The organism is Synechococcus sp. CCAP 1479/9 (genome assembly GCF_019038535.1).
Taxonomy (GTDB): domain Bacteria; phylum Cyanobacteriota; class Cyanobacteriia; order PCC-6307; family Cyanobiaceae; genus Cyanobium.
In genome coordinates this window covers 106,284-163,282 of sequence record NZ_JAFKRK010000005.1, presented here as the reverse complement: position 1 = coordinate 163,282, position 56,999 = coordinate 106,284, and the positions used below count along the sequence as shown (strand labels likewise).

The 56,999-nt window shown below is 69.0% G+C and carries 53 protein-coding genes and 1 tRNA gene (2 of these 54 cut by a window edge); 29 read left to right on the top strand and 25 right to left on the bottom strand.

Going from position 1 to position 56,999, the window contains the following annotated elements; all coding sequences use genetic code 11:
• From KUG38_RS02370 to KUG38_RS02360, 3 genes are all read left to right on the top strand, one after another.
• Positions 1-8,655, top strand: partial view of a beta strand repeat-containing protein gene (locus tag KUG38_RS02370; RefSeq protein ID WP_216918864.1) — the 3' portion only. It extends 2,121 nt beyond the left edge of the window; 8,655 of the gene's 10,776 nt are visible here — the last part of the coding sequence; its start codon lies off the left edge, out of view; it ends in the stop codon at positions 8,653-8,655.
• 46 nt (positions 8,656-8,701) lie between these two features.
• A complete protein-coding gene (locus KUG38_RS02365; protein ID WP_216918863.1) occupies positions 8,702-9,367 on the top strand; it encodes an FKBP-type peptidyl-prolyl cis-trans isomerase in 666 nt (221 codons plus the stop codon).
• A 69-nt stretch (positions 9,368-9,436) separates the two neighbouring features.
• Complete coding sequence (locus KUG38_RS02360) at positions 9,437-10,036, top strand: superoxide dismutase (RefSeq protein WP_216918862.1); 600 nt, start codon at positions 9,437-9,439, stop codon at positions 10,034-10,036.
• Between the two features lie 53 nt (positions 10,037-10,089).
• On the opposite strand, the gene queA is transcribed toward KUG38_RS02360, so the two are convergent.
• The 5 genes from queA to lipB are packed head-to-tail and all read right to left on the bottom strand — an operon-like array spanning position 10,090 to position 15,799.
• Entirely contained in the window at positions 10,090-11,211 is a 1,122-nt protein-coding gene (queA, locus tag KUG38_RS02355; RefSeq protein WP_216918910.1) for a tRNA preQ1(34) S-adenosylmethionine ribosyltransferase-isomerase QueA, read from the bottom strand.
• Positions 11,212-11,242: 31 nt separating this feature from the next.
• Positions 11,243-12,592 carry a dihydrolipoamide acetyltransferase family protein gene (locus KUG38_RS02350; protein WP_216918861.1) on the bottom strand — a complete coding sequence of 450 codons (1,350 nt, stop codon included), beginning with the start codon at positions 12,590-12,592 and terminating at the stop codon, positions 11,243-11,245.
• 46 nt (positions 12,593-12,638) lie between these two features.
• Complete coding sequence (locus KUG38_RS02345) at positions 12,639-13,082, bottom strand: YlqD family protein (protein WP_216918860.1); 444 nt, start codon at positions 13,080-13,082, stop codon at positions 12,639-12,641.
• A gap of 59 nt (positions 13,083-13,141) precedes the next feature.
• Complete coding sequence (locus KUG38_RS02340) at positions 13,142-15,055, bottom strand: AMP-binding protein (protein WP_216918859.1); 1,914 nt, start codon at positions 15,053-15,055, stop codon at positions 13,142-13,144.
• Positions 15,056-15,082: 27 nt separating this feature from the next.
• The gene (lipB, locus tag KUG38_RS02335) at positions 15,083-15,799 is read right to left on the bottom strand and encodes a lipoyl(octanoyl) transferase LipB (protein WP_216918858.1); all 717 of its coding nucleotides are present in this window, start codon (positions 15,797-15,799) and stop codon (positions 15,083-15,085) included.
• Between the two features lie 63 nt (positions 15,800-15,862).
• On the opposite strand from lipB, the gene hpf reads away from it, so the two are divergent.
• The 7 genes from hpf to KUG38_RS02300 all read left to right on the top strand — a co-directional run bounded on the left by hpf (position 15,863) and on the right by KUG38_RS02300 (position 22,572).
• Complete coding sequence (gene hpf, locus KUG38_RS02330; protein ID WP_216918857.1) at positions 15,863-16,450, top strand: ribosome hibernation-promoting factor, HPF/YfiA family; 588 nt, start codon at positions 15,863-15,865, stop codon at positions 16,448-16,450.
• Positions 16,413-17,117 carry a deoxyribose-phosphate aldolase gene (gene deoC, locus KUG38_RS02325; protein WP_094585421.1) on the top strand — a complete coding sequence of 235 codons (705 nt, stop codon included), beginning with the start codon at positions 16,413-16,415 and terminating at the stop codon, positions 17,115-17,117. The genes hpf and deoC overlap by 38 nt, the downstream gene beginning before the upstream one ends.
• Complete coding sequence (gene recO / locus KUG38_RS02320) at positions 17,110-17,916, top strand: DNA repair protein RecO (protein ID WP_190611009.1); 807 nt, start codon at positions 17,110-17,112, stop codon at positions 17,914-17,916. Before deoC ends, recO begins: the two co-directional genes overlap by 8 nt.
• Complete coding sequence (locus KUG38_RS02315; RefSeq protein ID WP_216918856.1) at positions 17,913-19,253, top strand: MFS transporter; 1,341 nt, start codon at positions 17,913-17,915, stop codon at positions 19,251-19,253. The genes recO and KUG38_RS02315 overlap by 4 nt, the downstream gene beginning before the upstream one ends.
• A 74-nt stretch (positions 19,254-19,327) precedes the next feature.
• A complete protein-coding gene (locus KUG38_RS02310; RefSeq protein ID WP_216918855.1) occupies positions 19,328-20,515 on the top strand; it encodes a glycosyltransferase family 4 protein in 1,188 nt (395 codons plus the stop codon).
• A gap of 75 nt (positions 20,516-20,590) precedes the next feature.
• On the top strand, positions 20,591-21,070 hold the full coding sequence (locus tag KUG38_RS02305) for a response regulator transcription factor (protein ID WP_216918854.1): 480 nt from the start codon (positions 20,591-20,593) through the stop codon (positions 21,068-21,070).
• Between the two features lie 74 nt (positions 21,071-21,144).
• The gene (locus KUG38_RS02300; protein ID WP_216918853.1) at positions 21,145-22,572 is read left to right on the top strand and encodes a sensor histidine kinase; all 1,428 of its coding nucleotides are present in this window, start codon (positions 21,145-21,147) and stop codon (positions 22,570-22,572) included.
• Here the strand turns inward: KUG38_RS02300 and KUG38_RS02295 are convergent.
• From KUG38_RS02295 to KUG38_RS02285, 3 genes are read right to left on the bottom strand one after another with little or no spacing between them, the layout of a single operon-like run.
• A complete protein-coding gene (locus tag KUG38_RS02295) occupies positions 22,566-24,461 on the bottom strand; it encodes an ArnT family glycosyltransferase (protein ID WP_216918852.1) in 1,896 nt (631 codons plus the stop codon). The genes KUG38_RS02300 and KUG38_RS02295 overlap by 7 nt on opposite strands.
• 25 nt (positions 24,462-24,486) lie before the next feature.
• Positions 24,487-25,752, bottom strand: coding sequence for a glycosyltransferase (locus tag KUG38_RS02290; RefSeq protein ID WP_216918851.1), 1,266 nt, complete (start codon positions 25,750-25,752; stop codon positions 24,487-24,489).
• Entirely contained in the window at positions 25,749-26,711 is a 963-nt protein-coding gene (locus tag KUG38_RS02285; protein WP_216918850.1) for a DMT family transporter, read from the bottom strand. The genes KUG38_RS02290 and KUG38_RS02285 overlap by 4 nt, the downstream gene beginning before the upstream one ends.
• A gap of 97 nt (positions 26,712-26,808) precedes the next feature.
• Between KUG38_RS02285 and sppA the strand changes: the two genes are divergently transcribed.
• The 12 genes from sppA to KUG38_RS02225 all read left to right on the top strand — a co-directional run bounded on the left by sppA (position 26,809) and on the right by KUG38_RS02225 (position 35,883).
• Positions 26,809-27,621 carry a signal peptide peptidase SppA gene (sppA, locus tag KUG38_RS02280; RefSeq protein ID WP_216918849.1) on the top strand — a complete coding sequence of 271 codons (813 nt, stop codon included), beginning with the start codon at positions 26,809-26,811 and terminating at the stop codon, positions 27,619-27,621.
• A gap of 4 nt (positions 27,622-27,625) precedes the next feature.
• The gene (gene aroH, locus KUG38_RS02275) at positions 27,626-28,042 is read left to right on the top strand and encodes a chorismate mutase (RefSeq protein ID WP_216918848.1); all 417 of its coding nucleotides are present in this window, start codon (positions 27,626-27,628) and stop codon (positions 28,040-28,042) included.
• Positions 28,043-28,098: 56 nt separating this feature from the next.
• The gene (locus KUG38_RS02270; RefSeq protein ID WP_216918909.1) at positions 28,099-28,716 is read left to right on the top strand and encodes a DUF2808 domain-containing protein; all 618 of its coding nucleotides are present in this window, start codon (positions 28,099-28,101) and stop codon (positions 28,714-28,716) included.
• Between the two features lie 28 nt (positions 28,717-28,744).
• Positions 28,745-28,882 carry a 50S ribosomal protein L34 gene (gene rpmH / locus KUG38_RS02265; RefSeq protein ID WP_015108935.1) on the top strand — a complete coding sequence of 46 codons (138 nt, stop codon included), beginning with the start codon at positions 28,745-28,747 and terminating at the stop codon, positions 28,880-28,882.
• A gap of 18 nt (positions 28,883-28,900) precedes the next feature.
• Positions 28,901-29,329, top strand: coding sequence for a ribonuclease P protein component (gene rnpA, locus KUG38_RS02260; protein ID WP_216918847.1), 429 nt, complete (start codon positions 28,901-28,903; stop codon positions 29,327-29,329).
• Positions 29,286-29,750, top strand: coding sequence for a PH domain-containing protein (locus tag KUG38_RS02255; RefSeq protein ID WP_216918846.1), 465 nt, complete (start codon positions 29,286-29,288; stop codon positions 29,748-29,750). The genes rnpA and KUG38_RS02255 overlap by 44 nt, the downstream gene beginning before the upstream one ends.
• Positions 29,751-29,825: 75 nt before the next feature.
• The gene (gene yidC, locus KUG38_RS02250) at positions 29,826-30,965 is read left to right on the top strand and encodes a membrane protein insertase YidC (protein WP_216918845.1); all 1,140 of its coding nucleotides are present in this window, start codon (positions 29,826-29,828) and stop codon (positions 30,963-30,965) included.
• A complete protein-coding gene (locus KUG38_RS02245) occupies positions 30,962-31,450 on the top strand; it encodes a YceD family protein (RefSeq protein WP_216918844.1) in 489 nt (162 codons plus the stop codon). Before yidC ends, KUG38_RS02245 begins: the two co-directional genes overlap by 4 nt.
• 3 nt (positions 31,451-31,453) lie before the next feature.
• Positions 31,454-32,944, top strand: a complete 1,491-nt coding sequence (locus KUG38_RS02240) for a Ycf46 family AAA ATPase (protein WP_216918843.1) — start codon at positions 31,454-31,456, stop codon at positions 32,942-32,944.
• Positions 32,945-33,104: 160 nt separating this feature from the next.
• Complete coding sequence (locus tag KUG38_RS02235) at positions 33,105-33,293, top strand: hypothetical protein (RefSeq protein WP_094585404.1); 189 nt, start codon at positions 33,105-33,107, stop codon at positions 33,291-33,293.
• 79 nt (positions 33,294-33,372) lie between these two features.
• Positions 33,373-34,575, top strand: coding sequence for an SGNH/GDSL hydrolase family protein (locus tag KUG38_RS02230; protein ID WP_216918842.1), 1,203 nt, complete (start codon positions 33,373-33,375; stop codon positions 34,573-34,575).
• Positions 34,576-34,728: 153 nt separating this feature from the next.
• Positions 34,729-35,883 (top strand): aminotransferase class V-fold PLP-dependent enzyme, encoded by a 1,155-nt coding sequence (locus KUG38_RS02225; RefSeq protein WP_216918908.1) that lies wholly within the window; start codon positions 34,729-34,731, stop codon positions 35,881-35,883.
• Between the two features lie 38 nt (positions 35,884-35,921).
• Here KUG38_RS02225 and KUG38_RS02220 read toward each other — a convergent pair whose 3' ends face one another.
• From KUG38_RS02220 to yidD, 5 genes are all read right to left on the bottom strand, one after another.
• Positions 35,922-36,728 (bottom strand): mechanosensitive ion channel family protein, encoded by an 807-nt coding sequence (locus KUG38_RS02220; protein ID WP_216918841.1) that lies wholly within the window; start codon positions 36,726-36,728, stop codon positions 35,922-35,924.
• A 162-nt stretch (positions 36,729-36,890) separates the two neighbouring features.
• Positions 36,891-37,613 carry an aquaporin Z gene (aqpZ, locus tag KUG38_RS02215; RefSeq protein ID WP_216918907.1) on the bottom strand — a complete coding sequence of 241 codons (723 nt, stop codon included), beginning with the start codon at positions 37,611-37,613 and terminating at the stop codon, positions 36,891-36,893.
• Between the two features lie 68 nt (positions 37,614-37,681).
• Positions 37,682-39,211, bottom strand: a complete 1,530-nt coding sequence (locus KUG38_RS02210) for a UDP-N-acetylmuramoyl-L-alanyl-D-glutamate--2,6-diaminopimelate ligase (protein ID WP_216918840.1) — start codon at positions 39,209-39,211, stop codon at positions 37,682-37,684.
• Between the two features lie 55 nt (positions 39,212-39,266).
• A complete protein-coding gene (locus tag KUG38_RS02205; protein ID WP_216918839.1) occupies positions 39,267-39,533 on the bottom strand; it encodes a glutaredoxin family protein in 267 nt (88 codons plus the stop codon).
• Positions 39,533-39,865, bottom strand: coding sequence for a membrane protein insertion efficiency factor YidD (gene yidD / locus KUG38_RS16850; RefSeq protein WP_286195541.1), 333 nt, complete (start codon positions 39,863-39,865; stop codon positions 39,533-39,535). The genes KUG38_RS02205 and yidD overlap by 1 nt, the downstream gene beginning before the upstream one ends.
• A gap of 65 nt (positions 39,866-39,930) precedes the next feature.
• On the opposite strand from yidD, the gene rpsD reads away from it, so the two are divergent.
• The 4 genes from rpsD to KUG38_RS02180 all read left to right on the top strand — a co-directional run bounded on the left by rpsD (position 39,931) and on the right by KUG38_RS02180 (position 43,639).
• Complete coding sequence (rpsD, locus tag KUG38_RS02195) at positions 39,931-40,539, top strand: 30S ribosomal protein S4 (protein WP_094585400.1); 609 nt, start codon at positions 39,931-39,933, stop codon at positions 40,537-40,539.
• A gap of 88 nt (positions 40,540-40,627) precedes the next feature.
• The gene (locus tag KUG38_RS02190) at positions 40,628-41,539 is read left to right on the top strand and encodes a hypothetical protein (protein ID WP_216918838.1); all 912 of its coding nucleotides are present in this window, start codon (positions 40,628-40,630) and stop codon (positions 41,537-41,539) included.
• A 64-nt stretch (positions 41,540-41,603) separates the two neighbouring features.
• On the top strand, positions 41,604-42,845 hold the full coding sequence (locus KUG38_RS02185) for an MFS transporter (protein WP_216918837.1): 1,242 nt from the start codon (positions 41,604-41,606) through the stop codon (positions 42,843-42,845).
• Complete coding sequence (locus tag KUG38_RS02180) at positions 42,842-43,639, top strand: class I SAM-dependent methyltransferase (protein ID WP_216918836.1); 798 nt, start codon at positions 42,842-42,844, stop codon at positions 43,637-43,639. Before KUG38_RS02185 ends, KUG38_RS02180 begins: the two co-directional genes overlap by 4 nt.
• Here the strand turns inward: KUG38_RS02180 and KUG38_RS02175 are convergent.
• The 5 genes from KUG38_RS02175 to KUG38_RS16845 all read right to left on the bottom strand — a co-directional run bounded on the left by KUG38_RS02175 (position 43,600) and on the right by KUG38_RS16845 (position 48,533).
• Positions 43,600-45,486: a V-type ATP synthase subunit A gene (locus tag KUG38_RS02175; RefSeq protein WP_216918835.1), complete on the bottom strand. Its 1,887-nt coding sequence runs from the start codon at positions 45,484-45,486 to the stop codon at positions 43,600-43,602. The genes KUG38_RS02180 and KUG38_RS02175 overlap by 40 nt on opposite strands.
• Positions 45,483-46,148, bottom strand: a complete 666-nt coding sequence (locus KUG38_RS02170; RefSeq protein ID WP_286195540.1) for a DUF2764 family protein — start codon at positions 46,146-46,148, stop codon at positions 45,483-45,485. The genes KUG38_RS02175 and KUG38_RS02170 overlap by 4 nt, the downstream gene beginning before the upstream one ends.
• A gap of 25 nt (positions 46,149-46,173) precedes the next feature.
• Positions 46,174-46,875, bottom strand: coding sequence for a hypothetical protein (locus KUG38_RS02165; protein ID WP_286195539.1), 702 nt, complete (start codon positions 46,873-46,875; stop codon positions 46,174-46,176).
• A 99-nt stretch (positions 46,876-46,974) separates the two neighbouring features.
• Positions 46,975-47,427 (bottom strand): ATP synthase subunit C, encoded by a 453-nt coding sequence (locus KUG38_RS02160; protein WP_094585394.1) that lies wholly within the window; start codon positions 47,425-47,427, stop codon positions 46,975-46,977.
• Positions 47,424-48,533, bottom strand: coding sequence for a V-type ATPase 116kDa subunit family protein (locus KUG38_RS16845; protein WP_286195538.1), 1,110 nt, complete (start codon positions 48,531-48,533; stop codon positions 47,424-47,426). Before KUG38_RS16845 ends, KUG38_RS02160 begins: the two co-directional genes overlap by 4 nt.
• On the opposite strand from KUG38_RS16845, the gene KUG38_RS16840 reads away from it, so the two are divergent.
• Positions 48,495-49,307: a hypothetical protein gene (locus KUG38_RS16840; RefSeq protein WP_286195537.1), complete on the top strand. Its 813-nt coding sequence runs from the start codon at positions 48,495-48,497 to the stop codon at positions 49,305-49,307. The genes KUG38_RS16845 and KUG38_RS16840 overlap by 39 nt on opposite strands.
• Here the strand turns inward: KUG38_RS16840 and KUG38_RS02150 are convergent.
• Both KUG38_RS02150 and KUG38_RS02145 read right to left on the bottom strand, forming a co-directional pair.
• Positions 49,229-49,831, bottom strand: coding sequence for a V-type ATP synthase subunit D (locus KUG38_RS02150; protein WP_216918832.1), 603 nt, complete (start codon positions 49,829-49,831; stop codon positions 49,229-49,231). The two genes, KUG38_RS16840 and KUG38_RS02150, sit on opposite strands and share 79 nt — an antisense overlap.
• A 5-nt stretch (positions 49,832-49,836) precedes the next feature.
• Positions 49,837-51,201: a V-type ATP synthase subunit B gene (locus KUG38_RS02145; protein WP_216918831.1), complete on the bottom strand. Its 1,365-nt coding sequence runs from the start codon at positions 51,199-51,201 to the stop codon at positions 49,837-49,839.
• Positions 51,202-51,483: 282 nt separating this feature from the next.
• On the opposite strand from KUG38_RS02145, the gene KUG38_RS02140 reads away from it, so the two are divergent.
• Positions 51,484-52,386: a polyphosphate kinase 2 family protein gene (locus tag KUG38_RS02140; protein WP_216918830.1), complete on the top strand. Its 903-nt coding sequence runs from the start codon at positions 51,484-51,486 to the stop codon at positions 52,384-52,386.
• Positions 52,387-52,417: 31 nt separating this feature from the next.
• Here KUG38_RS02140 and trpC read toward each other — a convergent pair whose 3' ends face one another.
• From trpC to KUG38_RS02115, 5 genes are all read right to left on the bottom strand, one after another.
• Complete coding sequence (gene trpC, locus KUG38_RS02135) at positions 52,418-53,302, bottom strand: indole-3-glycerol phosphate synthase TrpC (RefSeq protein WP_216918829.1); 885 nt, start codon at positions 53,300-53,302, stop codon at positions 52,418-52,420.
• Position 53,303: 1 nt separating this feature from the next.
• A complete protein-coding gene (locus KUG38_RS02130) occupies positions 53,304-54,791 on the bottom strand; it encodes a dihydrolipoyl dehydrogenase (RefSeq protein ID WP_216918828.1) in 1,488 nt (495 codons plus the stop codon).
• A 21-nt stretch (positions 54,792-54,812) separates the two neighbouring features.
• The gene (locus KUG38_RS02125; protein ID WP_216918905.1) at positions 54,813-55,637 is read right to left on the bottom strand and encodes a TrmH family RNA methyltransferase; all 825 of its coding nucleotides are present in this window, start codon (positions 55,635-55,637) and stop codon (positions 54,813-54,815) included.
• 32 nt (positions 55,638-55,669) lie between these two features.
• A complete protein-coding gene (locus KUG38_RS02120; protein ID WP_502690426.1) occupies positions 55,670-55,960 on the bottom strand; it encodes a DUF8653 family protein in 291 nt (96 codons plus the stop codon).
• A tRNA-Leu gene (locus tag KUG38_RS02115) sits at positions 55,929-56,012 on the bottom strand. Before KUG38_RS02115 ends, KUG38_RS02120 begins: the two co-directional genes overlap by 32 nt.
• Before the next feature lie 178 nt (positions 56,013-56,190).
• Here KUG38_RS02115 and murA point away from each other — a divergent pair.
• Positions 56,191-56,999, top strand: the 5' portion of a protein-coding gene (gene murA / locus KUG38_RS02110) for a UDP-N-acetylglucosamine 1-carboxyvinyltransferase (RefSeq protein ID WP_198960101.1). The gene runs 499 nt beyond the window's last position; 809 of the gene's 1,308 nt are visible here — the first part of the coding sequence; the start codon lies at positions 56,191-56,193; the stop codon falls past the right edge of the window.

The following is a 56,999-nucleotide window of genomic DNA, read 5'->3' as shown; positions in this document are numbered from 1 at the left end:
GGCGCCCAGGGCGCCACCTACACCCCGGCCCTCAACACGGCAGGGGCCAGCTTCCCGGCCTCCATCGGCGGCGTGCCCTTCACCGGCACAGTCAACAGCAGCGGCATCAGTGTGGCCGGCGGCAACGGCTCCACCGGTGCTGTCAGCAACGGCGCCCTCGATTCCAACGTCACGGGGCTGGATGCGGGCGACACGATCCGCTTCGTGGTGGTGATCGAGAACATCGGTACCAGCTACCGCGGCGCCTTCAATGTCCAGCTGCGGGATGAACTTCCCGCCGGGCTCAGCTTCACCCCCGGCAGCCTGCGGATCGTCGACGGCAGTGGCGCGACGATCAACTACACGCGGCCCGACGGCACGGCCGCCAGCCAGGCGGACATCTTCAGCGCCAACGGCATCCGGCTGAGCGATCCGGGCCCCACACCCAGCGATCCGCTGACCGGGGCCGGCGGCGGCGCCATCGATGGGTACAACGCCAGCAGCGGCCGCAACATCGCCGTGGTGACCTTCGACGCCAGCGTCGACGCCGGTGCCTATGGCCAGCTGGTGGGCGGCCTGCTCACCAACCTGGGGGTGCTGGAGGACTACACCAACGTGCCCAGCGGGGGCACGGGCTACCTGCCCGGTGCGGCCCGGCTGATCGACAACGCCACCGTGACCTTGCGCAACGCGACGGTCAGCAAGTCGATCGTCTCCACTTCGGAGAGTTCCACCCCCGGCAGCAACGTCGCCATCGGTGAGATCGTCCGCTATCGGGTGCAGGTGACGGTGCCGGAGGGGAACCTGGCCAATTTCAAGCTGGTGGACGTCCTGCCCACCGGAATCACCTTCCTGGCCGACGGCAGCGCCTCCGCCCCGATCTTCTCTTCTGGAGTGGCCGGATCCCTCACACCCGCCACCCCGACGATCTCCGGCTCCACCCTCACCTGGGATTTCGGCACCCTCACCAACGGCGACCGCAACAACGCCGTTGACGACACGGTTTCGGTGGAATTCAACGCCCTGGTCACCAACACCAGCGGCAACAGCAACGGTGTCACCCGCACCAACACCGCCACGGTGAGCTACACGGGCGGCTCCGCCAGCGGCAGCACGGCGGTGCAGATCACCGAGCCCAGCATCACGATCACCAAGTCCGCCAACCCCAGCGGCAATGTCCAGGCCGGCGACACGCTCACCTACACGGTCACGGTGCGCAATGCGGCGGGCCGCGCCGATGCCTTCGACCTGGTGCTCAACGATGCCCTCGGCAACCTGGGCAGCAACTTCGACCTGCGGAGCGTCAGCCTGCCGGGGACCCTGCCGCCGGGTACGGGATCGATCATCAACAACTCCGTCACCAGCGGCGCCAGCGCCGCTGACGGCGACCGAATCCAGCTCCAGATCGACCGTCTCAACAGCGGTCAGAGCTTCAGCTTCACCTACACCGGCGTGGTGCTGATCGGGATCCAGCCGGGCACCACCCTCACCAACACTGCCACCATCGCCTACACGGGTCTGCCGGGGGTCGGCACCCCCAATGGCAGCGGCGGCAATACCACCGGCAGCACCACCCCTGGCAGCTCCGGGGCCGTCAACGGGGAGCGCAATGGTGACGGTGGCGTCAACAACTACAGCAAGAGCGCCAGCCGGTCGGTGGTGAGCCTCGCGCCGGGCACGTTCAAGACCACCCGGCTCAGCTCCGAAGCCAGCACCAGCGGCAATGGGGTGACCATCGGCGAGATCGTGCGCTTCCGGCTGCAGGAGAACCTGCCCCAGGGAACCCTGAGTAACTCCCTGATCGTCGACAACCTGCCGACGGGTCTGAGCTTCCTCAACGACAACACCGCCACCCTGGCTTTCGTCGCTGAGAGCGCCAGCGATCTGAGCTGGAGTCAGGGTTCGATCAACCCCTATTTCATCCCAAGGGCTGGCAACAACACAACGGTGATCCCCAGCGCCAGCTTTGCCCCCTCAACGGTCGCCGGTCAGGTGCTGACCTGGAACTTCGGGGAATTCATCAACACCAACGCCGACGCCAACCAGATCGAGTCGGTGGTGATCGAGTTCAACGCCATCGTGACCAACGTGGCCAGCAATCAGGCCGGGGTCACCCTCACCAACCGGATGACCAGCAGCGCGGGGCTCCTCGGCAGCACTGTGCAGCGCACCGCCACCGCCACGCCCCTGTCGGTGCTGGAGCCCAACCTGCTGATCGACAAAACGATCGCGATCGAAAAGACCGGTAGCCCTGGCAATCCCAATGCCACCCCCGGCGACACCCTCGTCTACACCGTCACCATCCGCAACACGAGCGACTCGCCGGTCTCCGGTAACGCGACCCTCTCCAAGGCCTTCGACCTCGTCATCGCCGACAACCTCGATGCCCTCGGCCCCAACTTCACCCTGACGGGTCCACCCACCATTGTCTTGAGCGAGCCGGGTGCGCCGCCCGCCACCGACAGTTCGATCGTCAGCGGCAGCAACGGCCTGGCGGACCGGATCCTGGTGACGGTGCCGGAACTGGGGATCGGCGAGAGCGTCACCATCACCTACAGGGGCGTGCTTTCGGCCGCCCTGGCGCCCGGCACGGCCCTGACCAACACCGCCGACGTTCTCTACACCAGCCTGCCCGGCACCGGTACACCGAACGGCAGCGGCGGCAACGGCACCGGCAGCACCACCCCCGGCAGCTCCGGTGCCGCCAATGGCGAGCGCAATGGCAGCGATGGAGCCGGAGGGCTCAACGACTACCTCAGCACCAAGACCGTGATCCTGGTGGCCAACCGGCCACCGGTGGCGGTGGACGACGTGGGAACAGCCGTGGAGGCGGGCGGCAGCTTCAACACCACCCCCGGCAGCAACGCCAACGGCAACGTGCTGGCCAATGACACCGACCCCGATCCCGCCGACAACCCACTCACCGTGCGGGGACGGGTCACGGCCTTCCGCACCGGAGCCACCGAGGGGGCGGGCACGGCCGGCAGCCTGGGATCGCCCCTGAGGGGCAGCTTCGGCCAGCTCACCATCAACGCCGACGGCTCCTACACCTATGAACTGAACAACGCCAACCCCACGGTCGATGCCCTCGATCCCGGCGCCAGCCTCACGGAATTCTTCAACTACACCGTCTCCGATGGGGCCCTGAGCGACAGCGGGGTCCTGAGAATCACGATCCAGGGGGCCAACGATGCCCCGGTCTCCGCCGACGACACCGCCCTGGCCATTGAGGCCGGCGGAACCCTCAACGGCACCCCCGGGACCAATGCCAGCGGCAACGTGATCACGAACGATCGCGATGTCGACAACCGGGACGGCAACAATCTGGTGGCTCCCCCCCTGGGCGCCGTGGTGTCGTTCCGTACCGGGGCCAGGGAAGGCGCCGGCACCGCCGGCACGGTCGGTTCGGCTCTGACGGGGCTCTACGGGTCCCTGACGCTTCGGGCCGATGGGACCTACACCTACGTGGTCGACAACGCCAACCCCGTGGTGGAGGCCCTCAATCCGGGCGACACCATCACCGAGTCGTTCAACTACACCCTGCTCGACCACCCCGGCGGCCTCACCGACACCGCCGTCCTGACCCTGACGATCCGGGGGGTCAACGACGCACCGGTGGCCGTCGATGACGTCGGTTCGGCGCTGGAGGCCGGTGGCCGCTTCAACGGCACGCCGGGCGCGAACGCCAGCGGCAATGTGCTGCTCAACGACATTGACGTCGATTCCGACGACACGCCCGCCCTCAACGGACGGGTGGTGGGCCTGCGGCTGGGGGCCACGGAAGGGGCCGGCACGGCGGGGACGCCGGATGGCAGCGGCGGGTTCGTGCTGGTGGGCAGTTACGGCACCCTCCGCATCAACGCCGATGGGACCTACACCTATGCGCTCGACAACGCCAACCCCACGGTCGATTCCCTGGATCCCGGCGCCCTGCTGAGCGAATCCTTCAACTACACGGTTTCTGATGGGGCCCTCACCGATATCGGCGTTCTGAGGATCACGATCACCGGGGCCAACGATGCCCCCGTGGCCAGCGATGACACCGGCACGGCCCTGGAGGCCGGCGGCACCTTCAACGGCACCGCGGGCAGCAACGCCATCGGCAATGTGATCGCCAACGACCGGGATGTGGATGCGGCGGATGGCAACAACACGGCCGCTCCCCCGCAGGGCCGCATCACCGCGCTGCGCCTGGGTGACCGGGAGGGTGCCGGCTCTGCCGGCAGCGTGGGTGCGTCCTTCCAGACGCTTTACGGCTACCTGACGCTCAACGCCGATGGTTCCTACGTCTATGTCATCGACGACAACAACCCCACGGTCGATGCCCTCAACCCCGGCGATGTCCTGATCGAGTCCTTCAACTACACCCTGCTCGACCGGCCCAGCGGCCTGACCGACATCGCCGTTCTGACGATCACCATCCAGGGGGCCAACGACGCCCCCGTGGCCATTGATGACAGCGGCACGGCCGGGGCCGCCGGCGGCCAATTCAATGACATCGGTGGATACGACGCCACAGGCAATGTCCTCACCAATGACACCGATGTCGACTCCAACGACACGCCACCAGTCAATGGCACCGTCACGAAGATCCAGGCAGGCAGCAGCGAAGGCTCTGGCCCAGCAGGCATCACCAATGACAACGGAGCCACCTTTGTCATCAACGGCAGTTATGGCACGCTGACGATCGCAAGCAATGGCACATACACCTATGTTGTCGACAACAACAATCAAGACGTTTCTCTCTTAACGCCCGGCAGCCCACCCCTCTTCGACCACTTCAACTACACGGTCCTCGACCGCCTCACAGGCGGACTCATCGACACTGCCGTTCTGACGATCACGATCAATGGACCGAACGTCAATGTTGATCCCGCCATCGCGTTTGCCAAGGAAGCCGGTGGAGTCAACAACAGCTCCGGCGGCCAGGCTGGACGAGGCGATCTGATCAGTGGCTCCAACACCTCATTGTTCGAGATCTCGGGAATCAGAACTGCCGGCGGAGTCGTCGGCTCTATCGGCACTCCCCTGCAGGGCCTCTACGGCAAACTCACCCTCCAGGCAACAGGCGAGTACATTTACGAAGTCGACAACGCAACCGCCACTGTCGACAGGATGAATGAGGGCGACGCCCTCAGCGAAAACTTCATCTTCACCCAAAGAATCATTGCGTCGGGCGCCACCGTTGATTTCACGCTGGTCGTCAACATCAGCGGCACCAATGACGCCCCGGTGGCGTTCAATGACGGCCCCATGGCGATGAATGACACCGGCACGGCCGTGGAGGCGGGGGGCACGCTCAACGGCACACCCGGCCGGTCTGCCACCGACAACGTGATCGCCAACGACCGCGATGTCGACAGCAACGACGGTGACAATCTCGTGGCTCCACCTCTGGGCACGGTCACGGCGATCCGCCGGGGCGCCAGGGAGGGCGCCGGCCTGGCCGGCACATCCATCGCCGGCGGCGGATTCCTGCTGGTGGGGTTGTATGGCACCCTCACGATCCAGGCCAACGGCGATTACGCCTACGTGGTCGACAACGCCAACCGCTTCGTCGATGGCCTGGATCTGGGCGACGTCATCATCGAGTCGTTCAACTACACCATGCTTGATCACCCGGGTGGCCTGAGTGACACGGCCGTTCTCAACATCAGCATCCTCGGCGCCAACGACGCCCCGGTCGCCAACGACGACAGCGGCACGGCCGTGGAGGCCGGTGGCGTGGCCAACGGCACGGCAGGGGCCGATGCCACCGGCAACGTATTGACCAACGACACCGACGTCGATCGTGACGACACGCCGGCTGTCAACGGCCTGATCACCGCGATCCGCACCGGCGCCACCGAGGGAGCCGGAACGGCTGGAACCGCTGACGGGGCCGGCGGCTTCCTGCTGAGCGGCACCTACGGCCGCCTCACCATCAACGCCAATGGGACGTACACCTATGTGGTCGACAACGCTAATCCAACGGTCGATGCCCTCAGTCCGGGCGGCACCCTGATCGAGACGTTCAACTACACGGCGAGAGACCGCCTCGGCCTTACTGATGTCGGCGTCCTGCGCCTCACCATCCAAGGGGCTAACGATGCACCCGTGGCCCGTGATGACGACGGCACCGCGGTTGAAGCCGGCGGCCGATTCAACGCCGCACCCGGCTCCAGCGCCGTTGGCAACGTCCTGCTCAATGACACCGATGTGGACAGCAATGACACCCCCCTGGTCACCCGGGGAACGGTCACGGCCATCCGGCTGGGCGGAAGGGAAGGGGCCGGCCTCGCCGTCGCCGCGGGAGTCCCTTTGCAGGGTCTCTTCGGAGCGCTGACCATCAACGCCGACGGTTCCTACACCTATGTGGTGGCCAATGCCAACCCGATCGTGGAAGCGCTGAACCGGGGCGACATCCTCAGCGAACAGTTCAACTACACGGTGCGAGACAGCGGCGGCCTCGAAGATGTGGCCGTTCTCACCATCGACATCCAGGGGGCCAACGATGCTCCCGTTGCCCGCAACGACAGCGGCACCGCCGTCGAAGCCGGTGGCCGCTTCAACGGCACGCCCGGCGCCGATGCCACCGGCAACGTCCTGCTCAACGACAGCGACGTCGATGCCAACAACACGCCGTTCCTCAATGGCTCCATCGTGTCGATCCGTCTGGGGAACGCCGAGGGCACGGGCAGCTCCGGTCCGATCGGAACCGCCTTCCGGGGGCTCTACGGCTCCCTGACGATCGACAGCAATGGTCGTTACCGCTACGTGGTCGACAACGCCAACAGCAGCGTCGACGCGTTGAATGCCGGCGACACCCTGATCGAGCAGTTCAACTACACCCTGCTGGATCAAACCGACGGTCTCACCGACGACGCCGTGCTCACGATCACCATCCAGGGGGCCAACGATGCCCCGGTGGCCAACGACGACACCGGCCTGGCCAAGGAGGCGGGGGGCGTCGCCAACAGCAGCGGTGGATTCGATGCCACGGGCAATGTGCTGGCCAACGACACCGACGTGGACAGCAACGACACGCCGGTGATCAGCAGGGGCTCGGTCACCGGCATCCGCACCGGCGCGTTCGAGGGCTCGGGCACCGCCGGCACCGTTGGCGCCGCGCTCCAGGGCCTGTACGGCCGCTTCACCCTCAACGCCAATGGCACCTACACCTACACGGTGGACAACAGCAATCTCACGGTGGAGCGGTTGAACGTGGGGGATCAACTCACCGAATCCTTCAACTACACCGTGCTCGATCGGCCCGGAGGTCTCACCGACACGGCGGTGGCCACGATCACGATCGAAGGCACCAACGACAACCCTGTCGCCACAGACGATTACATCGGCCGGGTGACCTCCGGCCAGAGCGGCACCGTGCGCGTGGTCGCCAACGACTCCGACATCGATTCCACTCTCGTGCCTGCCACGATCAAGATCGTGGGAACCACCAACCCCGGCGATCCGCTGGTGGTACCCGGGCAAGGCACCTGGAGCGTGGACCCCCTCAACGGCGACATCACCTTCTCGCCCCAGGCGGGCTTCGTCACGAACCCCACGGCGATCTTCTACACCATCCAGGACGAACAGGGAGCCACCAGCAACCCGGCCCGCGTCGACATCAACTACGACAGCCCACCGATCGGCCCGAAGCCACCGATCTCCGTCACCGATCCGCACCCGGTCAACCTCTATCTCCTGCTCGACAACTCCACCTCGATGCAGGGCAGCGATCCATCGGGGGTGAGCCGTCTGGAGGCCCAGAACCGCCTGGCCTTCTACTACGGCCTCAAACCGGCCTTCAACAACGCCGGCTACATCTTCACCAAGAACGGCCAGTACGGCTTCAACGGCAACATCCAGCTCACCGACAGCCAAACTCTATCTGAAGAAATCAAGACCTGGTCGCTGATCGACAACCCGTTCGACAACTTCACCGCCCAGAGGATCACGATCCACACGGTCGATTTCAGCTACCTCGTCACCCACTCCAAAACCACCTTCACCAGTTCGGACCCCTCGGCCGGTGTCACCCTGGCCAGCGATGTCCTGGCCACCACAACTCCCAACGTTCAGTACGGCGCCTCCACCAGCGCCGACTGGATCAACCGCGGTCTGCCGGCCCCAAGCAGCCTCGATGCCTACACCGCACCCGGCACACCCGGAAACCGCTACAGCGGCACGGAGATGCTGGGGGCCCTCACCGCCCTCCGGCAACTGATCGCCGGGGAGCAGGCCAGCCTGACTCCCGACACGCTCACCTATGTGGGCCTGATCACCGATGGCCGGCCGGAACGCCGTCCCTGGTGGGACAACCGACCGGAGTTCGGCCAGGGCTGGAGTGGGGTCAACGTGGCCCTGCCGACGGACGCTGATCTGGCCGGTGATCCGATCACCAGCTCCGGCCTGCGCTACACGAGCGCCGGCACACCGATCAGGGTGCCCGATGCGGCCGGTGTTGATGTCTGGGGGGCCAACCAGCTGCAGCTCAATGCGGCGCTCAATGCGACCGCCGCCCAGTCCAATCCCGGCAATGTGGAAGTGTTCGCCGTCGGCATGGGGGATGGCGGCATTTCCAACTGGAACGCCATCTACTCCGACCTGTTCAACAACCAGACCTTCAACAACAGCAGCGGGGGCTGGGGGTACACCACCTACGTGCCCCCCAACCTGCCGCCGCTGCTCTGAGGCCGGCAGGGCCGCTGGCAGAATCCCCCCATCCGGGTCCTTCCGCATGCGCGACATCCTGATCAGTTCGTTCGTCTGCGTGGCCTGTCTGATGCTGGCCTTCGTCAGCCAGCTGGTGTCACCCTCCCAGGTGGAGGCCGCCGCACCGGCCCCCGCCGAGGCCGGCGTCCAGCAGGCCCTGGCCCGTTCCGGCCCCGCCACCGCGCCCCAGGCCAACCCCGCACCGCAGGCGAAGCAGGCCGTGGCGGCCCCGCTCGAACTCGACCCCGACGTCCCCAACCCCACCCTGTTCACCATGGCTCCCGATTCCTCCAGCGCCGATCTGGCCTCCAGCGGGGCCGCGGCCCTGGGCGGCGAGCTCGTCTCCCCCACCGAACGCACCACCCCCAGCGGCCTGCGCATCACCGACCTGGCCCTGGGCGAAGGCGCCGAGGCCAAAAGCGGCCAGACCGTGGTGGTCAACTACCGCGGCACCCTCACCAACGGCAAGGAGTTCGACAGCAGCTACGGCCGCGGCCCCTTCTCCTTCCCCCTCGGCGCCGGCCGGGTGATCCGGGGCTGGGACGAGGGCGTCGCCGGCATGAAGGTGGGCGGCAAGCGCAAGCTGGTCATCCCCCCCGATCTGGCCTACGGCGAGCGTGGCGCCGGTGGCGTGATTCCCCCCAACGCCACCCTGGTGTTCGAGGTGGAACTGCTGGAGGTCAAGGGCTGAGCCCCTTCCCCGGGCAGCCTGGATTCGGGTGACGATCGTTACAATGCCGCGTAACCCCAACCCTCTCCCATGGCTCACCAGCTGCCCGAACTGCCCTACGGCCTCGACGCACTCGAGCCCCACATTTCCCGGCAGACCCTCGAGTTCCACCACGGCAAGCACCACGCCGCCTACGTCACCAACCTCAACAAGCTGATCGAGGGTGGCGAGCTCGAGGGCAAGAGCCTCGAAGAGGTGATCCTGGCGGTGGCCGGTGACGCCTCCAAGGCGGGTGTGTTCAACAACGCCGCCCAGGTCTGGAACCACAGCTTCTACTGGCAGTGCATCAAGCCCGGTGGCGGCGGCTCCCCCACCGGCGCCCTGGCCGAGAAGATCGCCGCCGACTTCGGCAGCTTCGACGCCTTCGTCGAGCAGTTCAAGGCGGCCGGTGCCACCCAGTTCGGCAGCGGCTGGGCCTGGCTGGTGCTCGATGGCGGCACCCTGAAGATCACCAAGACCGCCAACGCCGATCTGCCCCTGGCCCATGGTCAGAAGGCCCTGCTCACCATGGATGTGTGGGAGCACGCCTACTACCTCGACTACCAGAACCGCCGTCCCGACTACATGACCACCTACCTCGACAAGCTGGTCAACTGGGACTTCGTGGCCGCCAACCTGGCCGCCGCCTGATCAGGCTTCGGCTCCAACCACCAGCCCCCGGGGATCCCCGGGGGCTTTTTTTTTCAGGCTGGCCTGGCCCCTGGCAGCACCGCCTCCGGCGCAATCCACATGGCATCGCCGTAGGAGAAGAAGCGGTACTGGCGCTCGATCGCCTCGCCGTAGAGGGCCAGCAGACGCTGGCGGCCGATCAGGGCACTCACCAGCAGCAGTAGCGAGCTCTTCGGCAGGTGGAAGTTGGTGAGCAGGCCCTGCACCACGGCGAAGCGGTAGCCGGGCTGGATCACCAGGTTCACCGGGCCGGTGTGGGGGCGGAGCTCGCCGCCGTGCAGCTGGGCCACGGCCTCCAGGCTGCGCACCGAGGTGGTGCCGATGGCGATCACCCGGCCCCCGGCCGCCCGGCAGGCCGCCACCGCCTCCACCAGTGCCGGGCTCACTTCCACCCATTCGCTGTGGAGCTCCAGGGCGCTGAGGTCTTCCGTTTCGATCGGCCGGAACGTGCCCAGGCCCACGTGCAGGGTGGTGGTGGCCACCCCGACACCACGCTCCCTGATCGCCGAGAGCAGCTCGTCACTGAGGTGCAGGCCGGCGGTGGGGGCGGCCACGGCGCCGGGTCGGGCGGCATAGCGGGTCTGGTAGCGCTCGTTGTCGCTGGCGTCGTGTTCGTGGATGTAGGGCGGCAGTGGGATGGCGCCGTACTGCACCAGCAGGGGCTCGAGGGCCGCCGCATCGGCGCATTCCGGCGGGAACTGCACGATGCGGCCGCCGGTGGAGGGATCGCTGCCCACCACCGCCACCGTCAGGGGCGGCTGGCCCTCGGCCACCACCTCCAGGCGGTCACCGGGCCGCAGCTTCTTGGCGGGCCGCGCCAGACACAGCCACTGCCCCGCCCCGCCCGGCCAGGGCTCGAGCACCAGCAGCTCCACCGCACCGCCGCCGGGCCGCCGCGCCTCCAGCCGGGCCCGCAGCACCCGGGTGTCGTTCACCACCAGCAGGTCGCCGGGCCTGAGCTCGTGCTGGAGATCCCAGGCGCTGAGGTGGCGGGCATGGGGGGCAGGCCCGGCCCCCGCCGGGTCCACCACCAGCAGCCGGGCGGCGTGCCGGGGCTCCACCGGCCGCTGGGCGATCCGCTCCTGGGGCAGGGCGAAGTCGTAGCTCGACAGGCGCAGGTCGGCGGGATCCGGCACGGCGGGAGTGACCACGCGGAAGGAGGACGCCTCAGAGGGCCAGGCTTTCGGGCCGGTTCTCGATCAGGTCGGCGAGATCCTTGAGGAAGGCGGCGGCATGGGTGCCGTAGATGACGCGGTGATCGGCGGTGAGGTTGACCTGCATCTGGCGCCGCACGGCGATCGAACCGTCCTTGAGGGCGGCGACCACGGGCCGAGAGGCAGCCACCGCCAGGATCGCACCGGTGCCCGGGGGCAGGATCGCGTCGAAGCGATCGACGCCGAACATGCCCAGGTTGGAGAGGGTGAAGGTGCCGGTGGTGTACTCCTCCGGCTTGAGCTGCTTGGAGCGGGAGCGGGCCACCAGGTCAGCCCAGTTGCGGGAGAGGGAATAGAGGTCGGTGCGGTCGGCGGCAGCCAGCACCGGGGTGATCAGGCCGCCGTCATCCATGGCGACGGCCACGGCCACGTTGACGGAGGCCGGGTAGGCCATGCCGGCGTCGCTGGCGGAAGCATTCACCTGGGGATGGCGGGCCAGGGTGACCCCCACGGCCTTGGCCAGCAGGGCCGTCATCGTGACGCCCTTGGCCTTCACCTGCTTGTAGAAGGCGTCGAGCCGGTCGGTGGTGATCGTGTAGCCGACGTGGAAGCAGGGGACCGCCAGGCTGGCGTTCATGTTGCGAACGACCGCCTGCTGCAGGGTGTTGAAGGCCACCGTCTCGCCGGCACGGCCGAAGGACTGGCCGGCGGGGGCGGCAGGGGCGGCCGCCGCGCCATTGCCAGCCGGGGCGGCCATGGCGGGAGCGGTGCCTTCGGCCACCCGCGGCACGCTGACGGGCTGGCCGGTGGCCTGCTCCACGTCCTCGGCCTGGATCCGGCCGTTGGGGCCGCTGCCCCGCACCGAGGCCAGGGCCACACCGAGCTGGGCCGCCAGCTTGCGGGCCCGGGGGGTGGCCACCACCCGGCCGTCGTTGGCGTTGGCGGCGGCAGGAACCGCCACCGGCGCCGGGGCGGGCGCAGCCACGGGGGCCGGAGCCGATGGGGCCACGGGCGCCGGGGAAGGAGCGGCGGGGGCCGGTGGGGCGGCCGCGGGCGCCACCGCTGCGGGGGCCGCCGCGGCAGGGGCCGGGGCTGCGGCCTTGGCCGCCGCGATCTCCGCTTCGGTTTCCACGATCAGGCCGATCGTTTCACCCACCGGGGCGGTGCTGCCCGCCTCCATCAGCACGGCCGCCAGGAAGCCCTCCTGGAAGGCCTCCACATCCATGTCCGCCTTGTCGGACTCGACCACGAGCACCGACTCGCCCCGTTCGACCCGCTCACCGGGTTTCTTGAGCCACTCCACGATCTTGCCCTCCGTCATGGTGGAGCTGAGGGCCGGCATGAAGATTTCGTGGGTGGCCAACGGGGGACTGCCTCTGTGATGGGGGGGATTTTAGGTGGCGGAAGGATCAGCCCCCCTCGATCGCCTCAATCACCCCATCCCGCACCAGCACCGCCACCTGCAGCTTCTGCACCAGGTTGTCGCCCACCTGGACGTCGCAGAAGCTCTCGATCTGGCCCTGCTCCACCACCTGCTCCATCTCGAGCTCCCGCACCTGGCGCTGCTGGTCGAGCACCTGGCGCTTCTGCTCCTCGAACTCGGCGCGCTTGGCCGCCACCTGCTGCTGCACCGAACCCACCTGTTCCTGCACGCGGGGATCGAGGGGATTGGCGCTTTGCCGACGGATCTCATCGATCAGTCGCTGCCCCTCCTGCTCCAGCTGGGCCAGCTGCTGGTCGAAATTGGTGAGCGCATTGCTGAGCTCCCGCTCGGCATCCTCCTTCCAGCGCGGCGTCACCACGGCACGCACCGTGATCGATCGCTTGATGTTGAGGCTGTTGCCGTCGGCCATGGGACTTCAGGTGCAGGGCTCAGGCTGTCAGGCGACGGGGGATCCGGTCAACCATGGGGTCAGCTCTCGCCGTAGAGCGCGGCGATGGCGCCGCGGTCCCGCTCGGCGATCCGATCGCGGCGCTGCTTGAGGGTCTGGGTGAGCAGGCCGTTGTCGATGCTGAAGGGCTCCACCAAGGCCACACCGCCGAGGCGCTCGTCGGCTCGGGAGCCCGGCCGGGCCGCCAGCAGGCGGTTGCACTCGCGGCAGAGGGCCCGCAGCAGGGCCGGATCGGCGCCGGCACCGGTCTCCCCGGGCTCGGGGCAGGGGAGATGGGCCTCGGCCGCGAACGCCTGCAGCACCTCCGCCTTCGGCACCACCAGGGCCCCGAGCTGCTTGCGGTCCTGGCCCACCAGCATCACCTGCTCCACCAGCGGCGAGGCCACCAGGGACTCCTCCAGGGGGCCGGGCTCAATGTTCTCGCCACTGCTGAGCACGATCGTGTCCTTGGCGCGGCCGGTCAGCACCAGGGTTCCATCGGCCAGCAGCAGGCCCAGGTCGCCGGTGTCGAACCAGCCCTCGCCATCCAGCACCTTCGCCGTGGCCTCGGGCTTGTTGTGGTAGCCCCCCATCACCTGGGGCCCCCTGGCCAGCACGAGCCCCCGCTCGCCCACCGGGAGCGACGCCCTGGTGGCGGGGTCCACCACCTTCAGGGCGGTGTCCGGCAGGGGCTGGCCGGCGCTGCCGCGGCGGTTGCTCCAGGGCCGGCGGCAAGCAAGCACCGGGCTGGTCTCGGTGAGGCCGTACCCCACCAGCAGTTCGATGCCGACGGCCTCGAAGAAGCCGTCCACGTGGATGGCCAGGGCCCCGCCGCCGCTGATGGCGGTGCGCAGCCGACCCCCCACCAGCTGGCCGCGCACCTTCGGCCACAGCAGGGCGCCGCCGGCGGCCAGGAGCCGGTCGGCCGCCGTTTCCTGCTTCAGGGTGAGATCGAGGGCCACCCGCCGCCGCCGGTGGAAGGCACGGCTGACGGCGAGGGCCCGGCGCAGGAGCCGCTGGCGGGAGGCGGGCATGGCGGCCAGGGCGTCCTCGAAGCCCGAGAGCAGGGCCTCCCACAGCCGCGGCACGCTGATCAGATACTGGGGACGCACCTTCTGCAGGTCGGAGCGCAGCTGCTTGAGGGTGGTGTAGGTCTGGCGGCAGCCGCAGCTGAGCAGGAAGTACTCGGCGGTGCGCTCGTAGGCATGCCAGATCGGCAGCACCGAGAGCACGTGATCGCCGGGGCTCGGCGACACCGCCACCCCCAGGGTGCCCAGCTGGTGCAGGAAGTTGGCGTGGCTGAGGGGCACGCCCTTGGGCTGGCCGGTGGTGCCGGAGGTGTACAGAAGCGTGGCCAGCCGCCCGGGCCCTCCCGTGGGGACGGGCGGCAGGGGGCTGGCGGCGCCGCGCTCCAGCAGGGCCTCCCAGGTGAGGCAGGGCAGCGGCAGGGGAACGGCCGGGGCCTCCCCCTCCAGCAGCACGATGAAGCGCAGCCGCTGCAGGGCCGGCCCGTCGAGGGCCAGCCGCTCCAGCAGGGCGGCCGACTCCAGCACCGCCCCCACCGCGCCAGCGTCCTCGAGGATGTAGCGCAGCTCCTCGGCCGGCGCCGCGCTGCCGCGCACCGCATCGGCCGCCCCCGCCCGCATCAGCCCCTGGTCGGCCACCAGCCAGCGGGGACCGTTCTCCGCGAACAGGGCCACCACATCGCCGGCCCCCACCCCCAGAGCGGCGAAGGCCGCCGCCGCCCGGTCGATCGCCTGGCGCAGCTCGTCGTAGCGGAGCGTCTCCGGATGGCGGCCGTGGGGGGCTTCCAGGGCCACCCGGGGGCCATGCAGCCGCTCCAGTTCCGGCCAGAGGCCCTCGAGCCCCTCGAGCCAGCTCCAGTCAGCGCGACCTTCAAGGGCACGGCGGTCCCGTGGGCTGCCGCCCCAGTGGATCTCGGCTCTGGCGTTCATGGGCGGCCGGTGTGGAGCAACGGGAAATCAGGATTCTCCCAGTCCCGACCGGTCTCCCCCCTCCCCCAGGCCAGCCAGTCCCTCCTGTGGCCCCGGCGGCCGCAGGGTCAGTCCGAAGCGGCGGGCGAAGGCCGCCAGCAGCAGCGGCGCCACCTGCTCGGGGGTGAGGCAGGGCCGCCAGTCCACCAGCCGTCCCACCAGCCGGTCGCTGAGCCCGCAGGGAACGATCGCGCCGAAGCCCTCCAGGGAGCAGTCGACATTCAGGGCCAGGCCGTGCTGGCTGATCCAGCGGCGGGCGCCGACCCCGATCGCCGCCAGCTTGCGGCCCTCCAGCCAGACCCCGGTGAGCCCCTCGATGCGCTCCCCCTCCAGCCCCAGCTCCTGCAGCACCGCCAGCACCACGTCCTCGAGGGCCCGCAGATAGAGGTGAAGGTCGCCGCCATGGCGCTGGAGATCGAGCACCGGGTAGAGCACCAGCTGGCCGGGCAGGTGGTGGGTCACCTCGCCGCCGCGGTCGATGCGGTGAAGCGGCAGGGGCGGATCGGCCGGATCGAAGCCGAGGTGCTCCAGGCTGGCCCCCCGGCCCAGGGTGTAGCAGGGGGTGTGCTGGAGCAGCAGCAGGGCGTCGGGCACGGCGGGATCGTCGAGCCGGCGCCGCTGCAGTAGGCGCTGCCACTCCCAGGCCAGCAGGAAGGGCACCGGAGCCGGGGCTTCAAAAAGAATTGCGGGAGTGTTGGGGGCCATGCAACAGCGTTCCTAGCTTGAGGTTGTCCCAGAGCCAGAATTCCTCTGGAGGCAGGCACCCGAATGAAACTGCTGATCCACGGCCGCAATCTCGACGTCACACCGGCGATCAGGGAGTACACCGAAACCAAGCTCAATCGCGCCATCAGCCACTTCGATGGCATCGTCAAGGAAGCCGACGTTCATCTGTCGGTGGCCCGCAATCCCCGTGTGCCGCAGCAGACGGCGGAAGTCACGGTCTTCGCCAACGGGGTGGTGATCCGGGCCCAGGAACGCAGCGAGAACCTCTACGCCAGCATCGATCTGGTGGCCACCAAGCTGAGCCGCCAGCTGACCCGCTACAAGGACCGTCTGCAGGAGCGCACCCAGGGCCCGGTGCACCGCTCCGCCGCCGCCGAGGAAGCCGGAGCCGCCGCGCTGCCCGACCCCGGGGGCTCCCTCACCGATGGCCTCGAGCCCGCCGTGCCCCACCGCGGCGTGCGCCGCAAGTACTTCGCCATGCCGGCGATGGACCTGGAGGAGGCCCTGCATCAGCTGGATGTGATCGATCACGATTTCTACGTGTTCCGGGACGCGGCCACGGGCCAGATCCAGGTGGTCTACCGCCGCAACCATGGCGGATTCGGCGTCATCCAGGCCCGTGACACCTGAGCGGGAGCCCGAACGGCCCGACCTCGCCCCCCTGATCGACCACGCCCTCCTGGACCCCCACCGGGGCCGGGAGGCCATCCTCCGCTGCTGCGATGAGGCCCGCCACTTCGGCTTCGCCGGGGTGTGCCTGGCCTCCCGCTGGCTGCCGGTGGCCCGTGAGCGGCTGCCGGTGGACGGGGCGGTGAAGCTGGTCGCCGTGGTGGGATTCCCCTTCGGGGCCATCCCGGCGGCGATCAAGCGGGCCGAGGCGGAGTGGGCCGCCGCCGCCGGTGCCGACGAGCTGGATGTGGTGCCCGATTTCGGCGCCCTGGCCGATGGCGACGGCACCGCCGTGCTCGACGATCTGGCGGCCATCACCGACCTGGGCCTGCCGGTCAAGGTGATCCTGGAGATGGGCCGCCTCGACCCCGAGGCCCTGGAGCTGCTGGTGGAGATCAGCATCGATGCCGGGGTGCGCCATCTCAAGACCGGCAGCGGCTTCGGCCCCGCGGTGACCCCGGAGCAGGTGGCCCGGCTGGTGGCCCTGGCCAGGGGCCGGGCGGCGGTGAAGGCCGCCGGTGGCATCGCCGATCTCGACCAGGCGCTGGCCCTGGTGGCGGCCGGTGCCGGCCGGCTGGGCACGAGCCGGGGCGTGGCCCTGATGCAGGCGCTGCGCGCCGGTGCCTGAACAGCACCTGGAGGGCCTCGCCCTCACCTGCCGCCCCCTGGGGGAGCACGACCGGCTGCTCACCCTGCTGAGCGAGGCCGAAGGGCTCACCCGGCTGGCGGTGCCGGGGGCGCGACGGCCGAAGAGCAGCCTGGCGGCGGCGGTGCCCCTGGCCCATCTGGTCCTGCAGGTGGGGGGGCGCGGCGGCCTGCGGCGGGTGCGGCAGCTGCGGGTGCTGCGCAACTACAGCGGCCTGGCCCAGCGCCTGGAGACCCTGGCCGCGGCCCAGGCCCTGGCCGAGCTCTGCCTCAAGCTCGTTCCCGCCGAGACGCCCGCCCCGGGGGTGCTCGCCGACCTGCTGCTCCAGCTCGGGCGCCTGGAGGCGGTGGTGACGGAACGGTCCGAGCGGGTGGAGGCCCTGGCGGTGGCCGTGCAGGGCAGCATCCACCTGCTGGCCCTGGGGGGCTTCGCCCTGCCCCTGCAGCACTGCGTCCGCAGCGGCGCCGCGCTGGTGCCACCGATCGGGGACTGGTCCTGGCGCTGCAGCCTGCTGCCCAGCGAGGGGCTGGCGATCGGAGCGATCCCGGGGGCCAGGGTGATGCTCAACCCTTCCGAGCTGGCCCTGCTGCAGCGGCTGACACGCCCCGCCCCACCGCGCCGGCGTGACGGCCAGCTGATGGGGCCGGAGGCGGTGTGGCTGCACTTACTGGATCTGGTGGAGGCCTGGTGCGGCGAGCATCTCGGTCAGCGACCGCGAGCCTTCAGACTGCTGCGGACCGCCTGCGACCCCATGCCCTCCCATCCGTCCGAGCCAGCATGAGCCCGAGCGGCAAGACCGAGAGGGGACTGGCCGCCGTCCTGGCCCTGCCGGGATTCCGGCGCCTCTGGATCGGCCAGGTGTTCTCCCAGCTGGCGGACAAGTTCTACATCGTTCTGATGGTGTTCCTGATCGCCCAGTACTGGGTGACGGACACGCCGCAGAACAACGCGGCCCTCGCCGAGGCGGCCGCCGCCTTCCGGATGGGCTTCGAGACCCGGGCCCAGATGATCACCCTGCTGGCCACCGGCATCTACGTGGCCAACACCGTGCCGGCGATGCTGCTGGGGACGGTGGCGGGCGTCTGGGCCGACCGCTGGCCGAAGCGCACCGTGATGGTGGCCTCCAACGGCCTCCGGGCCGGCCTGGTGATGCTGGCCCCCCTGTGCCTGCTGCCGGGGCCGATGTGGCTGGGGCTGAGCTGGGGCTACTGGGCCCTGGTGGCCATGACCTTCTTCGAGTCGGTGCTCACCCAGTTCTTCGCCCCGGCCGAGCAGGCGGCCATTCCCCTGCTGGTGAGCTATCCGCAGCTGCTCGCCGCAAATTCGGTGTACCAGGCCACCAGCATGGCCGCCACCATCGTCGGTTTCGCCCTCGGCGACCCGATCCTGCGGCTGCTGCGCACCCTGCTGGCCCAGGTGGGCATCCCGGGCGGAGAATTCGTCTTGCTGCCGCTCTGCTACGGCGCCGCGGCCGTGGCCATCGCCGGGATCGAGATCCCGGAACCGCCGCGGGAGCCTCGCTCCATCTCCGTCTGGGAGGAGATCGGCGAAGGGGTGCAGGTGCTGCGGGAGCGACCCAAGGTGCGCAGCGCCATGATCCAGCTGGTGCTGCTCTACAGCCTGCTGGCGGCCCTCTACGTGCTGGCGATCAGCCTGGCGGCGGCGATCGGCGGGCTCGGTCCCACCCGCTTCGGCGTGCTGCTGGCGATGAGCGGGGTGGGACTGGCCCTGGGGGCCCTGGCCATGGCCCAGCTGGGCGAACGCTTCAGCCGCCGGGGGCTGGCCAGTGCGGGGCTCGGGACCATCGCCTGGTGCCTGGTGCTGCTCGGCCAGCTGCGGGGCAACCTCGTCTTCACCCTGCTGCTCTGCGGCCTGCTGGGGGTGGGTGCGGCCCTGCTGGCGATCCCCGCCCAGACCACGATCCAGGAGGACACCCCGGAAAACCAGCGCGGCCGGGTGTTCGGCCTGCAGAACAACCTCATCAACATCGCCCTCAGCCTGCCCCTGGTGCTGGCGGGCACCGTGGTGAGCCGCTACGGGCTGCTGCCTGTGCTCTGGGGGCTGGCGGCCATCGCCGCCGTCGCCGCCCTGAGCGAACGCCCCTGGCGCAGCAGCTGAGCGCCCGCCCCTGTCGCAGCAGCTGAGTGTCAGCCCAGCGCTGCTAAATTCCGCTGTTGCGTGGGGCCATACAGGTGATGCACATTGCCTGGCTGGGCAAGAAGTCTCCGTTCTGCGGCAACGTCACCTACGGCCTCAGCACCACCGAAGCCCTGCGGCAGCGGGGCCATGCGGTGAGCTTCATTCACTTCGACACCCCCACCCCCTCCCTGGGACGGCCGGAAGCGGGGGGAGGCGAGCTCGATCCGCCTGACGGGCCGGAGGCCAACCCCGAGGTGGCCCTGCCCTACCTGGTGAAGTCGCAGATGTACACGATCCCCTCCCCGGGGGCCCAGCGGGAGTTGCGGGAGTCCCTGGAGCGGCTGCGACCCGATCTGGTGCACGCCAGCCTCACCCTCTCCCCCCTCGACTTCCGCCTCCCCGACCTCTGCCAGCAGCTGGGTCTGCCCCTGGTCGCCACCTTCCATCCCCCCTTCGACGCCGGTCTGCGCAACCTCACCGCCGGCACCCAGCAGCTCACCTACCAGCTCTACGCCCCCTCCCTGGCGAAGTTTGACCGGGTGATCGTGTTCTCCGAGCTGCAGGCCGAGGTGCTGGTGCGCCTGGGGGTGCGGCGCGAGCGGCTGGCGGTGATCCCCAACGGGGTCGACACCGACACCTGGGCGCCGGCGCCCCCGGGCGGCGAACCCGATCTGGCCCAGCTGCGGCTCAGGGTGGGCGGCCGCCGCGTCTTCCTCTACATGGGCCGGGTGGCCACCGAGAAGAACGTCGAGGCGCTGCTGAAGGCCTGGCGGCTGGTGCGCCCCCAGGGATGCGTGCTGGTGATCGTGGGGGACGGGCCGCTGCGCTCCTCGCTGCAGAGCGGCACGGAGTCTGATGTGATCTGGTGGGGCTACGAGGCCAGCCGGGCCCGCCGGGTGGCGCTGCTGCAGCTCGCCGAAGTGTTCCTGCTGCCCTCCCTGGTGGAGGGGCTCTCCCTGGCTCTGCTGGAGGCCATGGCCTGCGGCACCGCCTGCGTGGCCACCGATGCCGGAGCCGACGGAGAGGTGCTGGAGGGGGGGGCCGGCATCGTGATCAGCACCCAGGGCGTCACCACCCAGCTGCGCACCCTGCTGCCGGTGCTGCGCGACCAACCGGTTCTCACGGCGGAGCTGGGGCGCCGGGCGCGCCAGAGGGCCCTGGAGCGCTACACCCTCACCGGCAACATCGACGCGCTGGAGCGGCTCTACGGAGAGCTGTGCCCGCAGCCGGTGGCGGTCTGACCGCAGGCTCCGGCCCGGTCCCGGCCATGCCGATCGGCGCGGGTCGCGGCAAGATGAGGCCAGGTTCCAGGCGCGATGAACTCCCCCCTCCCCCTCCAGGGACGTTCGGTACAACAGGCGATCGTCCCCATCGTCACCCAGGTCGGCACCGGCTCCGACGGGTCCGTCGCCGCTCGGCCCACCGTCTCGATCGTCGACGATGACCCCCACATCCGGGCCATGGTGGCCGAGGAGCTGGCGGATTCCGGCTGCGAGGTGGTGGCACTGACCAACGGCCATGGCCTCGAGACGATGCTGGCCGAGGGGGGAATCGATCTCGTCCTGCTCGACGTGCAGATGCCCGACTGCGACGGGATCGAATGCCTGCGGGACCTGCGCAGCCGGGGCTGCACCGTGCCGGTGGTGATCTTCACCTCCCTGAACGACCCCGAGCGGCGCCGCCAGGCCCAGGAGGCCGGTGCCGACGACTACGTGCTCAAGCACGAACTCCTCGACAGGCTCCCCGACCTGCTGGAGCGACTCCTGCCCAGAAGGAGCGAGAACCGCCACCTGTGACGACCAACCCACCGATGGCCCCCCCGACCGGGGCCCCTTCCCGTGGCTGGCGTCACCGGATGTTCGGAAGCCTGTTGGGCCAGCTCCGGCTGGCGGCCTTCACGTCCGTCTTCCTGGGCTTCAGCGCCGCCTCCGCCTTCACCCTCCTGATCAACCGGGACTGTCTGCTGCATCACCAGCACGATGATCAACGGCTGGCGGCGGGCTCCCTGGCCGACGCGCTCGACCGGCTCGTCGCCGATCCGTCCGCCACCCACGCCGCCCTCCTGGGCGGGGAGCTGGAGCGCCGCAGTTCGCGGGAGCGTTTCTTCTGGGTGCGGCACGGGGATGGCACCCTGCTGCTGCCCAGGCCGCTCGCCGGTCAACTGGTGGCCCTGCCCGGCCTGGTCGGGCAGGCGATGGCGGCGCAGGGCGGCACCTGGTCGGTCCGATCGTTCACGCCCCTGCTGGTCGGCACGGATCGCCGCCTGGTGAAGGATCCGGAGGGCAACAGTTTTCTCACCTACACCCTGCACCAGTCCCCCGGCGGCAGCCAGCTCTGGGTCGCCGAGGACATCAGCACCAATGTCGCCAGCCTGCGCAACATGCTGCTGGGGCTCGCCGTGGTGTGGGTCCTGTGCCTGGTGCTGACCCTGGTGGCGATCTCCGTGCTCACCCGCCGGCTGCTCCAGCCGTTGCGGGATCTCAACCGCATGGCGGCCGGTGTCACCACCGAAAGCCTGGCCAGCAGCCATCTCAAGCTCGATCAGGCTCCCCTGGAGGTGGAGGAGCTGGCCCAGTCCTTCAATGGGCTGCTTGATCGGCTGGCCCTGGCCTGGAGCCAGCAGCGGCACTTCGTGGGCCTCGTCTCCCATGAGCTGCGCAACCCCCTGATGATCATCGGCGGCTACCTGCGCCGGCTGCAGCGCCGCGGCCAGAACCTGGATCCGGAGCAGATGCGCGCCCTCGCCACCACCGAGGCCGAGACCCATCGCATCACCCGCATGCTCAATGACCTGCTGGATCTCTCCCGCAGCGAGTCCGGCCAGCTGCAGATGGTGCTGACCCCGGTGGCGGTGGATGAGGTGCTCACCACCGCCTGCGACCTCGCCCGCAGCCAGCTGTCACGCCCGCTGCTGCTCACCCTTCCCGAGGAGGCCGCCGAGGGGCCGATCCGGGCGGTGGCCGAGACCGATCGCCTCCAGCAGGTGCTGCTGAACCTGATCGAGAACGCCGACAAGTACTCCCCGCCGGGTCGACCGATCAGCCTCGAACTCTTAAAGAGCGACGCCGAACTGTGCATCACCGTCCGGGACCAGGGGATCGGCATCCCCCCGGAGGACATTCCCAAGGTGTTCGATCGCTTCCACCGTGGCCGCAACGCCATCGAGCACGAACGGGGCTCGGGCCTTGGGCTGTCGGTGGTGAAGCTGCTGGTGGAGGCGATGGGGGGCTCGATCGACGTCGACAGCGAGATCGCCGTGGGGAGCCGCTTCCACATCCACCTGCCGGCGGCTCAGTAACGCTCCGGCCGGGGGTCCTGCCAGTCGGGGGCGAAGCCCTTGAGACGCAGCTGGGCCACGGTGTCCTCCAGGCGGCGGCGATCGAGGCGCCACAGCCGGTAGACGCCGGCGCTGTCGAGTTCGCTGGCGCCGAGATGGCGCCAGAAGGGGGCACGGGCGGTGGTCTGATCGATCACCACCAGCACGGTGGGCTGGTCCTCCGGCGTGCTGGGCCGCTGGCCCACCCGGCGCTCCCGGCGAAGCCGGTCCGCCAGGTTGAGGGGACCCTCCACGCCGATGCCCTCGTAGATCACCACCCGCCGGCTGTAGTAATGCAGGGAGGGCTTGAGCACGCCCACCATCGCCACGGGTTCCCCCGGACGGCCCTCGCGCTGCAGGGCCGCCGCCATGCGGCGCACGGGCTCACCCCGCAGACGATCACCCACGCTCCACAGCGGCAGCAGGGCCGCGGGCACGAACAGCACCAGGGGCAGCTGCAGGGCCAGCAGGCGCAGGGGCGGGCGGCGGCGGCGGGTGATCCAGCCCAGCAGGGCGGCCAGCAGCCAGCAGGCGGCCACCACGGGCACCAGGGGGCTGTCCCGGAGCTCCGTCGCCAGCGTGGGCATCTCCGGATCCTGGATCAGCGGCAACCACAGGGGAGCCGCCAGGAACACCAGTCCCAGGCCGGTCACCAGCAGCACGCTGAGGCCCCAGGCCCAACGCTCCCAGGGCCGGCCGCCAGCCTCTACGCCATCGCCGGACCAGCCGGTCTGGGCCGCCAGGGCGATCAGCAGGGCGGCGGCGGGCGTCGCCGGCAGCCAGTAGCTGGGCAGCTTGGTGGCGGCGGCGGTGAAGAACAGCAGCACCGCCAGCAGCCAGCAGGCGGCGAAGCGGGCCAGGGAGGCGGCCGGAGGCTGGGGCCAGGTGGGGCACCAGGAGCGGCGCAGCGGCCCGATGGCCCGGGCCAGGCCGACGAGCAGCAGCGGCGAGACGGGCAGGCTGGCCACCAGCATCACCGGCACGAAGAACCACCACGGCTGCAGGTGGCGGTTCACCACCTCGGTGAAGCGCTGGAGGTTGTGGTAGCCGAAGAAGCTGTCCCAGAAGGGCCGGCCCTCGCTGTGCAGGGCCAGCAGGTACCAGGGGGCCGCCACCAGGGCGGTGAGCGCCAGGCCCCGCAGCGGCCGCAGCCGCCGCCACAGCCCGGCGATGTCGGCCTGAAGCCAGCCGAACAGCAGCAGGGTGAGGCCCAGAAGGACCACCGCCACCGGCCCCTTGGCCAGCACGGCCAGACCGAGCACGGGCCATGGCAGCCACCAGCGCCGGCCGGGGTCGGCATAGGCCTGCCAGCAGAGCAGCAGGGACAGGGCCACCAGGCCGCTGAACAGGGAATCGCTCACCGCCGTACGCCCCCAGACGAGCGCCAGGGGTGAGAGGCCGAAGGCCAGGGCGGCGGTGAGGGCCGTCAGACCCGGACGCGCCGGCGTCGGTGCGGAACCGTTGGAGGCGGCGGCGGGGGTGGCGGCGGCAGCGGGGTTGGCCTGGAACGGGGGCTGTGGCCAGCGCAGCAGGGTATCCGCCAGGGCCAGCATCAGGCCGATGGCGGCCAGGGCGGAGGGGAAACAGGAGGCCCAGGTCCCGAGGGGGTTCCACTGCGGCTGGCCGGGCAGGGCATAGACCAGCCCCATCAGCCAGTAGACCAGCGGTGGCTTGTCGTAGCGGGGCAGGCCGTTGACCCGGGGGATCAGCCAGTCGCCCGTCTCCGCCATCGCCCGCGCCGAGGCCGCGAACAGGGGCGGCGTCTCATCCACCAGCCCCGTCGTGCCCAGCTGCCAGGCGAACAGCGCCAGGCCAAGGACCAGGGTGATCAGCAGCAACCGGCGGCGCTGGCGGCGGGGCAGGGCGGGCAAACCGGCTGGGCGAATCGGAGGGAACCTATCGCTCCCCAGCCGTTCCGTCCTGTGTCGCCGATCCGGCCATCAGCCGATCCACGAGCTCCAGCTGCCGGGGCAGACAGACCCGGCGCAGATCGAACCCGTCCACCACCGTCCGCCGCGCCTCCCTGCGCAGCCCGGCGTGGCCGGCGGGGTCGGCCAGCACCGCTGCCAGCCGCTCGGCCAGGGCCCGGTGATCGAAGAAATCCACCAGCAGGCCGTTGCGGCCGTCCTCGATCACGTCCTGCACCGGGGCCGTGGCCGACCCGACCACCAGGGCGCCGCAACTCATCGCCTCCAGCAGGCTCCAGCTGAGCACGAAGGGAACGGTGAGATAGACGTGGCAGGCCGTGACCCGGAACAGCTCGTGCAGCACCGGGTGGGGCACGCGGCCGACGAAATGGACCCGGCGCCGATCGAGGGCATCACCCAGCTCCCGCAGCATCGCCTCCTTCCAGCTGCCGCCGCCGGGGGGCGCGGCGCCGTAGCTCACCCCATCGCCGCCCACGATCACCACATGGGCCCCGGGCCTGAGTTGCTGCAGCCGGGGCAGCATGCGCATGAAGGTGTGGAAGCCCCGGTAGGGCTCCAGATTGCGGGCCACGAAGCTCACCACCTCATCGCCGGGCCCGAAGCTCAGGCCGGCGCGCTGCAGCTGCAGGCGGGCGGGGCCCTGGGGGGCGATGGCGGCGGTGTCGATGCCCTCATGGATCACGCTCAGCCGCTGGCGGTACGGGGCCGGCACGGTGCTGGCCTGCCAGGGGGTGGGGGCCAGCCCCCAGTCCAGGTCCTGGAGGGCCAGGAGCTGGGTGGCCCGCCGCAGGCGCAGGCGGGCCAGGGGGCGCCAGTCGGCGTCGGCGAACTCCGGGTCGAATCCCACATCGCCGCCCACCAGCTGATAGATGAACTCCACCTGGTGCAGGACCGGGACGGCCGGCAGCAGGTCCTTCACCACCAGCAGTTCCCCCCAGCCCGGATGGCCCACCACCAGATCGGGCCGCAGACCCTCCTTCAGCAGCGCCTCCAGGCAACGGGCCACCGCCTCGGCCCGCAGAATCTTGGTCTGGAAATCGGCAGCCCAGGGGTGGCAGGGCGGCACCCCCCCGGGCGGCAGGGGGTCGTAGCGGTGCAGCGGGATGGCGGGCAGGGGCTGGCTGCTGGGGCCGCCGATGGCCACCACCCGGTCGCCGCGGGCCTGCAGGGCCGGCGCCAGGTGCCGGTACTGGCCGGGGAAGTTCTGGTGAACGAAGAGAACCGTGCGGGTCATGGCGGCACCGGCTCCGTCCGCCCGCCCAGCTGCCACAGCCGGCCGCGCTGGTTGATCAGCAGCACCGAGAGCAGGGCCAGGGCTGCCCCCAGCCACTGCAGCGGCCCCAGCCGCTCGTCCAGCAGCAGCACCCCGCACAGCACCGCGAACACTGGCGTCAGGAAGGTGAGGGCGGTGAAGCCGGTGAGGTCGCCGCTGCTGGCGAACCAGAAGAAGAGGCCGTAGGCCAGGGCACTGCCGAGCAGGGCCGCGTAGGCCATCAGGCCCCACTCCACCGGGCTCCAGTGGGGCCAGAAGCTCACCGTCTCCGGGCAGAGCAGCGCCTCCCCGCCGGCCACCAGCAGCAGGGGCAGACCGCCCAGGAGCATGTGCCAGCCGGTGACGGCAACCGGGTCGCTGCGGCGGGTGGCAAAGCGACAGAGCACGGTGCCCAGCGCCATCGCCGCCGCCGCCCCCAGCATCCAGGCCTCGCCATGGCTCCAGGCCTGGGCCTGCAGGGCCGGGGGCCCCTGCAGCCACCAGTGGCGCAGCACCTCCCCGGGGAGTCCCAGGCAGAGGATGCCCAGCAGGCCGATCAGCAGGCCCAGCCAGCCCACCGGGTTGATCGCCTCGCCGAACAGGGTGCGGGCCAGCAGGGCCACCAGCAGGGGCTGGGAGTCGATCAGCACCGAACCCAGGCCCGCCCCGGTCTCCCCCAGACCCCGGGCCAGGAGCCCCTGGAACAGGCTGCCGTCGACGGCGGCGAACAGCAGCAGCCAGGGCCAATCCACGGGATCGACCCGCCAGGAACGCCCCAGCAGGCGGGCCGCCAGAAGCAGCACCACCCCGGCCGGCAGCAGCCGCAGGCTGGCCAGCATCGCCGGCGACGCCCCACCCAGCAGCGGCTTCATCGCCGCCATCGCGGTGCCCCAGAGGGCAAAGGGCAGGAGCATCAACACCCAGCGCAGGGTCCGGGGCATGGGGCGTGAATCCTGGGGCGGCGGTGGAGGGGCGGAGGGCGGCGAACAGGCCCGTCCAGGCCTTCTTTTTAAGATCCAGCCACCGCGCATCTCCACAATGCCCTGGCCCTGGTGCCGCAAGTCCCGACGAACCCTGGCGCGCATCGCCATCGAGGGGCCGATCGCCGGGGGCACCCGTGTCCGGGTGCTGAAGGCCATTGAGCAGGTGCAGCAGCGGGAGTGCCCCGCCCTGCTGCTGCGCATCGACACTCCCGGCGGCACCGTCGGCGACAGCCAGGAGATCCATGCAGCCCTGATGCGGCTGCGGGAGAAGGGCTGCCGGGTGGTGGCCAGCTTCGGCAACATCTCCGCCTCCGGCGGCGTCTATGTGGGGGTGGCGGCGGAGAAGATCGTCGCCAATCCCGGCACCATCACCGGCTCGATCGGCGTGATCCTGCGGGGCAACGATCTGTCGCGGCTGCTGAAACGGATCGGCATCCGCTTCGAAACCGTCAAGAGCGGCCTCTACAAGGACATCCTTTCCCCCGACCGTGCCCTCTCCGAAGCGGAACGTCAGTTGCTGCAGGAGCTGATCGATTCCAGCTACGGCCAGTTCGTGGCCGCGGTGGCCGCGGGCCGGGGCCTGGAGCCGGACGTGGTGCGCGCCTTCGCCGACGGGCGGGTGTTCAGCGGCGCCCAGGCCCTGGAGCTCGGCCTGGTGGATGTCCTGGGGGACGAGGAGAGCGCCCGCCGCCTGGCGGCGGAGCTGGCGGGGCTGGATCCGGAGAAGACCCGGACAGTCAGCTTCGGCAAACCGCCCAGGAAGCTGCTCGGGCTGCTGCCGGGCAGCACACTGATGCAGCAGCTCTCCCAGTCCCTGAGCCTGGAACTGGCCTGGAGCGGCCAGCCCCTCTGGCTCCATCGCCCCTGACGTCATGAAGCCTGGTCTCGAGCTGAGGGCCCTGCGGGGAGCCACCACCGCCAGCGCCAACACCGGCGAAGCGATCGCGGAGGCCGTGGCGGAGCTGATCGAGGAGTTGCTGCAGCGCAACGACCTGGCGGGGGACCGGGTGCTCTCGGTGACCTTCTCCGTGACCGCCGATCTGGACGCCTGCTTCCCGGCCGCCATCGCCCGGCGCCGGGCCGACTGGGGCCGGGTCGCCCTGCTGGATTGCCAGCAGATGGCGGTGGCCGGGGACCTGCCCCGCTGCATCCGGCTCCTGGCCCACGCCTGGCTGGATGCCAGCCGGGAGGAGGTCCACCCCTACCTGCGGGAGGCGGCGCGGCTGAGGCCCGACCGGGCCGAGGCGGGCCAGCCTTCGGCCCCAGCCAGCTCCCCCGCCGACCACTGAAGGCGCGGCAGACGCACGGGCGTGTTGAGACTTTCACCATGAAGATCCTCCCCGCCATGCCGTCCTTCCCGCGCGAGCGGTCCCAGCCCCTGGCCCTGATCGGCCGCCTGGGCACCGCCGGCCTCGGAGCGCTGGCCGTCGCCACCGCCACCCTCCTCTCCCCTGTCGCCACCTCACCATCCATCGCCCAGGGCACGCCCGGCCTGATGGAGTTCCGCTGGGAGAACAACAAGGATTACCGCAAGCTCTACTTCTTCACGACCGACACCACCCGCATGCAGCGGGCGGAGTACTACCTGATGCTGCGGCCGAAGGATCGCAAGACGGCCATCCTCAAGTTGAGCATCAGCATTCCGAGCCACTTTGATACCACGATCGACCCCAAGCAGGTCAAGCTCTGCCGCATGAGTGAAGGCGGGATGCTCAAGAGAACCCGCTGCCTGGAAACGATCCCCGCCACGATCGAGGTCTCGGCCAACGGGCGATCCATCGAGATCTTTCCGGAAACCCCCGTGTCCGACAAGGACACGATCGGTGTCTACATGAACGTCTTCAACCCGTTCAATGCCGGCATGTATCAGTTCAACGCCCTGGCCCAGGCCCCCGGCGACATCCCGGTCTCGGGCTACCTGGGCAGCTGGCTGATCCAGATCGTGCCCAACAACACCAACTGATAGGGTGACCCACTGAGCAAGCAGCAGCATGACGAAGCGCACCCTTGAAGGAACGAGCCGCAAGCGCAAGCGCGTGTCCGGCTTCCGGGTGCGGATGCGCACCCACACGGGCCGTCGCGTGATCCGCACCCGCCGCCGCCGCGGCCGGGCCCGCCTGGCGGTCTGAGGCCGGCCGGGAAGGTCCGTGGCCCTGCCGCAGCAGCACCGGCTGAAGGGCCGACGGGTCTTCGATCGTCTGTACCGCCAGGGGCGCCGCTTCCAGGGGCCTGGGCTGCTGCTGCGGGTCCTGGCGGCGGAGCCGTCCCTGCTGCCCCACGCCGGGACCCCCAGCACGCCCCCCATCGCCAGCCCCTGGCGCTGCGGGATCGTGATCAGCAGCAAGGTGAGCAAGCTGGCGGTGCGTCGCAACCGCCTGCGGCGCCTCTTCCACGACCATCTGCGGCGTCACCCGCCGGCCCCGAGCCAGCCCCTGTGGCTGCTGATCACCCTCAAGCCCGGCTGCCTCGAGCGCAGCGAGGACCAGCTGCTGGGAGAATGTGCCCAGCTGCTGCGCCAGGCAGGATTGCTCCATGACCCCGGAGGACAGGGTGGAGAACAAACTCGAGATCAATGAGACGGTCTTCTACGAGGGCGGCCCCGCCAGGGGCGACCTGATCGTCAACCTGCTGTTCGGCCTCACCCTGATCGGCATCCCCTTCGCCGTGGGAGCCATCGTCCGGGCCCTGTGGCTGCGCTTCCGCATCACCAGCCGGCGCATCAGCGTCAGCGGCGGCTGGCTCGGCCGCGACCGCACCCAGGTGGTCTACAGCCAGATCCGTGAGGTGCGCTCGGTGCCGCGGGGCTTTGGCGCCTGGGGCGACATGGTGGTGGTGCTCAACGACGGCGCCAAGCTCGAAATGCGGGCAGTGCCGCGCTTCCGGGAGCTCGAGGCCTTCATCGAAGAGCAGCGCGAGAGCCGCAGCAAGGCCGCCTCCCGCACCTCCGGAGCCACCGGTGCCGCCGGGTTCGCCTCCCCGGCCCGTGAAAGCGCCTGACCACCGGACCCCCATCCGGTCGCCCCGGTCGGGCACACTGGCAGCCGAGATCCACCACCCCAGCGCACCCCTGCCGTGATCGGCTACATCTCCGACAACCTGCTGCTCCCGATCCTCGATTTCTTCTACGGATTGGTTCCGAGCTATGGGCTCGCGATCGTGGCCCTCACCGTGGTCATCCGCCTCGCCCTGTTCCCGTTGAGCGCCGGCTCGATCCGCAGCGCCCGGCGCATGCGCATCGCCCAGCCGGTGATGCAGCAGCGCCAGGCGGAGATCAAGGCCAAGTACGCCAACAACCCCCAGAAGCAGCAGGAGGAGCTGGGCGGTCTGATGAAGGAGTTCGGCAGCCCCCTGTCCGGCTGTCTGCCGCTGCTGGTGCAGATGCCGATCCTCTTCGCCCTGTTCGCCACCCTGCGGGGGTCCCCCTTTGCGGACGTCCCCTACGCGATCAACCTCAAGGTGCTCCCGGCCGAGGAGATCGCCGCGGTGGAGGCCAAGCCCTTCAACAGCGCCAGCCACTCCATCTTCATCAGCGAAACCGAGCACGTGCCGGTGATCGCCAGCCTCGAGGGCGGCACCAAGCTCGGTGTCGGTGACAGCACCCAGGTGGAGCTGCACGGCAAGGACGGCACCAGCTTCGCCTCCCTGCTCGGCACCGTGGAGCACGGCGACAGCTTCACCCCCAGCTGGGTGGTGACCAAGGGCGAGAGCGTGGTGAAGGTGGATGACCAGGGACGGATCACGGCCCTGGCCCCCGGCGACGCCACCGTCGAGGCCCGGATCCCCGGCCTGGCGGCCCGCAGCGGCTTCCTGTTCATCAAGGCCCTAGGCCAGGTGGGCTTCTACACCGATGGTGCCGTCAACTGGGACATCGCCATCCTGGTGGGGGCCTTCGGCGCCACCCTGTTCGCCTCCCAGCTGCTCTCGGGCATGGGCATGCCCGCCAACCCCCAGCAGGCGACCGCCAACAAGATCACACCCGTGATGATCACGGCCATGTTCCTGTTCTTCCCGCTGCCCGCCGGCGTGCTGCTCTACATGGTGGTGGCCAACGTGTTCCAGGGCGTCCAGACCTTCCTGCTCACCCGTGAGGCCCTGCCCGACAACCTGCAGGCGATCCTCGACAAGCAGCTCGCCCAGCAGCCCGCCACCGCCACGGCCGGCGGCGGCAATGGTGGCGGCCGCCTGCCCTTCGAGCCCAAGACCAAGAAATGACCCGGCTGCAGCCGCTGCCCCTGCAGGAGTTGCGGCTGCTGGGCGAGGGCCGCACCTGGCCGGTCGACCAGGCCATCGCCGGCCTGGCCAGCCTCACCCCCGTGCGCGGCCGGGTGCGGGCTCTCCACCACGGCACGGTGCTGGAGGTGGAGGGCACGGCCGAGACGATCATCACCCTCTGCTGCGACCGCTGCCTGCAGACCTACAACCACGCCTTGAGCGCCACCACCCGGGAGCTGCTGGAGATCGCCGTGGCCGGCCCCGAGGAGGAGGAGGTGGTGTTCGCCGCCGAGGATCCGGTGGAGTGCCTCGATCCCGGGGGCAGCTTCGATCCGGAGCGCTGGCTGTTCGAGCAGCTCAGCCTGCAGCTGCCCCTGGTGAACCGCTGCGGCCCCGACTGCCCCGGCCCGCCGCTGCCCACCGGCGACGCCGACGGGAACGGGGACGTCGACCCCCGCTGGGCGGCGCTCCGCTCCCTGCGCTGAGCCATGGTCCACGACCTCGGCGATCAGCTGGATCTTCTGATCCGCTCCCGCACGCCGATCCTCTGGATCCGCAGCCTGGAGGAGGAGCGGGTGGAGGGTCTACTGGAGCGGGCCGCCCAGCGGCTGGGGGGCCGCACCCTGCTGCGCTGGGACTTCATCGGCGGGCTGAGCGGGAGCCCGGGCCTGGAGGGGCAGGCGGTGCGTCAGCCGATGGCGGCCCTCGGCGCCCTCGACGGGCTGCCGGCCGAGCAGGGAGCGATCCTGCTGCTGAAGGACTTCCACCGCTACGCCGACGATCCCGGCGTCTGCAGGCGCCTCCGCAACCTGGCCGCGGGCCTGCGCCAGGTGCCCCACACCCTGGTGATCAGCGCCCCGGAATGGCAGCTGCCGCGGGAGCTGGAGGACAGCGTCACCCTGTTGGAGCTGCCCCTGCCCGAGGCCGGGGAGATCGGTCGCCTGTTGCGGGCCATCGCCGAAGCCAGCGGCCAGCCCCTGCAGCCGGGGGTGCTCGAGCAGCTCACCGCCGCCTGCCACGGGCTGAGCGAGCAGCGGGTGCGCCAGCTGGCGGCCCGGGCCCTGGCCCGGCGGGGGCAGCTGGGCATCGAGGACCTGGCGGAGGTGCTGGAGGAGAAGCGCCAGGCCATCGCCCGCAGCGAACTGCTGGAGTACTGCCCCACCGAAGCCACCCCGGCCGACATCGGCGGACTGGAAACCCTGAAGCACTGGCTGGAGCAACGTCACCGGGCCTTCAGCGAGGAGGCCCAGCGCTACGGCCTGCCCCTGCCCCGGGGGGTGCTGCTGATCGGCCCCCAGGGCACCGGCAAGTCGCTCACCGCCAAGGCGATCGCCCACAGCTGGGCCATGCCCCTGCTGCGCCTCGACGTGGGCCGCCTGTTCGCCGGCCTGGTGGGGGCCAGCGAGGCCCGGACCCGGGAGATGATCCAGCGGGCCGAGGCCATGGCCCCCTGCGTGCTCTGGATCGACGAAATCGACAAGGGCTTCGGCGGTGGCGATGGCCGCAGCGACGGCGGCACCAGCCAGCGGGTGCTGGCCAGCCTGCTCACCTGGATGGCGGAGAAGAGCAGCGCCGTGTTCGTGGTGGCCACCGCCAACGCCGTGGAGCGGCTGCCGGCGGAACTGCTGCGCAAGGGCCGCTTCGACGAGATCTTCCTGCTGGAGCTGCCCGATGCCGAGGAACGCCGGGCGATCCTGGATCTGCAGCTGCGGCGGCGACGGCCCCGGCATGCCATCCCCCTGGAGGTGCTGGTGGACCGCACCGCCGACTTCTCCGGCGCCGAACTGGAGCAGACCGTGATCGAGGCCATGCACCTGGCCTTCGGCGAGGGCCGCGAGCTCGGGGAAGCCGACCTGATCGCGGCGGCCAGCCAGGTGGTGCCCCTGTCGCGCACCGCCCGGGAGCAGCTGGAGGCCCTGCGCAGCTGGGCCTCCAGCGGCCGGGCACGGCCGGCCTCAGGGGCCGGGCGGGCTTCCTGAGGCGAATCGCCACGAAAGTGGAAGACTTTCAATGCATCGACGGGGCCCGATGTAACGGCTTCATGAAGAACAACCACGCCTGGTAACAGCTTCGCCGGGCTGGCAGTGACGAACGATTCATCGCCCGTAGCGTCAGGCCATCAATCGTGACGAAGCCGCCGTGACCCCGAGCCCCAGCCCCCGCTCCGGCAGCGAACTCACCTCCCAGCTCGCCGTGGCCAGTCTCGGTGCCGGCGTGATCACCACCCTGGCGGTGGCCCAGGGCCAGAGCCCCCTGACGGCCCTCGGCATCACCCTGTTCTCGGCCGTGGCGGCCGTGGTGGTGGGCCAGGTGATCTCCAGCAATTGATGGATCTGAAGGTGTGATCCAAACGGCAAGGACTTCCGTTTTTTCCCATTAGGCTTCCGGCGATCAACCGGATGCGGGCATGGGTACCGTTCTGCCATGGCTTGGTCTGGCGGCTGCCTTCACGGCGCTGCTGCAGCCCCTGCCCGCCCAGGCACGCATCGCCAGGCTTGAGCGCCTCTTTGTGGTGGGCGACAGCGTCCTGGACGGTGGCAACGCCGGCCTGAGAACCCAGCTGCAGTCAGGTGGCTCGCTGGTCTTCCCGCCACCGCCCTATGCCGATGGACGGTTCAGCAATGGACCGACGGCGGTGGAAGTTCTTTGGAATCGCTTCCATCCGCGCGATCCTTTCTTCAGTGCCGGCAACCCGCTGGCCCCCTTCCGGCCCTCTCTGGCGGGGGGCACCAACTACGCCATCGGCGGGGCCACCACGGGCGTGGCCAACAACAACGGGGTGTCGCCGGTCCTCGGCCCGGTGATCCCTGGCTTCTTTGAGAATCTCGGCAATGCCTGGCAGCGGAATGCCTTCATGGCCGCAGCACCGGCCTTCAATCCGGCCAGATCCTTGTTCGTGATCCAGCTGTTTCCCAATGACGTTCTCTATACCCAGACCACCGCTGCGTTGACCCAGTCCCCGGGATTGCTGGCCGGCAGTTTCGACGGAGCCCTCCAACCTGGGCCCCCGACGATTCAGGCCCCGCCACCATCTGTCCAGGCGCAGGTGTTTCAACAGATCATCAGCAACGCCGTCAACAACGTCGTGGCGACGGCCGTTGACTTCCATCAGCGGGGGGCCCGCAACATCCTGGTCTTCAACTCCCCTGACCTGGGACGCCTGCCGGGGGCAGGCCCTCCGGGCGGGCCTCAATCACAGATCCTCAGCCGCTTTTCCAACGTCTTCAATGCCTCGATCGAAAGCGCCCTGGACCAGGTGCGCCCGACCCTGGCCGGATCCAGCCTGATGCTGTTCGACTTCCACGGCCTGTCCAACCGGATCTACGGCGATCCAGGCGCCTTTGGCCTGGATGACTCCCTGGAGCCCTGCATCCGCGATGTCGCCTGCCTGAGCGATCCCCAGACGGCCGCCCGGCGCCTCTTCTGGGACGATCTCCATCCCACCACGGCCTTCCATCAGCGCATCGGGCAGGCACTCCACGGCGAGGTGGTCGCCCAGGTTCCTGCCCCGCTGCCTGTCGTCGGCCTCGGCGTGGCCTTCGGCTGCAGCCGCCGGTTGCGCCGACGGATCAACCGCCGCAAGCGTTCGGGCCTCGGGGCGTTGCGCTGATCCGCAAGCCGTATCGAAGCGCGCTGCTGCCGGCCGGTGGGATCCCACTGCCATGCTGCGTTAACGCCACCCAAAGCCCCCTTGAGCACCGACCTTGGGCCTCAACTCGGGCCACGCCCGGAGGCCAGCGCCCCAGTTCCCCTGCGGGATCTGATGCCCGCCCTGGCCAACAAGACGTACTTCAATTACGGCGGCCAGGGCCCCCTGCCCTCGCCGTCGCTGGCGGCGATCAGCGAAGCCTTCGCCACCATCCAGGAGCTGGGTCCGTTCAGCGACAACGTCTGGCCCTACGTGAACCGCACGGTCTCGGGGCTGCGGCAGCGGCTGGCGGCCTGGTTCGGCGTGGCGCCGGAGCGGGTGGCCTTCACCGAGAACGTCACCTCGGGGTGCGTGCTGCCCCTCTGGGGCCTGCCCTGGGAGCCGGGGGATGAGCTGCTGGTCGGCGATGCCGAGCACTACGGGGTGGTGGCTGCCCTCGAGGAGCTGGCCCGGCGCCACCGGCTGCGGATCACCTCCCTGGCGGTGGCCGATCTCACCGGTGAGGGGGACGCCACAGCTGCGGTGGTCGGCGAGCGGCTCGCGGCCGCCCTCACCTCCCGGACCCGGCTGGTGGTGCTCTCCCACCTGCTCTGGAACACCGGCCAGACGATGCCGATCGCGGCGGTGGCGGCCCAGCTGGCCGGCCATCCACGCCACCCCTGGCTACTGGTGGATGCGGCCCAGTCCCTGGGGAGCCTGCCGGTGGCCGAGGCGGCCGCCGCCGCCGACATCTATGCCTGCACCGGCCACAAGTGGTGCTGCGGCCCGGAAGGGCTCGGGGCGGTGGCGGTCTCCGAGCGGCTGCTGGAGGCGAGCAGCCCCACCCTCATCGGCTGGCGCACCCTGGAGCACGACGGCCCCGGCGCCGGCGGCTACCACCGCGACGCCCGCCGCTTCGAGGTGGCCACCTCCTGCACCCCCCTGTTCGCCGGGCTGGATCGCTCCTTGCAGCTGCTGGAGGCCGAAGGCGATGCCGACGCCCGGCTGGCGGAGATCCGGGCGCGCAGCGGCCAGCTGTGGGAAGGCCTGCAGCGGATTGGCGGGGTCCGCACCCTGCTGAATGTGCCACCGCCGGCGGGGCTGGTGAGCTTCACCCTGGCCGATGCCAGGGGAGAACCCCTGGAACCGGCGGCCGTCGTGAAGCGCCTGGGGGATCGGGGCACCTGGCTGCGAACCCTGGAATCCCCCCGCTGCGTGCGGGCCTGCACCCACCTGGTCAGCACGGCGGACGAGGTGGAGCGGCTGCTGGCCCAGCTGGCCGAGGGCTGACAGGCGGGGCCGTGGGACACACCGGCCCCAGCAGCGACTCAGTTGCCGCCCTGAGCCATGCCGACGGGAATCCTCGGCACAGGGAATCCATGCTTGCCAAGGACGTCCACGATCATGCGGTTGGTGTCGAAGTACACCTGCCAGTAGGTGTCCGTGTGGGTGTAGGGGCGCACCGCCAGCCGGGGGCCGCGCTCGCTGAACTCGAGCACCTCAATGTCAGCCGGGGTATTGGGATCCTGGTTGGGAACGGCCTTGATCCCTTCCTTCAGCAAAGCGATGGCCTTGGCCACGTCGGCGCTGTTATCGAGCTGGGCGACCAGATCAACCCGCCGGAAGGGGTGGGAGGAGAAGTTCTGGATCGTGTCGGAGAACAGCTTTCCGTTGGGGACGATGTTGCGGACGCAATCCATGGACTGGATGGAGGTGACGAACATGCCGATCTCCTCCACCGTTCCCGTGACCCCCCCGGCGGTGATGAAATCGCCGACACTGAAGGGACGGAAGACCTGCAGGAAGACCCCCGCCGCGAAGTTGCTGAGCATGCCGCTCCAGGCGGCGCCGATGGCCACACCGGCACCAGCCAGAAGGGCGGCGAAACTGGCGGTCTGAATGCCGAAGAAGCCAAGGATCGCGACAACCAGGATGACCCTGAGGACCGCCCCCAGAATGTTGATCAGATAGCCGATGACCGTGGGGTCAAGGGTGCCGGAGGACAGCCCCCTTTTGAGGATGCGCAGGGCAAATCGGATGCACCAGCCACCGGCAATCCAGAGGGCGACGGCACCGGCGAACTTGAACAGAAAGGGGATGACGACACTCGCCACCAGAGCCAGGTTTGTCGGCATCAGACCAGAGACGGCGCTCAATTCCGGATCAAGGTATCAACGCCGTTGCAGAGCGAGAGTGATTCCTCCGGAAATCTTCCGACATCCCACACCATCGATCCCCTTTCCCTGACAGGGCCCATCCCGGAGGCCGGGGGTAGGGCGCCGAGGGGAGGAGGCCGATCAGTGCTCCCCCGCCTCCAACAGATGGCGCTGCACCCAGCCCGCCAGGAGCGCGCCCACGATCGGGGCGAGCCAGAACAGCCACAGCTGACCGATGGCCTCACCCCCCACCCAGAGGGCCACACCGGTGCTGCGGGCCGGATTCACCGAGGTGTTCGTCACCGGGATGCTGATCAGGTGGATGAGCACCAGGGACAGGCCGATCGGGACCCCGGCGAAGTCCTTGATCGCGTCACGGTGGGTGGAGCCCAGGATCACCAGCAGGAAGAAGAAGGTCAGCAGCACCTCGATGATCAGGGCCGCCCAGAAGCCGTAGCCGCCCGGGGAATGGGCGCCGAAGCCGTTGGTGGCCAGGGGGTTGCTGCCGATCAGCTCAAACCCCTTGCGGCCGCTGGCGATGCCGTAGAGGAGCCCACCGGCCAGGATGCCGCCGAGCACCTGGGCGACGACGTAGGGCAGCAGGGCCGAGCTGGGGAAGCGGCCGCTGGCCCAGAGGCCGAAACTCACCGCGGGATTGATATGGCAGCCCGAGACGTGGCCGATGGCGTAGGCCATCGTGAGCAGGGTGAGGCCGAAGGCCAGCGCCACCCCCACGAATCCCAGCCCCAGCGGATTGGTATCCCCCTGGCCGTAGGGGAACACGGCCGCCAGGACCGCACTGCCGCAGCCTCCGAACACGAGCCAGAAGGTGCCGAGCAGTTCCGCCAGGAACCGCTTCGGCATGGGGACGGGAGCGCTCATGGCTGGGGATGGACTGAGGACGCCTCACTATCCCCCGCCGTCCCCCCTGCTCAACCCGCCGCGCGGGTCTGCAGAGCCCGGGCGGCCTCCTCCCGATCATCGAAATGCACCTTGGTGGTGCCGAGGATCTGGTAGTCCTCATGGCCTTTGCCGGCGATCAGCACCAGGTCCTCCGGCGCCGCCGCAGCGATGGCGGCGGCGATCGCCGCGGCCCGGTCCCCTTCCACCACCAGCTCGGTGCCGGCGGGGATCCCCGCCACCACGTCATCGAGAATCCGCTGGGGGTCCTCGGTGCGGGGGTTGTCGGAGGTCACCACCACCGCGTCGGCCAGGCGGGCGGCGATCGCCGCCATCAGGGGCCGCTTGGTGCGGTCCCGGTCACCGCCGCAGCCGAACACGCAGATCAGTCGCCCTTGGCTGAAGGGCCGGCAGGCGGCCAGGGCATTGGCGAGGCCGTCGGGGGTGTGGGCGTAATCCACCAGCACCGATGGCAGGGGAACCCCCGCCGGCCCGCCGACCCTCTCCATGCGCCCCGGCACACCCCGGAAGCTGGCCAGGCCGTCGAGCAGCGGCGGCAGGGCCAGACCCTGCTGCAGCAGGGCACCCACCGCCTCCAGCAGGTTCATCAGGTTGAAGCGTCCCACCAGGGGCGAGCGGAAGGCCCCGTCCCCGAGCGGGCTGTGCAGGCGGCCGCTCACCCCGTCGGCGCCCATCACCAGATCACTGATGTACAGCTCCACCGCCGGATCCTCCAGGGAACTGCGCCAGCAGGGGCCGGCGCCGGATCCCTGGTCGGCCGTCCCCAGCCGCCCGGCCAGGCGCGCCCCCCAGGGGTCATCGACGTTGACCACGGCGCCCCCGTCGAGCAGATCCGAGGCGAACAGCTGGGCCTTGGCCTCGAAGTAGGCCTCCATCGACGGGTGGTAGTCGAGGTGGTCCTGGGTGAGGTTGGTGAACACCGCCCCGGCGAAGCGGCAGCCGGCCACCCGCCGCTGATCGAGGGCGTGGGAGCTCACCTCCATGGCGGCGATGCTGCTGCCGGCCGCCACGGCCTGGGCCAGATCGGCCTGCAGCAGATCGGCGAAGGCGGTGGTGTGGGTGGCTGTGGCGCTGTAGCCCGGCCAGCGGTTCTGCAGGGTGCCGAACAGGGCGGACGGGTGGCCCGCCGCCGCCGCCAGATGCTCGATCAGGTAGGTGGTGGTGGTCTTTCCGTTCGTGCCGGTGACACCGATCAGGGCCAGACGCCGGCTGGGCTGGCCCCAGAATTCCGCCGCCAGCCGGCCGGCCCAGAGGGCCAGGGGGGGCTCCACCACCAGCACCGGATCGCCGGGGGCCGGGGGCTGGACGGCCGCCGCCGCCGGTCCGATCACCGCCGCCACCGCACCGGCGGCCAGCACCTCGGGCCAGAAGCTGCCGCCATCCACCGCCGTGCCGGGCAGCCCAACGAACAGGGTGCCGGGGCCGACGCGGCGGGAATCGCAGCTGACGCCGCTGACCACCGCCTGGGCCAGGGCGCCGGTGGGGTCGGGCAGCGGCGGCAGGCCCACCTGGTGCAGGAGCGGCTGAAGCAGCGGGGACATGGCGGCGCCGGCGGCGTCCGGCGGGACGAAGCTGGCGCCTGTCATAGCGTGGCCCTCAGCGGACCCCCTGCTTGATCAGCCAGGCCTGCAGCTGGGCTCCCGCCAGCCGGGGGGACACCCGGGGCAGCTCCCGCAGGGGGCCGTCGGCACCGGCCGCCACCGCCAGCACGGGCACGGACAGCCCATAGCGCCCCTGCAGGGCCGGATCGGTGTCCACGTCGATCAGCTGCAGGGGCTGGGGGGGGTCCAGGGCCCCCAGCTTCTCCTCCAGGCCTTCGCAGAGGCAGCAACCCTGGCGCGTGAACAGCAGCAGCTCCTGCATCAGTCCGGGACCGGGTCGCAGCCGCAGGGGGTGAAGGGATGGCAGCGGCAGACGCGCTTCACGGTCAGCCAGCCGCCGCGCCAGGGCCCGTGGCGGCCGATCGCCTCCAGCCCATAGGCGCTGCAGCTGGGGATGAAGCGGCAGCGGGGGCCGAGCAGGGGGGAGATCCAGCGCCGGTAGGCGCCGATCAGGGCCAGCAGCACCGCGGCCACGGCGGCGGAGAGGGGGGAGGCCGGAGCGGCTGGTAGGGCGCCCTGGAGGAGGCCGGGACCGTCGCCGCCTAGGGTGGGTGGTTGGCGCAGCACGCGCGGGCATCCGGGTTTCCCCAGCATGCCGCAAGCGTGAACCACGCCGTCCGGCCTCCGGGTCGCACCATCCACCTCCGTCACCTTCCCTTATGTCTCGCTACCGCGGCCCTCGCCTGAGGATCACGCGGCGCTTGGGGGACCTTCCCGGTCTCACCCGTAAGGCCGCTAAACGGTCTTATCCCCCCGGTCAGCACGGCCAAGCCCGTCGCAAGCGCTCCGAATACGCGATCCGTCTCGAAGAAAAGCAGAAACTGCGTTTCAACTACGGCATTTCCGAACGTCAGCTGGTGCGCTACGTGAAGAAAGCCCGTGCCCAGGAGGGTTCCACCGGAACCAACCTGCTCAAGCTGCTCGAGAACCGCCTCGACAACATCTGTTTCCGCCTCGGCCTCGGCCCCACCGTTCCCGGCGCCCGCCAGCTGGTGAACCATGGCCACGTCACCGTGAACGGCCGGGTGGTGGACATCCCCAGCTACCAGTGCAGGGCCGGCGACGTGGTCGCCATCCGCGAGCGCAAGTGCAGCAAGGCCCTGGCCGAAGCCAACCTGGCCTTCCCCGGCCTGGCCAACATCCCGCCCCACCTCGAGTTCGACAAGGCCAAGATGACCGCCAAGGTGGGCGGCCGCATCGAGCGCGAATGGGTCGCCCTCGAGATCAACGAACTGCTGGTGGTGGAGTTCTACAGCCGCAAGGTCTGAGCCGCTTCCCCATCCGAACCCTTTCCAGCCCCCGCCCACCAGCGGGGGCTTTTTGCGGCCTATGATCGCGAGCCATCAGAAAGAGAGCATGGACAAACGAATTGTCCTGGTCGCCAATCTTCCCTGTTCCGCAGGCACCTACCTCTTTCACTACATCGCCAAAGCCCTGGATGAGAACGCCTGGCTCACCGGCGAAACCAACCCTTTCTCCTACAATTCACCGACAACGTATTTCCCAGAAGATCCCTTGCATCGGGTTCGCGCCCTGGAGCTGTTCACCAGAGAAGAAGCCCTTCAGGAGTACAAACGACGACTTAACTTGCTCGTCGACAGGTTTCTCGCCAATCAGGAGGCTTCCGTCCTGATGATCCGCGACCACAGCTTTGGCGAAGGATGGAGATTCCGGCATTTCCCTGATGGATCAGCCGCGCCAAGTCTGGTTGAGATACTTGACGACCGCCAGATTCCCCATACCTGCTTTTTCACCCATCGCGACCCGTTCGACACATGGCTCGCCATGGGCCGCTCCTTCTCTTCGATGGCGAACGCCTTTGAACGCCTCGATGACTACGCAGACTTTTACTTCAACAGCTGGCTGGCCTGGAGCAACCACAGCCATCCGCTCATCAACCTGCACATCGAGACCCTCGCCCTGCATGAGCAGCGCGAAAGGGACCGGATCCGTTCCTCTGTGCTTGGCGACGCCGCCGCAACCCGCCTGGAAGCGGCGGAACATCCGATCCAGATTTCACGCGCCGAGATGGGCTCCGGGGCCAGTGGTCGCAAAGCCGAACGCCCACGGCTCATGAAGCGCCACCCCTTCACCACAGCGATCTTTCGTGAAGCCACGCACTCACAGTCGCTGCACAGATTGCGCGAGGCCCTGGGCTATGACGACCCCATCGCCTTGACGACGAAGACGAGAATCTCCTGCCTGATGCAGGATCTGAAGTCCGTCGCCCGTCGCCTCAAGCAGGGCGTCGCATCAGGCAGGCGCTGACTCCCGCGGCCGGCCGCCTCCACTGCCGCTAGGTATGGGCGCAGACGGCTTTGTTGTGGCGCCTGTGAAGCCATTCACGCCCGGGGCTTCGGCCCGGCCGGAGGCTCCCCCGATCCCCTGGAGCCTCGTCGGGGGTGTGGTGGCCCTGCAGGCCTGCCTGCAGCTGGGGTGGATCGTCTACAGCACCTACCAGCCCGTGCTGCTGCAGCGGTTCGGCTTCACCGACCTGCTGGCGGTCTTCGCCCTGCTGGGCGGTTTCCTCGGCCTGGTGGTCGAACCGATCAGCGGGGCCCTCTCCGATCGCCACGGCGACCAGGACCGCGGCCGGCTGCTGCCGATCACCGTCGCGGTGACCGTGGCCGGCCTGATCTTCCTCACCACGGCGGCCCTGCTGCGGCAGGGATCCCCCTGGTTCAGCCCAGGCCTGCCCTGGCTGATGGTGCTCTGGGTGGTGGCCGTGCAGTGGGCCTCCAGTCCCAATCTGGCCCAGCTGAACGAAGCGGTCCCGCTGCGCTCCCTGCCGCTGGCCGTGGCGGTTCTGACCGTGAGCCAGGGGCTGATCGGTGCTTTCTCCGGCGACCTGGCCCGCCTGGCCCTGCGGCTGGGCCCCGCCGCCACCTTCCTGCTGGGCGCTCTGGTGCTCGCCCTGGGCCTTGGGGTGCTGCGGTGGGGCCGGGCTTCTGCCTCCCTGCGCTTCCGCAACGGCCAGGGCCCCGGCGGCCGCCAACGGCTCGCCACCCCCCTCGGCCCCGCCGACCTGGTCCAGGCCGCCCTGCTGCTGGGCCTCGCCCTGGCGGTGGGCGGCCTGGGCCAGATCCTGCTCGACCTGCTCCCCCGCCTGGCCCGATCGGCTGCGCCCGGACCGGAAGCCTGGGGCCCGGGATCGGTGCTGCTGCTGTGCTCGGCGATCGGCGCGCCCCTCACCGCCCGGGCCGTGGGCCGATGGGGGCGGCTGCCCTCCCTGGCGGGGGGGATCCTGCTGCTGGCCGGGGTCCTGGTGGTGGGCCTCCTGCTGCCCCGGGGGCCCGGCCTGCCGCAGCTCGCCCTGCTCGGGGTGCTCCACAGCCTCGTGGTCACCAGCCTGACGGCCACCTCCCTGACGGTCCTGCCGATGGGACGCAGCGGGCTGGGAGCGGGGCTGGCGCTGGGGGGAACCGGACTCGCCGGCAGCCTCGTGCGGCTGGGATTCGGCGCGGCCGGGCCCGTCGGATCCGGACGGGTGCTGGTCCTGCTGGCGGCCAGCACCGTCACCGCCCTGGTGGGCTGCCTGCTGCTGGCGAGGCGGCATCGCCGGGGGGTGGCATGAGCGGCGGCTTCACCGATCACTTCGGCTCGGTGGCCGGGGCCTACGCCCACTACCGGCCCACCTATCCGGCGCCCCTGTTCGCCTGGCTGGCCGGGGTGACCCCCGCCCGCCAGCGGGCCTGGGACTGCGCCACCGGAACGGGCCAGGCCGCCATCGGCCTGGCCGCCCATTTCGCGGAGGTGGTGGCCACCGATGCCAGCGCCTCCCAGCTGGCCGCCGCCCGTCCCCATCCCGGTGTGCACTACCGGCTGGCGGCGGCGGAGAACTCCGGCCTGGAGGCGGGCAGCCTCGATCTGGTCACCGTGGCCCAGGCGGTGCACTGGTTCGATCGGCCCCGGTTCTTCAGTGAGGTGGAGCGGGTGCTGCGCCCAGGCGGTGTGCTGGCCGTCTGGAGCTACGGCATCCCCGCGCTGGAGGGGGAGGGGCCCGATAGGCTCCTGCGGCACTTCTACGCCGACATCGTCGGTCCCTACTGGCCCCCCGAGAAGGCGCTGGTGGAGAGCGGCTACCGCGACCTGGTGCTGCCCTTCGAGAGCCTGGAGGCCCCGCCCTTCGCCATGGAAGCCACCTGGACCCTGGAGCAGCTGCTCGGCTACTGCTCCAGCTGGTCGGCCACTGCCCGCTACCGGGCCGCCCTGGGCCACGATCCCCTGGAGCGACTGGCTCCGGGCCTGGCGGCCGCCTGGGGGGAGACAGCCGTGGGGCGGCGCATCCACTGGCCCCTGACCCTCAAGGCTGCGCGCCGGGGCCCGGCTCAGGCCAACGGGGCTGGGGCGGCAGCCTCCCCGGGCTGAGCGGCCGCTTCCCCAGGCTGAGCGGACAGGTCCTGGATCTGCCGGAGATAGCCGGCGTAGGTGGGGGATCCGGTGGCGGCGTAGTTCAGGTTGCGGTACAGACCCGTGAGTTGGGTGTAGTAATCCCGGGCGGCCTTCTTGTCGGTGAAGGCGCGGTCACGGTGCAGCAGATCGAAGACCAGGTCGAAGGAGGTCTTCTGGCGCTCCAGGGGCGTGGTGGAGTCGACGGCATCGAAGGCATCCTGCTGGAGATAGACCATGTCGAGGAACTGGGCCTTCTGGAAGACGACGAAATCCTCCAGGCTCACCCCCTCTTCCCCGGTCACCTGGATCATCTGGCTGACCCGGTCGCCCTCCTTGAGCAGGGCGTTCATGGCGGCGACGCGCCCCACCCAGTCCGGCGAGAGATGCTGGGAGAACCAGCCTTCGAGCTGCTGGAAATAGCGCGACCAGGAGAGCAGGATGTCGACGGCCGGATAGAAACGCTTGTAGGCCCGCTCCGCACTCAGACCCAGGAAGGCCTTCACCGTTCCCAGGGTGCACTGGGTGACCGGCTCCTCGAAGTTGCCCCCCGCCGGCGACACCGTGCCGATCATGGTGAGGCTGCCGACGGAGCCGTCGTTGGTGCGGATGATACCGGCCCGCTCGTAGACACTTTTGATCGAGGAATCGAGATAGGCGGGAAACGCCTCCTCACCAGGAATCTCCTCCAGACGTCCGGAGGTTTCGCGCATCGCCTGGGCCCAGCGGGAGGTGGAGTCGGCGATCAGCAGCACGTTGTAGCCCATCTGGCGGTAATACTCCCCCAGGGTGAGGCCGGTGTAGATGGAAGCCTCCCGGGCCGCCACCGGCATCGACGAGGTGTTGCAGATGATGATGGTGCGATCCATCAGCGAACCGCCGGTTTTTGGATCGGAAAGCTTGGGGAATTCGGTGATCGTTTCCACCACTTCTCCAGCGCGCTCCCCGCAGGCCACCACCAGCACGATGTCCACATCGGAGTGGCGCGAAATCAGGTTCTGGAGCACGGTCTTGCCGGCGCCGAAGGGCCCCGGAATGCAGCCGGTGCCGCCCCGGGCGATGGGCAGAAACGTGTCGATGATGCGCTGGGTGGTGATCATCGGCTCCTGGGGGTAGAGCCGCTCGCAGCGGTGGGCCTCCAGCAGCGCCTGGGGCAGGGGGCGGCGCACCGGCCATGGCTGCGTCAGCGTCAGCGACCGCGTCGCCCCGGAGGCCTCGGTGATCCGGGCCACGGCGGTGTCGATCGTGAAACTTCCCTGTTGGATCCAGTCCAGGGTGACGGTCCCCTGCTGGTCGAAGGGAACCATGATCTTGTGGATGAACCGGCCTTCCTGGACGGTGCCGATCACATCGCCGGCGTGGAGGGTGTCCCCGATCCGGGCCGCCGGCTGGAACGACCACTTCCTCTCGGTGTCCAGCGGCGAGACTTCAGCCCCCCGGGGCAGAAACGTGCCGTAGCCGGCGGCGAGCTGGGCCAGCGGATTCTGTAGCCCGTCATAGACCTGGCCCAGCAGACCGGGGCCAAGGGTGACGGAGAGCTGCTCGCCCGTCTGCTCGACCGGATCGCCGATGCCGACCCCCTTGGTGCTCTCGAACACCTGGGCATCGGCCAGGCGGCCCCGCACCCGCAGCACCTCGGCCTTCAGCTTTTCCTGGCGTTCGCCACCACGGTTCTGCAGGCAGAGATAGATCACCTCATTCTTGAGCAGGGGCCGTGGCTTCGCCTCGGCCATCTGGATCGTGACGAGATCATCCTGAACGGCCACAACGCTGGCGGGGTTGTAGTCAGGGAGAGACTCAATGTTGCTCTCAGGGCTGCTGTTCATTGAGATGCACCTGAAAAGAGTTCTTTGTGTTTTCCGAGCCCCGCATCCACCAGCTCACGAAAACGGGCGACGGCCGCTTCTCCTTTGTAGCATGACCAACGGCTGACCAGACTCCAGCGCGCCAGATAGATGATCAAGGCTTCAAAATCAAACTCATGGCCCGCGGAAAGGCGATTCAACATCGCCCAGACGACGGAGAACTGCAATTTCTCAAAGCCGATCAGGTCGTCCTTCTCCAACAGGTCGTGAGCCTGCCTGAGCCAGGGGAAGATCGCCTCCATTTGAAATGTCGGGGCACTCCAGTTGCGCTCGATCATTCCCACCCATTCACTGAAACCCCAGATCTCTCCGCTGGGCGGCTGGGCTTCGCCGTGGCGACGGCGGCGTAGGGCCGCCACGATCGTGCGCATGTCCAGGCGCTGCGTCACCAGGCTCCGCAGGGTGGGGTTGCGGTTGGAGGTCAGGAAGCCATGGGCCTCCTGGATGAACGCCGCATCACTGCGCTCCAGGGGCTGGGACGACCAGGCGATCAGATTGGCGATCTGCTCGAGGGTGTGGCGATCAGGGGCCTCCAGCAGTCCCAGCCGGTGTTCCAGCTTGAGCCTGGAAATCGGTGGCGTCGCGGCCTCAAACAGCGACCCCAGGGGCGGCAGGCTGGCCATCAGGACGACGTACTTCATCGGGCGCTCACTTCACCACCCCCTCCAGCAGGGCCCGGAACCGGGGCTGCAGGTGGGCCAGCAGGGTCTGGGCGATCGCCGCATCGGTCAGATCCAGCACCACATCCCGGTCGACCAGCTTCAGCTTCAGTCCGGCCTGGGGACCCTTCGAAACGCCGAAGCTGACCCCCTCCCGTAGCAGGCCCCGGGCGGTAAGGCGGACGAAACGGCTGAGGATGCCCTGCTCCAGCTCCTCGGGATGCTGGCTGAGTTCGGCCAGGCCGGCGATCCGCCGAGGCAGCAGCACCTCCACCTGCTGGGATTGGTCGGCTTCCGGGCGGAGCGTGCCGACGATCTCCAGGATCATCCGCTCCAGGATCTCCTGCTTCTCCTGCTCCTCCCCGACGAGCTGGCGCACCTCACCGGTGAAGCGGTCACTGAGCTGGGCCTTGAGGGCCAGGTTGGCGTCGCGGAAAGCCAGTTCCAGGGCCTGCTGCCCCGCGGTCTGGAGGGAGGCGGCCTCGGCCCTGGCCCGATCGACGATCTGCCGGGCCTGCTCCTCCGCCTGGGCCAGCAGGGCTGCGGCCTTGGCCTGGGCCTCCTTCAACAGAGCGTCGGCCTCCGTGCGGCCCTGCTCGACGCCCTGGTCCCGCAGGCGCGCGATCAGATCTTCCACGCCGGAGGCCACCGCCAGGGGCGTGTCATGCCGGAGCTTCTTCGGGTTGGCCATGGGAACTGCCCGGCTGGGGAGGAAGAACGGAGAAGGGAATGGACCGCGGAGAAAGGAAAGGAACCCAGGCGCCAGAGCGAGAGAGGCGCCGCAGAGGCCCTATTTGGGAATGCCCCCGGCCGCCACCAGGGCGAAGACGAAGGCAAAGACGGCGAAGCCCTCCACGATGGCGGCCGGCGCCAGGGACAGGCCGAAGATCTCGGGCTTGGCCTTGGACCCGGAAATGGCGGAGGCGCAGCACAGTCCCTGGTAGATCGCCGCCATCAGGAACGCCAGACCCGACAGCAGGCCGATGCCGAAAAGGCCACCGGAATTGGCCGGAGTCACCGGTCGGTTGAGGATGAACATCACGACGATGCCGTAGATCGACATCGAGGAAGGCAGCGCCGACAGACCGACGAAACGTCCGTAGCCGCTGCTGACCTCCATCATGGCGCCGATCGCCGCCTGCCCCGCCGTGGTGCAACCGATGGAGGCACCGATCGCCGCCAACGCCACCGGCGCATAGATACCGATCCAGCCAAGGACCAGAATGGATGTGTCGTTGTTCATAAGGCCGTCTCCTTTTTGCTGAAGGGTGCGAAGGGGTATCCTTCCTCGTCAAGGCTCCAGTTGAAGAACTCGATGAAGTTGAGCCGCAGACCGTGGACGAAGCCGCTGATGATGGCAAGCAACAGATTGATGCCATGACCCAGAAGCAGGATCAGCAGCGCAATGACGACCCCAAGGGGCACATCAGAGCGATAAACTTCAGCCGCCAGCTGATTGAACGTCAGGGCCAGAGAGGCACTGGCCAAGCCTAGGGCAAACAACCGCAGGTAACTCATCACGTCGCCGAAAAGTTTGGAGAGTTCCGCCAGTGAGGACAGCCCATCAAACAATCGCATCAGCAGAGAACCGAAGGAATCCAGGGGCCGCTCGCTGGTCAGCAACAGAATGGTGAGCAGGCCGCCGCTGCCGAGGCCCAGGCCCAGATCCCGGCCCACAGGCGTGCCCGCCCCCAGGTAGAGACTGAGGCCCGCAAGAATGATCGCGATCCAGCCGATGGGCTTGGCCCGCTCAGCGATCGAAACGCCACGGATCGCCACGATGGCATTGGCCAGAATCAGATGCAGGGCACCCACCACCAGCGAGACCTTCATCATCGAATCGAAATCGTCCAGGTTCAGCACATGGAGGTGGGCCAGAAGAGATTCGGGCGGGGGAGCCGCTCCGAAATAACTCCCGGCCAGCATTCCGTAGAGCAACGAGAACAGCAGACCGACCGCCGCCAGGACACGGAAGCGACGCGAGGATGGCCTGGACCCCATGCCTTTCCAGAAGACGGCAAGCAGCACACCCAGCACCAAGGCATAGCCCGCATCCGCCAGGATCATGGCGAAGAAGATGGCGAAGGAGAAGAACACCACCACCGACGGATCCCAGTCGCGATACCCCGGTGTTTCGTAGAACGTGACGAGATCTTCGCCGCCCGCCAGCACATCCGGATTCGTCATCAAGGTGGGAGGGGCGTCGTCTGAGGTCGGACTTTCCGCCCAGGTGGCCAGCCCCATTCCCTCGGCGAAGCAGGTGAGCCGGGGAAGCTCCTGGCGCGGCATCCAGCCCTGCACCTGAAAGACATGGCCCAGATCGGCGGTCTTCTGGCCGGCCTGGCCCAAGGCCACCTGTTCATCAGCCCGGACCAGGTGCCTGGAGAGCAGGAAGATCCAGCGGCTGAGGGCCACGTGCTCCGCTTCGATGTCATCGAGAGCGACATGGGCCTGGTCGAGTTCGGCCCTCAACGCCTCGGGAGACTCGGAACCCACATGGGCCCGCCCCACCGGCAGGAGGTTCTGGTCGGGCTCCTGTTCGGCGATGAGCACGACATAACCGTGCCGGGGGCTGGCGTGGACCCGCTGCCACGGCAGTGCCAGCCCATCGAGCGCCTGGTGGAAGGCCGCGAGCTTGCCGTGGGGGACCCGATAGAACCACAGCCGCTGGCCGCCGAGGTCCGCCAGTTCGGGCAGCCGGAAGTTCCCCCACGGGGCCAGTTCGGCGAGATGGTGGCGCAGGGCAAGAATTCTGTCCTCGGCAGCCCGCTTGCGGGAGCGGTTCTCCAGCGCCTTCGCCACCACGGCATCGAGCCGGAACGTGGGATCCACCTTCAACGGGTAGCGGCGCTGGCGCACATCCATCAGGTAGCGCAGGGCTTCGCGGGCCTCAACGGCCGGTTGGGACGAGGTGAAATCAGCCGGGGCCTCCGTTGGTCCCAGATCAATCAGATGCAGACATCCAAGGGCCTGCAGTCCTTCCAGCACAACCTGCTTCTGGGCCGCAAGACCGAAGACAGAAACCTTGGCGAGGGCAACGATCGTCATGGTGTCTGGCGCTCCTTCTTGCGTTTGGCAATCTTGGAATTGACCACACCCGCCCGTTCCGCATCCGCCAGATAAATCGAGATGTTGCGAATCGTCTTTTTGGCCCTTGGAATCAGCACCTTGTCAAACAAGTTATAGCGTTGTGTCACGATCCGCTCGGCCCGCTCAAGACGTTCGACGCGGCGATGGGCCACCTGGATGCGAATCGTCTGCTCCATGGCCTGCTGGAGAACAACCACCAGCGCGTCGACCCAGAACGGCTTGGTGAGCAGGCCATAGGGGCTGACCTTGAACGCAAGGCTCTGGAGGACCGGCAGCCGGGTACCCATCAGATTCTCTTCACCGATCTCCAGCGCGGCGATGGTCACCAGATTGGAGAGATCGATCGCCGTGTTGGCGACCATCGGCAGCCGGGCCGCCACGTCCGGCTCGAGCGCCGCCGCCTTCGCCAGGGCCTCGGCCAGCAGACGGCGGGCCTTCTCCCGTTCCGCGCCGATCTGGCGGCGCTTCATGTCCAGGGACGGCAGGACGTCCTGAAAGGTCCGTAGCAGGGACTTCTCCTTGGTCAGCGAAGCCTTGGTGAGCGAGAGCCTGGCCATGGGACTTACGCGGTGGGAGGGGGCGTCGGCCTGTTGCCTGGGAAGTACTTGTCCAGCAGGTCCTGCTTCATCAACAGTTCATTGGGCTGGAAGCACTCGGCCAGGGTGGTCCAGGCCAGGTCCAGGGCCTCCTCCAGGGGGATATCCACGTTGATGTCCATGAACCTGGCCTTGAACAGCCCTCCGAATCGGATCAGCCGCTGGTCGTACTCGGACAGCTCGAAGGCCATGGCCTGCTTCTGCTCCGCATCCCGTGCCCCCGAGTAGAGGCGGATGCAGGTGTTCATGATCTGGTTGTGGTCCTCGCGGGTGACCTTGCCGATCACGTTCTGCTTGAGGCGGGACAGGGAGCCGAAAGGATCGAGGACGCCGTCATGCAGATAGAACTGCCCTTCGGTGATGTAACCCGTGTTGTCCGGCACGGGGTGGGTGATGTCATCCCCGGGCATGGTGGTGACCGTGAGCAGGGTCACCGATCCGCCCTTGGCATAGTCGGCCGCTTTCTCGTAACGGCGGGCCAGCTGGGAATAGAGATCACCCGGATAGCCCCGGTTGGCCGGGACCTGATCCATGGCGATGCTGATCTCCTTGAGGGCATCGGCGAAGGAGGTCATGTCGGTGAGCAGCACCAAAACCCGCTTGCCCTCTTCCACGGCGAACCGTTCGGCCACCGCCAGGGCCATGTCCGGAATCAACAGACGCTCAACGATCGGATCAGAGGCCAGGTTGACGAACATCACCGTACGGGCGAAGACGCCGGCATCCTCGAAGGTTGTCCGGAAGGCATAGTAATCGTCGAAGATCAGCCCCAGGCCGCCGAACACGACCACATCGGCGTCGGCCTGGATCCCGATGCGGGCCATAAAGGCGTTGAAAGGCTCCCCCGACACCGAGAAGATCGGAATCTTCTGGCTCTCCACCAGACAGTTGAAGACGTCGATCATCGGCACGTTGGTGCGGATCATCTTGGAGGCCAGAATCCGGCACATCGGGTTGACGGAAGGACCTCCGATCGGGACCTTGGGATCCTCCTCAAGGCCAGGCCCCCCATCGATCGGCTCACCGGTGCCCCGAAACACCCGCCCGAGGATGTTGCCGGAGTAGGTGGCCTGCATCGGATGGCCGAGGAAATGCACCGCCGAGTCGGTGGCCACCCCCTTGGTACCGCGGAACACCTGCAGCGACACGGAATCCTGCTTCAGGGCGATCACCTGGGCCAGGGAGGAAGTGCCATTGCGGTTCTGCACCACGGCCAGATCGTTGAACCGGGGCGCCCCTTCGCGGTGGGTGGCGTCGGCCGGCACCTCGACCCGGAGAATATCGCCGATGATCTCCAGAATCTTCGAATAACTGACCAGAGAGGCGGGCATGGGCTGTCGACCGAAGAATCAGGGAAAGGGCCGTCAGAACGCCGGTCTGTTCTCCGCCTTCAGTGTAATCAGCGACCCTGAAAAACCATCGGGATAAGGTTTGTTCTTCACGGCTGACGGCACCACACACCGTGGCTAGGGTGATGGATCGGGCCTGGCAGATCGCTGTCTGTTTGCGGATGGGATGTGAATGGTCCGCGAATGGTTTACGAATGATGGCGACCGGATCCGGGACCGCATGCAGACGACTTAACACTGGAAACGAGGCAAGGAGAGAAGGGAATGGAGAAACAGGACTTCCTCGAGCGCGCCAGAACATTCGCCAGGCCCTTCCGGATTGAGGATGGGAAGGATTTCCATCTCAAGATCTTTGATCCCGGCGATACGTTGCATCTGGATCAGGAAGACAAACCCCGCGCCCAGGAGGCACTCTCCATGGGCGTGCAGATGCTGGCGCACTTCCAGGATCTTCTCTATGCCCAGGATCGCTACGCCCTGCTGCTGATCTTCCAGGCGATGGATGCGGCGGGCAAGGACGGCACCATCAAGCATGTGATGAGCGGGGTCAATCCCCAGGGATGCCAGGTGACCTCCTTCAAGGCGCCTTCATCGGTGGATCTGGATCATGATTTCCTGTGGCGATCCAACAATGCCCTGCCTGAACGGGGCCGGATCGGCATCTTCAACCGCAGCTATTACGAAGAAACGCTGGTGGTCCGGGTGCATCCGGAGATGCTGGCCCGACAGACGCTTCCGGCGGAGCGCATCACCAAGAGCATCTGGGACGAGCGTTTTCAGGACATCAGGAACTACGAAACCTACCTCAGCAACAATGGCATCATCGTCCGGAAGTTCTTCCTGAACGTCTCAAGGAAGGAGCAGCGCAAGCGCTTCCTCGCGCGCCTCGACCGCCCCGAGAAGAACTGGAAGTTCTCCGCCAACGACATCAAGGAACGGGCCTTCTGGGATGACTACATGGATGCCTACAACGAAACCATCCGGCACACCGCCAGCCGTCACGCCCCCTGGTATGTGGTGCCCGCCGACAACAAGTGGTTCACCCGCATCGCGGTGGCGGCCGCGATCATCGAAACCCTCGATTCCCTGCACCTGCGTTATCCCGAGGTGAGCCCGGAAGCCCGCGCCCAGCTGGATGCGGCCCGGGCCATCCTGGAGAAGGACTGAGCGCGCCCCGCCACCCGCGGCCCCGGGAGCCTCAGCCCCCGATCAGGGTCTCCAGGGCTGCCGTCACGTCGTCCTGGCGCATCAGCGCCTCCCCCACCAGCACCGCATCGGCGCCGGCGCCGACGGCCCGATCCAGATCCTCCCGGCTGAACAGGCCCGATTCGCTCACCAGCAGGGCACCCCGGGCACGCACCTGCTCGCCGAAGCGTTCCATCAGTTGTTCGGTGGTGGCCAGATCCACCGTGAAGCTGGCCAGATCGCGGTTGTTGATGCCGATCAGGTTCACACCCTCCAGCTGCAGCACCCGCTCCATCTCGGCCGCGTCGTGCACCTCCACCAGCACCGCCAGCCCCAGGCCCCGGGCCACCTTGAGCAGATAGGCCAGATCCTGGTCGGTGAGGATCGCCGCGATCAGCAGGGCCGCGTCGGCCCCGGCGGCCCGGGCCTGGAACAGCTGGTAGGGGGTGAGGATGAAGTCCTTGCAGAGCAGGGGGAGTTCCACCGCCTCCCGCACCGCCACCAGCACCTCGAAGCCCCCCTGGAAGAAGCGCTTGTCGGTGAGCACCGACAGGCAGCTGGCCCCGCCGTCCCGGTAGCCCCGGGCGATGGCGACCGGGTCGAAGTCCTCCCGGATCACCCCCTTGCTGGGGCTGGCCTTCTTGATCTCGGCAATCACCGCCGGTTTGCGGCAGCTGGCCCGCAGGGCCACCAGAAAATCCCGGGTGGGGGGCAGGTCGGCCACCTGCTGCTTGAGGGACTCCAGGCTCACCCGTTCCCGGGCGGCTGTCACTTCCCTGTCCTTTTCCCAGACGATCTCCTCGAGGATGTGGCGGGGGCTCTCCTCGGGATGGGGGGTGCCGAATTCCAGGTGGGCCACCCGCACCGAGGGGTTGGGGGGCCGGCGACGGATCTCCATCTCAGGCACCCACCGCCGTGGCCAGGCTGGCGGCGGCCTGCTTGTAGGCCACTTCCACCACCTCGCTCAGCGTGGGGTGGGTATGCACCTCACTGGCCAGCTGCCGGACCCCCTGGCGCCGGGCCACCGCATTGGCGATCTCCTGGATCAGGTCGGCGGCATGGAGGCCGTAGATGTGGGCCCCGAGCACCTCGCCGGTGTCCTTGCGGAACAGCAGCTTCAGCAGGCCGTCGCTCTCCAGTTCGGCCAGGGCCTTGGAGTTGGCCTTGAAATAGCTGCGCACAGCTCCCAGCTCGAAGCCCTCGGCGGCGGCCAGCTCCTTGGCATCGGCTTCCGACAGCCCCACCGAGCTGATCTCCGGGTGGGTGAAGGTGGCGGCGGGGATCGAGCGGTAATCGATGCGGCGGGCGTGGCCGAGGATGTTCTCGATCGCCACCGTGCCCTGGGCAGCGGCGGTATGGGCCAGCATCATTTTTCCGGTCACATCACCGACGGCCCACAGGTGGGGCACCGGCGCGCCATTCGCGAGCACCCGCAGGCCGTCGTCGACGGGGATGAAGCCCCGGTTGGTCTCCACCCCCACGCTGGCCAGGTTGAGGTCCTTGCTCACCGGCACCCGGCCGGTGGCCACCAGCACCGCATCCACCTCCAGCGTCTCCACCGGTTCGCGGGTGGCCATGTCCACCAGTTCGATCTTCACCGGGCAGCCGGGGGTGATCTTGCTGGCCAGCACGCCGGAGCGGGCGTCGATGTCGCGGCCGTCGATCAGATGGCGGGCGGCGATCTTGGCGATGTCCGGATCAAAGGTGGGCATCACCCGGTCGAGCGCCTCGATCATCGTCACCTCACAGCCCAGGGCCGTGTAGACGTCGGCGAACTCCAGGCCGATGTAGCCGCTGCCGATGATCGTGATCCAGCGGGGCAGCCACTCCAGGTTGATGGCCTCATCGCTGGTGAACACGGTGCGGCCGTCGGTCTCGATGCCCGGCGGCACGAAGGGGTCGGAACCGGTGGCGATGATCACCTCCCGGGCCGCATACACCCGCTCCACACCGCTGGCCTCGCGCACCGCGACCCGCTGGGGCCCGTCGAGGCGTCCCTTGCCCCGCAGGATCGTGGCGCCGGCCCGCTCCAGGGTCTTGGTGAGGTTGGTGCGGATCGTGGCCACCAGCTGGGCGGCATGGTCGGCGATCTTCTGGCGCTCGAAGCGCACCGGCGCCGCATGGATGCCGAACCCCTTGAGGTGCTCGGCGTCGCCGAGCTCCCGCACCCGGCCGCTGGCCGCCAGCAGGGCCTTGGAGGGAACGCAGCCCCGGTTGACGCAGGTACCGCCCATGTCGCGGGATTCCACGATCGCCACCTTCAGGCCATGGTCGGCGCCGTGCTTGGCCGCATCGAAACCGCCATAACCGGCACCGATCACGATCACGTCGAAATCGAATCCGGAGGGAGGGGAGGCGGGTGCTGCGGTCACCGGACGGGGCTGCATGGGTAGCGGCATTCTCCCCTGTCAGGCCCCGGGCCGGCCGTGGGCCTGGCGGGGGCGCTCCAGCAGCAGCAAAGCGGCCGCGGCCGCCACATTCAGCGACTCCACCGCCGGGCTGTGGGGGATCGTCACCCGCCGGTCGGCCAGCCCGGCCAGCTCCGGCGCCAGACCCGCCCCCTCGTTGCCCAGCAGCAGGGCCGTGGGGCGGCACCAGTCCAGCTCCCAGTAGGGCTGGGCGGCATCCGCCGCCTCGGGCACCACCGCCGCCACCAGCTGCATGCCCCGCTCCCGGGCCGCGGCCAGGCGGCCAGGAAGATCGGTGGCCGCCATCCGCTCGATCGGCAGGGCCAGGGCCGCGCCGCTGGAGGCCCGCAGCACCTTGGGCTGCAGGGGGTCGGCCCCCTCCGCCAGCCACACCTGCTCCACCCCCGCCGCCAGCGCCGTGCGCAGCAGGGTGCCCAGGTTGCCCGGATCCTGGAGCCGGTCGAGGACCAGGACGAAATCGGGCGGCGTCGCCGCCGGGGCGGGCAGGTCGTCGGCCTCCAGGGTCAGCAGCACTCCGTCGGGGTGGCCGGTGGTGGCGGCGGCGGCCAGAACCTCCGGGCTGGCGATCCGCAGCCGGCCCGGATCCGGCAACCGCTCCAGCAGGGCGCCATGGCGCTCCAGCCAGTCGGTGGTGGCCAGCAGCTGCCGAGGCCGCAGGCCCAGCCCCAGGGCCTCCTGCAGCAGGTGGGTCCCCTCCAGCAGGATCAGCCCCTGCTCCTTGCGGCCACTGGGACGGTGCAGGCGCCGCAAGGCCTGGACGAGGGGATTGCGGACACTGCGGATCGGCTCGCTGCCCGGCTGCAGCCCGCGCTGATCAGGGGAGGGACCCGGGGATGTCAGATCGTCTTGCGGCGCCGGAGCTTGAGGTGATCGTGGATGACCAGGTCGTCGTCGCTGAGGTCGAGCCCCTTGAAGGCCGCCACCTCACCACGGATGCCCTCCGCCTTGAGGTTCGCCACCAGGCGGTCGATCACGATGTCCTCCACCTTGTTCTGGTCGTACTCGTCCGGAGTCAGACGCTCCAGAAACCGGCCGATGTTCGCGGCGACGACGTCGGAGGCGTTGGTGATCTTGAGGACAATCATAAAATAATGATGCGGATGGGGAGACTTGAACTCCCACGACATTGCTGCCACTAGTACCTGAAACTAGCGCGTCTACCAATTCCGCCACATCCGCGGGCGTTTAGCCGCCACGGAAGCCGCGGCGCTGAACGGAGCATAAATCATCACCGGCGACCCACCCCTCCAGACCCTGGCGGCAAGCGGGTGGCAAGACAGTTTGAGCGGCGACCCCCTAGACGACGGGATCATTCGTTGTCAAGATGCCCCCGAAATTGATACCAGGACTCCTGTCCATGACCGTATCCCCCATGCCTGTCAAGGCCATCGCCGGCACCAGGCTGGAGATCAGTGGTGGACGGCGTCTGGAAGGGGAAATCAGGGTCAGCGGCGCCAAGAATTCAGCCCTGGTGCTGATGGCCGCCTGCCTGCTCACCGAGGACGCGCTGCGGCTCAGCAACGTGCCTCCCCTGACCGACATCACGGCCATGGGGGAGATCCTCTCCGCCCTCGGGGTGCGGGTGCAGCGCGGTGGCGACGCGATCGTCCTCCACGGCGACCACATCACCACCGCCGCCCCGCCCTATGAGCTGGTCAACAGCCTGCGGGCCAGCTTCTTCTGCATCGGCCCCCTCCTGGCCCGCATGGGGATGGCCCAGGTGCCCCTGCCCGGCGGCTGTCAGATCGGCACCCGGCCGGTGGTGGAGCACGTCAAGGGGCTCAAGGCCCTCGGCGCCCAGGTCACCATCGAGCACGGTGTGGTCACCGCCGTGGTGCCGGGCCGCCAACGCCGCCTCACCGGCGGCCATATCCACCTCGACTGCCCCAGCGTCGGCGCCACCGAGACTCTGATGATGGCGGCGGCCCTCGCCGACGGCGAAACGGTCATCGACAACGCCGCCCAGGAGCCGGAGGTGATCGATCTGGCCCGGCTGCTGCTGGCCATGGGGGCCAAGGTGCGCGGCGCCGGCACCCCCACCATCACCATCGTCGGGGTGGACCGCCTGCACGGAGCCGACTACGCCGTCATCCCTGACCGCATCGAGGCCGGCACCTTCCTGCTGGCGGGCGCCATCACCCGCTCCCGGCTGCGGGTGTTCCCCGC

Coding starts and splice junctions, on each gene's coding strand:
- KUG38_RS02210 (WP_216918840.1), bottom strand. CDS start 39,211: ATGTCCCCGCTGCTTCAGCCGCTCCTGCACCAGGTGGGCCTGCCGCCG.
- KUG38_RS02240 (WP_216918843.1), top strand. CDS start 31,454: ATGGTCCACGACCTCGGCGATCAGCTGGATCTTCTGATCCGCTCCCGC.
- KUG38_RS02365 (WP_216918863.1), top strand. CDS start 8,702: ATGCGCGACATCCTGATCAGTTCGTTCGTCTGCGTGGCCTGTCTGATG.
- KUG38_RS02170 (WP_286195540.1), bottom strand. CDS start 46,148: ATGGCCAGCCTGCCGCCCCTGGGGTCGCTGTTTGAGGCCGCGACGCCA.
- KUG38_RS02225 (WP_216918908.1), top strand. CDS start 34,729: ATGCCCGCCCTGGCCAACAAGACGTACTTCAATTACGGCGGCCAGGGC.
- KUG38_RS02360 (WP_216918862.1), top strand. CDS start 9,437: ATGGCTCACCAGCTGCCCGAACTGCCCTACGGCCTCGACGCACTCGAG.
- yidD (WP_286195541.1), bottom strand. CDS start 39,865: ATGCTGGGGAAACCCGGATGCCCGCGCGTGCTGCGCCAACCACCCACC.
- KUG38_RS02150 (WP_216918832.1), bottom strand. CDS start 49,831: ATGGCCAGGCTCTCGCTCACCAAGGCTTCGCTGACCAAGGAGAAGTCC.
- KUG38_RS02140 (WP_216918830.1), top strand. CDS start 51,484: ATGGAGAAACAGGACTTCCTCGAGCGCGCCAGAACATTCGCCAGGCCC.
- KUG38_RS02285 (WP_216918850.1), bottom strand. CDS start 26,711: ATGCCCCGGACCCTGCGCTGGGTGTTGATGCTCCTGCCCTTTGCCCTC.
- sppA (WP_216918849.1), top strand. CDS start 26,809: ATGCCCTGGCCCTGGTGCCGCAAGTCCCGACGAACCCTGGCGCGCATC.
- lipB (WP_216918858.1), bottom strand. CDS start 15,799: ATGGCCCCCAACACTCCCGCAATTCTTTTTGAAGCCCCGGCTCCGGTG.
- aroH (WP_216918848.1), top strand. CDS start 27,626: ATGAAGCCTGGTCTCGAGCTGAGGGCCCTGCGGGGAGCCACCACCGCC.
- KUG38_RS16840 (WP_286195537.1), top strand. CDS start 48,495: ATGGCCCAGATCGGCGGTCTTCTGGCCGGCCTGGCCCAAGGCCACCTG.
- KUG38_RS02175 (WP_216918835.1), bottom strand. CDS start 45,486: ATGAACAGCAGCCCTGAGAGCAACATTGAGTCTCTCCCTGACTACAAC.
- KUG38_RS02190 (WP_216918838.1), top strand. CDS start 40,628: ATGGACAAACGAATTGTCCTGGTCGCCAATCTTCCCTGTTCCGCAGGC.
- KUG38_RS02145 (WP_216918831.1), bottom strand. CDS start 51,201: ATGCCCGCCTCTCTGGTCAGTTATTCGAAGATTCTGGAGATCATCGGC.
- KUG38_RS02165 (WP_286195539.1), bottom strand. CDS start 46,875: ATGGCCAACCCGAAGAAGCTCCGGCATGACACGCCCCTGGCGGTGGCC.
- KUG38_RS02245 (WP_216918844.1), top strand. CDS start 30,962: ATGACCCGGCTGCAGCCGCTGCCCCTGCAGGAGTTGCGGCTGCTGGGC.
- rpsD (WP_094585400.1), top strand. CDS start 39,931: ATGTCTCGCTACCGCGGCCCTCGCCTGAGGATCACGCGGCGCTTGGGG.
- KUG38_RS02205 (WP_216918839.1), bottom strand. CDS start 39,533: ATGCAGGAGCTGCTGCTGTTCACGCGCCAGGGTTGCTGCCTCTGCGAA.
- KUG38_RS02270 (WP_216918909.1), top strand. CDS start 28,099: ATGCCGTCCTTCCCGCGCGAGCGGTCCCAGCCCCTGGCCCTGATCGGC.
- KUG38_RS02345 (WP_216918860.1), bottom strand. CDS start 13,082: ATGGCCGACGGCAACAGCCTCAACATCAAGCGATCGATCACGGTGCGT.
- KUG38_RS02230 (WP_216918842.1), top strand. CDS start 33,373: ATGGGTACCGTTCTGCCATGGCTTGGTCTGGCGGCTGCCTTCACGGCG.
- KUG38_RS02340 (WP_216918859.1), bottom strand. CDS start 15,055: ATGAACGCCAGAGCCGAGATCCACTGGGGCGGCAGCCCACGGGACCGC.
- trpC (WP_216918829.1), bottom strand. CDS start 53,302: ATGGAGATCCGTCGCCGGCCCCCCAACCCCTCGGTGCGGGTGGCCCAC.
- aqpZ (WP_216918907.1), bottom strand. CDS start 37,613: ATGCCGAAGCGGTTCCTGGCGGAACTGCTCGGCACCTTCTGGCTCGTG.
- rpmH (WP_015108935.1), top strand. CDS start 28,745: ATGACGAAGCGCACCCTTGAAGGAACGAGCCGCAAGCGCAAGCGCGTG.
- KUG38_RS02305 (WP_216918854.1), top strand. CDS start 20,591: ATGAACTCCCCCCTCCCCCTCCAGGGACGTTCGGTACAACAGGCGATC.
- KUG38_RS02315 (WP_216918856.1), top strand. CDS start 17,913: ATGAGCCCGAGCGGCAAGACCGAGAGGGGACTGGCCGCCGTCCTGGCC.
- KUG38_RS02130 (WP_216918828.1), bottom strand. CDS start 54,791: ATGCAGCCCCGTCCGGTGACCGCAGCACCCGCCTCCCCTCCCTCCGGA.
- KUG38_RS02160 (WP_094585394.1), bottom strand. CDS start 47,427: ATGAACAACGACACATCCATTCTGGTCCTTGGCTGGATCGGTATCTAT.
- KUG38_RS02290 (WP_216918851.1), bottom strand. CDS start 25,752: ATGACCCGCACGGTTCTCTTCGTTCACCAGAACTTCCCCGGCCAGTAC.
- KUG38_RS02180 (WP_216918836.1), top strand. CDS start 42,842: ATGAGCGGCGGCTTCACCGATCACTTCGGCTCGGTGGCCGGGGCCTAC.
- hpf (WP_216918857.1), top strand. CDS start 15,863: ATGAAACTGCTGATCCACGGCCGCAATCTCGACGTCACACCGGCGATC.
- KUG38_RS02120 (WP_502690426.1), bottom strand. CDS start 55,960: ATGTCGTGGGAGTTCAAGTCTCCCCATCCGCATCATTATTTTATGATT.
- KUG38_RS02220 (WP_216918841.1), bottom strand. CDS start 36,728: ATGCCGACAAACCTGGCTCTGGTGGCGAGTGTCGTCATCCCCTTTCTG.
- deoC (WP_094585421.1), top strand. CDS start 16,413: ATGGCGGATTCGGCGTCATCCAGGCCCGTGACACCTGAGCGGGAGCCC.
- KUG38_RS02255 (WP_216918846.1), top strand. CDS start 29,286: ATGACCCCGGAGGACAGGGTGGAGAACAAACTCGAGATCAATGAGACG.